The 57,671-nt window shown below is 61.7% G+C and carries 45 protein-coding genes and 1 tRNA gene (1 of these 46 running past the window's edge); 18 read left to right on the top strand and 28 right to left on the bottom strand.

Annotated features, from left to right (window positions below):
- The 4 genes from LIY45_RS21715 to LIY45_RS21700 form a co-directional block, all read left to right on the top strand.
- Nucleotides 1–762, top strand: the 3' portion of a protein-coding gene (locus LIY45_RS21715) for an efflux transporter outer membrane subunit (RefSeq protein WP_226477554.1). The gene continues 717 nt to the left of window position 1, outside the view; the window shows 762 of its 1,479 coding nt (coding positions 718–1,479); its start codon lies off the left edge, out of view; the stop codon is at nt 760–762.
- A 274-nt stretch (nt 763–1,036) separates the two neighbouring features.
- On the top strand, nt 1,037–3,127 hold the full coding sequence (locus LIY45_RS21710) for an EAL domain-containing protein (RefSeq protein ID WP_226477553.1): 2,091 nt from the start codon (nt 1,037–1,039) through the stop codon (nt 3,125–3,127).
- Nucleotides 3,128–3,219: 92 nt separating this feature from the next.
- Entirely contained in the window at nt 3,220–3,846 is a 627-nt protein-coding gene (locus LIY45_RS21705) for a kelch repeat-containing protein (RefSeq protein ID WP_226477552.1), read from the top strand.
- A gap of 237 nt (nt 3,847–4,083) precedes the next feature.
- Entirely contained in the window at nt 4,084–4,830 is a 747-nt protein-coding gene (locus LIY45_RS21700; protein ID WP_226477551.1) for an SDR family oxidoreductase, read from the top strand.
- 116 nt (nt 4,831–4,946) lie between these two features.
- Here LIY45_RS21700 and mapR read toward each other — a convergent pair whose 3' ends face one another.
- From mapR to LIY45_RS21685, 3 genes are all read right to left on the bottom strand, one after another.
- A complete protein-coding gene (gene mapR, locus LIY45_RS21695) occupies nt 4,947–6,356 on the bottom strand; it encodes a GntR family transcriptional regulator MpaR (RefSeq protein ID WP_003207510.1) in 1,410 nt (469 codons plus the stop codon).
- 108 nt (nt 6,357–6,464) lie between these two features.
- Entirely contained in the window at nt 6,465–7,880 is a 1,416-nt protein-coding gene (ccoG, locus tag LIY45_RS21690) for a cytochrome c oxidase accessory protein CcoG (RefSeq protein ID WP_226477550.1), read from the bottom strand.
- Between the two features lie 184 nt (nt 7,881–8,064).
- Complete coding sequence (locus LIY45_RS21685; protein ID WP_003207514.1) at nt 8,065–8,304, bottom strand: DUF3203 family protein; 240 nt, start codon at nt 8,302–8,304, stop codon at nt 8,065–8,067.
- Between the two features lie 119 nt (nt 8,305–8,423).
- On the opposite strand from LIY45_RS21685, the gene LIY45_RS21680 reads away from it, so the two are divergent.
- Nucleotides 8,424–8,918, top strand: a complete 495-nt coding sequence (locus LIY45_RS21680; RefSeq protein ID WP_226477549.1) for an MgtC/SapB family protein — start codon at nt 8,424–8,426, stop codon at nt 8,916–8,918.
- Here LIY45_RS21680 and LIY45_RS21675 read toward each other — a convergent pair.
- Complete coding sequence (locus LIY45_RS21675) at nt 8,915–9,073, bottom strand: hypothetical protein (protein ID WP_226477548.1); 159 nt, start codon at nt 9,071–9,073, stop codon at nt 8,915–8,917. The two genes, LIY45_RS21680 and LIY45_RS21675, sit on opposite strands and share 4 nt — an antisense overlap.
- A gap of 205 nt (nt 9,074–9,278) precedes the next feature.
- On the opposite strand from LIY45_RS21675, the gene LIY45_RS21670 reads away from it, so the two are divergent.
- From LIY45_RS21670 to glgB, 3 genes are all read left to right on the top strand, one after another.
- Nucleotides 9,279–11,276 carry an alpha-1,4-glucan--maltose-1-phosphate maltosyltransferase gene (locus LIY45_RS21670; protein ID WP_226477547.1) on the top strand — a complete coding sequence of 666 codons (1,998 nt, stop codon included), beginning with the start codon at nt 9,279–9,281 and terminating at the stop codon, nt 11,274–11,276.
- Nucleotides 11,277–11,443: 167 nt separating this feature from the next.
- Nucleotides 11,444–14,791 (top strand): maltose alpha-D-glucosyltransferase, encoded by a 3,348-nt coding sequence (gene treS, locus LIY45_RS21665; RefSeq protein ID WP_226477546.1) that lies wholly within the window; start codon nt 11,444–11,446, stop codon nt 14,789–14,791.
- Complete coding sequence (gene glgB / locus LIY45_RS21660) at nt 14,788–17,022, top strand: 1,4-alpha-glucan branching protein GlgB (RefSeq protein ID WP_226477545.1); 2,235 nt, start codon at nt 14,788–14,790, stop codon at nt 17,020–17,022. Before treS ends, glgB begins: the two co-directional genes overlap by 4 nt.
- Nucleotides 17,023–17,152: 130 nt before the next feature.
- On the opposite strand, the gene LIY45_RS21655 is transcribed toward glgB, so the two are convergent.
- The 18 genes from LIY45_RS21655 to LIY45_RS21570 form a co-directional block, all read right to left on the bottom strand.
- On the bottom strand, nt 17,153–19,774 hold the full coding sequence (locus tag LIY45_RS21655; RefSeq protein ID WP_226477544.1) for an autotransporter outer membrane beta-barrel domain-containing protein: 2,622 nt from the start codon (nt 19,772–19,774) through the stop codon (nt 17,153–17,155).
- 95 nt (nt 19,775–19,869) lie between these two features.
- Nucleotides 19,870–20,631, bottom strand: coding sequence for a PIG-L family deacetylase (locus LIY45_RS21650; protein ID WP_226477543.1), 762 nt, complete (start codon nt 20,629–20,631; stop codon nt 19,870–19,872).
- A gap of 187 nt (nt 20,632–20,818) precedes the next feature.
- Complete coding sequence (locus tag LIY45_RS21645; RefSeq protein WP_226477542.1) at nt 20,819–21,478, bottom strand: glycosyltransferase; 660 nt, start codon at nt 21,476–21,478, stop codon at nt 20,819–20,821.
- Nucleotides 21,475–22,074: an SAM-dependent methyltransferase gene (locus LIY45_RS21640; protein WP_226477541.1), complete on the bottom strand. Its 600-nt coding sequence runs from the start codon at nt 22,072–22,074 to the stop codon at nt 21,475–21,477. The genes LIY45_RS21645 and LIY45_RS21640 overlap by 4 nt, the downstream gene beginning before the upstream one ends.
- Nucleotides 22,071–22,829, bottom strand: coding sequence for a PIG-L family deacetylase (locus LIY45_RS21635; protein WP_226477540.1), 759 nt, complete (start codon nt 22,827–22,829; stop codon nt 22,071–22,073). Before LIY45_RS21635 ends, LIY45_RS21640 begins: the two co-directional genes overlap by 4 nt.
- The gene (locus LIY45_RS21630) at nt 22,826–23,824 is read right to left on the bottom strand and encodes an acyl-CoA dehydrogenase family protein (protein ID WP_226477539.1); all 999 of its coding nucleotides are present in this window, start codon (nt 23,822–23,824) and stop codon (nt 22,826–22,828) included. Before LIY45_RS21630 ends, LIY45_RS21635 begins: the two co-directional genes overlap by 4 nt.
- Nucleotide 23,825: 1 nt before the next feature.
- Complete coding sequence (glgX, locus tag LIY45_RS21625; RefSeq protein WP_017477587.1) at nt 23,826–25,985, bottom strand: glycogen debranching protein GlgX; 2,160 nt, start codon at nt 25,983–25,985, stop codon at nt 23,826–23,828.
- A gap of 123 nt (nt 25,986–26,108) precedes the next feature.
- On the bottom strand, nt 26,109–26,375 hold the full coding sequence (locus LIY45_RS21620) for a DUF2934 domain-containing protein (RefSeq protein WP_017477588.1): 267 nt from the start codon (nt 26,373–26,375) through the stop codon (nt 26,109–26,111).
- 23 nt (nt 26,376–26,398) lie between these two features.
- On the bottom strand, nt 26,399–29,155 hold the full coding sequence (locus LIY45_RS21615) for a malto-oligosyltrehalose synthase (RefSeq protein WP_226477538.1): 2,757 nt from the start codon (nt 29,153–29,155) through the stop codon (nt 26,399–26,401).
- A complete protein-coding gene (malQ, locus tag LIY45_RS21610; protein ID WP_226477537.1) occupies nt 29,152–31,236 on the bottom strand; it encodes a 4-alpha-glucanotransferase in 2,085 nt (694 codons plus the stop codon). The genes LIY45_RS21615 and malQ overlap by 4 nt, the downstream gene beginning before the upstream one ends.
- On the bottom strand, nt 31,233–32,984 hold the full coding sequence (treZ, locus tag LIY45_RS21605; protein WP_226477536.1) for a malto-oligosyltrehalose trehalohydrolase: 1,752 nt from the start codon (nt 32,982–32,984) through the stop codon (nt 31,233–31,235). The genes malQ and treZ overlap by 4 nt, the downstream gene beginning before the upstream one ends.
- Before the next feature lie 17 nt (nt 32,985–33,001).
- Nucleotides 33,002–34,561 carry a glycogen synthase GlgA gene (glgA, locus tag LIY45_RS21600; protein WP_017477592.1) on the bottom strand — a complete coding sequence of 520 codons (1,560 nt, stop codon included), beginning with the start codon at nt 34,559–34,561 and terminating at the stop codon, nt 33,002–33,004.
- A 523-nt stretch (nt 34,562–35,084) separates the two neighbouring features.
- Nucleotides 35,085–36,038 carry a D-2-hydroxyacid dehydrogenase family protein gene (locus LIY45_RS21595; protein WP_226477535.1) on the bottom strand — a complete coding sequence of 318 codons (954 nt, stop codon included), beginning with the start codon at nt 36,036–36,038 and terminating at the stop codon, nt 35,085–35,087.
- Nucleotides 36,039–36,063: 25 nt separating this feature from the next.
- Complete coding sequence (locus LIY45_RS21590) at nt 36,064–37,077, bottom strand: alpha/beta hydrolase (protein ID WP_226477534.1); 1,014 nt, start codon at nt 37,075–37,077, stop codon at nt 36,064–36,066.
- A gap of 56 nt (nt 37,078–37,133) precedes the next feature.
- Nucleotides 37,134–37,565 (bottom strand): YqaA family protein, encoded by a 432-nt coding sequence (locus tag LIY45_RS21585; protein WP_226477533.1) that lies wholly within the window; start codon nt 37,563–37,565, stop codon nt 37,134–37,136.
- 3 nt (nt 37,566–37,568) lie between these two features.
- A complete protein-coding gene (locus LIY45_RS21580; protein WP_226477532.1) occupies nt 37,569–38,015 on the bottom strand; it encodes a DUF411 domain-containing protein in 447 nt (148 codons plus the stop codon).
- Nucleotides 38,016–38,169: 154 nt separating this feature from the next.
- Entirely contained in the window at nt 38,170–38,625 is a 456-nt protein-coding gene (locus LIY45_RS21575; RefSeq protein ID WP_226477531.1) for an SRPBCC family protein, read from the bottom strand.
- A 91-nt stretch (nt 38,626–38,716) separates the two neighbouring features.
- Nucleotides 38,717–40,711: a methyl-accepting chemotaxis protein gene (locus LIY45_RS21570; protein WP_226477530.1), complete on the bottom strand. Its 1,995-nt coding sequence runs from the start codon at nt 40,709–40,711 to the stop codon at nt 38,717–38,719.
- A 200-nt stretch (nt 40,712–40,911) separates the two neighbouring features.
- Here LIY45_RS21570 and LIY45_RS21565 point away from each other — a divergent pair, with 200 nt between their 5' ends.
- On the top strand, nt 40,912–41,310 hold the full coding sequence (locus LIY45_RS21565) for a hypothetical protein (protein WP_201124411.1): 399 nt from the start codon (nt 40,912–40,914) through the stop codon (nt 41,308–41,310).
- Between the two features lie 6 nt (nt 41,311–41,316).
- On the opposite strand, the gene LIY45_RS21560 is transcribed toward LIY45_RS21565, so the two are convergent.
- Nucleotides 41,317–42,312 carry an aldo/keto reductase gene (locus LIY45_RS21560; RefSeq protein WP_226477529.1) on the bottom strand — a complete coding sequence of 332 codons (996 nt, stop codon included), beginning with the start codon at nt 42,310–42,312 and terminating at the stop codon, nt 41,317–41,319.
- Between the two features lie 119 nt (nt 42,313–42,431).
- On the opposite strand from LIY45_RS21560, the gene LIY45_RS21555 reads away from it, so the two are divergent.
- Complete coding sequence (locus tag LIY45_RS21555) at nt 42,432–43,349, top strand: LysR family transcriptional regulator (protein ID WP_226477528.1); 918 nt, start codon at nt 42,432–42,434, stop codon at nt 43,347–43,349.
- Here the strand turns inward: LIY45_RS21555 and LIY45_RS21550 are convergent.
- On the bottom strand, nt 43,340–44,245 hold the full coding sequence (locus tag LIY45_RS21550) for an AraC family transcriptional regulator (protein ID WP_226477527.1): 906 nt from the start codon (nt 44,243–44,245) through the stop codon (nt 43,340–43,342). The genes LIY45_RS21555 and LIY45_RS21550 overlap by 10 nt on opposite strands.
- 102 nt (nt 44,246–44,347) lie before the next feature.
- On the opposite strand from LIY45_RS21550, the gene LIY45_RS21545 reads away from it, so the two are divergent.
- The 5 genes from LIY45_RS21545 to LIY45_RS21525 are packed head-to-tail and all read left to right on the top strand — an operon-like array spanning nt 44,348 to nt 48,775.
- On the top strand, nt 44,348–44,908 hold the full coding sequence (locus LIY45_RS21545; RefSeq protein ID WP_017477603.1) for a carboxymuconolactone decarboxylase family protein: 561 nt from the start codon (nt 44,348–44,350) through the stop codon (nt 44,906–44,908).
- A gap of 52 nt (nt 44,909–44,960) precedes the next feature.
- Nucleotides 44,961–46,022: an acyl-CoA dehydrogenase family protein gene (locus tag LIY45_RS21540; protein WP_226477526.1), complete on the top strand. Its 1,062-nt coding sequence runs from the start codon at nt 44,961–44,963 to the stop codon at nt 46,020–46,022.
- Entirely contained in the window at nt 46,019–46,822 is an 804-nt protein-coding gene (locus tag LIY45_RS21535) for an ABC transporter ATP-binding protein (RefSeq protein ID WP_226477525.1), read from the top strand. Before LIY45_RS21540 ends, LIY45_RS21535 begins: the two co-directional genes overlap by 4 nt.
- A complete protein-coding gene (locus LIY45_RS21530; protein WP_226477524.1) occupies nt 46,809–48,008 on the top strand; it encodes an ABC transporter substrate-binding protein in 1,200 nt (399 codons plus the stop codon). Before LIY45_RS21535 ends, LIY45_RS21530 begins: the two co-directional genes overlap by 14 nt.
- Nucleotides 48,009–48,022: 14 nt before the next feature.
- Nucleotides 48,023–48,775, top strand: a complete 753-nt coding sequence (locus tag LIY45_RS21525; protein WP_226477581.1) for an ABC transporter permease — start codon at nt 48,023–48,025, stop codon at nt 48,773–48,775.
- Between the two features lie 57 nt (nt 48,776–48,832).
- Here the strand turns inward: LIY45_RS21525 and LIY45_RS21520 are convergent, their stop codons facing one another.
- Together LIY45_RS21520 and LIY45_RS21515 are read right to left on the bottom strand one after the other, a co-directional pair.
- Nucleotides 48,833–52,342: a membrane-targeted effector domain-containing toxin gene (locus LIY45_RS21520; RefSeq protein WP_226477523.1), complete on the bottom strand. Its 3,510-nt coding sequence runs from the start codon at nt 52,340–52,342 to the stop codon at nt 48,833–48,835.
- Between the two features lie 143 nt (nt 52,343–52,485).
- The gene (locus LIY45_RS21515; protein ID WP_010171564.1) at nt 52,486–52,623 is read right to left on the bottom strand and encodes a hypothetical protein; all 138 of its coding nucleotides are present in this window, start codon (nt 52,621–52,623) and stop codon (nt 52,486–52,488) included.
- A gap of 174 nt (nt 52,624–52,797) precedes the next feature.
- On the opposite strand from LIY45_RS21515, the gene LIY45_RS21510 reads away from it, so the two are divergent.
- Nucleotides 52,798–52,992, top strand: a complete 195-nt coding sequence (locus tag LIY45_RS21510) for a hypothetical protein (protein WP_003207574.1) — start codon at nt 52,798–52,800, stop codon at nt 52,990–52,992.
- 1 nt (nt 52,993) lies between these two features.
- On the opposite strand, the gene LIY45_RS21505 is transcribed toward LIY45_RS21510, so the two are convergent.
- On the bottom strand, nt 52,994–53,371 hold the full coding sequence (locus tag LIY45_RS21505) for a hypothetical protein (RefSeq protein WP_063030685.1): 378 nt from the start codon (nt 53,369–53,371) through the stop codon (nt 52,994–52,996).
- Nucleotides 53,372–53,613: 242 nt separating this feature from the next.
- Between LIY45_RS21505 and LIY45_RS21500 the strand changes: the two genes are divergently transcribed.
- On the top strand, nt 53,614–55,911 hold the full coding sequence (locus LIY45_RS21500; protein ID WP_226477522.1) for an acylase: 2,298 nt from the start codon (nt 53,614–53,616) through the stop codon (nt 55,909–55,911).
- Between the two features lie 214 nt (nt 55,912–56,125).
- Nucleotides 56,126–56,199 (top strand) — tRNA-Cys (locus tag LIY45_RS21495).
- Between the two features lie 682 nt (nt 56,200–56,881).
- Here the strand turns inward: LIY45_RS21495 and LIY45_RS21490 are convergent.
- Nucleotides 56,882–57,187, bottom strand: coding sequence for a DUF3077 domain-containing protein (locus tag LIY45_RS21490; protein WP_226477521.1), 306 nt, complete (start codon nt 57,185–57,187; stop codon nt 56,882–56,884).
- Between the last annotated feature and the right edge of the window lie 484 nt (nt 57,188–57,671).

Below are 57,671 nucleotides of genomic sequence, written 5' to 3'. Positions count from 1 at the left end.
GCCCAGGCCCAGACCCAGCTGAAAAGCACCCAGGCCAGCATGATCGACCTGATCTGGCAGCGGGCGCAGCTGGAAAACGCCATTGCCGTGCTGATCGGTGTGCCGCCGGCCAACTTCAACCTGGCGGTGAGCAAGGACATTCCGGCGCTGCCGCAGATTCCGGTGAGCCTGCCGTCGCAACTGCTGGAACGCCGCCCGGATATCGCCCAGGCTGAGCGCTCGGTGATTGCGGCCAACGCCAATATCGGCGTGGCCAAGACCGCGTACTACCCGGACCTGACCCTGAGCCTGGCCGGCGGCTATTCCAGCAGCACCTACGCCGACTGGATCAGCCTGCCGAACCGCTTCTGGTCGGTGGGGCCGAAACTCGCCATGACCCTGTTTGACGGCGGCCAGCGTTCGGCCGAAGTCGACCGCGCCGAAGCGTCCTACGACGAAACCGTGGCCAAGTACCGCCAGACCGTACTCGACGGTTTCCGTGAGGTGGAAAACTATATGGTGCAGCTCAAGGTCCTGGAAGACGAAGCGGTTGTCAGCAACGAAGCCCTCGACGCGGCCCGGGAATCCCTGCGCCTGACCCAGAACCAGTACAAGGCCGGGTTGATCGCCTATCTCGATGTGGTCACTGTGCAAGCCACAGCCCTGAGCAACGAGCGCACGGTGCTGACCCTGCTGCAAACCCGGCTGGTGGCCAGCGTGCAACTGATCGCGGCACTGGGCGGTGGTTGGGATGGGCAGATGCAACTGAGCGACAAGAAGTAAACACCGATCCTGGAGGTGGACTGGCTTGTGTGGGAGCGGGCTTGCTCGCGAAAACGGTGGGTCAGTCAACTGTGTATGAACTGACCCACCGTTTTCGCGAGCAAGCCCGCTCCCACAAGGGTTTTGCGGTGTTTTTGAGCCAGTAGTTTGGCGTCAAATTGTGAATGATGGCTATACGATAATATTTCAGGTGTACAAGAATTAATCTCGCTACAATCCCCGACTTTTCACCCCGGCACGGAAGCCGTTTGGCCCATTGGTCACGAGAAGTCCCATGCTCACCGGTAGTTATTCCCCCGCCCTGGTCCTGATTTCCCTGTTCGTCGCGATCCTCGCGTCCTATACCGCGTTGGACCTGACAGGCCGTATTGCCACGGCCAAAGGCCGCGCCGTATACCTGTGGATGGGCGGCGGTGCGTTGGCAATGGGTGTGGGTATCTGGTCGATGCACTTTATCGGCATGCTCGCCTTTCGCTTGCCCATCAGTCTGGGCTATGACATCGACATCACGGCGCTGTCATTGCTGATCGCAGTCCTTTCCAGTGGTTTTGCCTTGTGGCTGGTCAGCCAGCCGCGCTTGCCCGCCTGGCAGCTGGCGTTTGGCGCCTTGATCATGGGCGCCGGCATCAGCGCCATGCATTACACCGGCATGGCTGCGATGCGCATGACGCCCGGCATCGACTACGACCCCACGCTGTTCACCGCCTCCCTGTTGATCGCAGTGGGTGCTTCGGCGGCGGCCTTGTGGATCGCCTTCAATCTGCGGCGCAACACGCCTTACGTGCGTTTGGCCCGGGGCGGGGCCGCCATGGTGATGGGCGTGGCAATCGTCGGCATGCATTACACCGGCATGGCCGCTGCGCGTTTCGCCGATGGCAGTTTCTGCGGCGCAGCCCTGACAGGCCTCAGCGGCAAGGGCCTGGATAATCTGGTGCTGGTGACCACCCTCGCGGTGCTGATCATTGCGCTGCTGACCTCGCTGGCCGATGCCCGCCTGGAAGCCCGTACCGCGGTGTTGGCCGACTCCTTGACCCAGGCCAACCAGGAGCTCACTCACTTGGCCCTGCACGACATGCTCACCGGCTTGCCCAACCGCACCTTGCTCGCTGACCGGATTCAACAAGCGCTACAGCGGGTGAACGAGGAGGGCGGTTGTTTCGCGCTGATGTTTATCGACCTGGACGGCTTCAAGCCGGTCAACGACGCCTTCGGCCACCACATGGGCGACCTGCTGTTGCAGCAGGTCGGCCTGCGCCTGCGGGAAGACTTGCGCAGCCAGGACACCCTGGCCCGCATCGGCGGTGATGAGTTTGTCTTGCTGGTGCAGTTGACCCAGCCCGACGACGCGCTGCGCCTGGCCGAGCGCCAGGTGGGCTTGATCAACCAGTCGTTCCGCGTGGCCGAGCACGAGCTGAAGATCTCCGCCAGCATCGGTATCGCGCTGTTCCCCGGCAATGGCGCCACGCCCCAGGAACTGCTGATGAACGCCGACGCGGCGATGTATCACGCCAAGGGCATGGGCAAGAACGGCTACAGCTTTTTCGACGTGTCGATGAACACCAATGCGCGCAAACAACTGCAACTGCTGCAGGACTTGCGCAACGCCGTGGAGCATGAACAGTTCCGGCTGTATTACCAGCCCAAGTTCGACGCCGTCAGCGGCCGCCCGGTCGGTGCCGAAGCCCTGCTGCGCTGGGAGCATCCGCAACAGGGCTTGTTATTGCCGGACAAGTTTATCGAGCTGGCGGAAAAGACCGGGCTGATCATCCCCATCGGCGACTGGGTACTCAATGAGGCCTGCCGCCAGATGCAGGTGTGGTACGCCCAGGGCTATCACGACTGGCGCATTGCGGTGAACCTGTCGGCGTTGCAGTTCTGCCATGCCGGGCTGGTCAAGAGTGTCGCCAACGCGCTGGAGCGCCATCGGTTGCCGGCCAACAGCCTGACCCTGGAAATCACCGAGACCACCGCCATGAGCGATGCCGACGCGAGCATGACAGTGTTGCAGAAGCTTTCGGACATGGGGGTGGACCTGTCCATCGACGACTTCGGTACCGGCTATTCGAGCCTGATGTACCTCAAGCGCCTGCCGGCCAATGAACTGAAAATCGACCGTGGGTTTGTGCGCGACCTGGAGCACGACAGTGACGATGCCGCCATTGTCTCGGCCATCGTCGCCCTCGGCCAAGCCCTGGGCCTGCGTATTGTGGCCGAAGGGGTCGAGACCGACTCACAGCAGAGCTTCCTCACACGGTTGGGCTGCGATTCATTGCAAGGTTATCTGCTGGGGCATCCGCTGCCGGCGGACCAGTTTATGAAGGACATTGAAAAGGCCACCGCCGGAGTGGCCGATACCCGCAGCTGAGTGCGGGTCATACCTGTTAATTCTGACAGTAGCGACCGTGATACAGCGCGTATAAAGTCGATTCCAGGAAGCTGACTTGGGAGCCGACCGACATGGCATCGCTCATGACCGGTGTATTCACGCCCACAGGTTCGATGCTCGAACCCCGTTATTTCCACAATGCTGTAGGCATCGGCGACCTGGGCGTACTGGTCATCGCCGGGGAAGGCCTCGGCGAGGCTTCAGGCTCGCGTTTCGACCAATTGGCGCCTGGCGCACCCGGTGGTTCATCTGCCACCCGAATCATGGCCAGCGTGGAGTTCTACCACCAAGCGTCAGGGCAGTGGTCGACGGTTGCGCCGCTTCCGTTTCCCCGCAGTGCCAGTGCTGCTGTGGTTTTGCAGTCGGGCCTTGTGCTGTTGACGGCGGGGAGTGAGTCCGGCCAGTCGATCAGCGATGTGCAGTTGTATAACGTCTCAACCCACCGCTGGACGCCTACGGGGCCCTTGCACACGCCGCGCTTCGGCCATACCAGCACGCTGTTGGCGTCAGGAAACGTCTTGGTGGTCGGTGGCAATAATCTGCAGTCAGGCAGCGGGCAGGTGCAAGACAGCGTTGAGTGCTACGACCCGTTCACCGGCCATTGGCAGCGTAAAGCCTGGCTCCCCGTGGATGCCATGAATCACACCGCAACCTTGCCGGCGAGCTTTATGATCCGAGGTCCGCTCAATGGACGCTGACCGCGGCCCTCCACCCCGGGCGTTTCGGCCATGGCGCGTGCTGCCTTTCTACGGGGCAAGTGCTGATTGCGGGGGGCTCGAGGGCCACCCCTCATCCGGCGCCACTGTCCAATGCCGAGCTTTTTACCCTGGCGTGATCAACACCCTCTTCTCGGGTTGACCTGAGCCCATGCAAAACCTGCCGGTCGCAGGTAGTATTGGATCCATCAGCTCACGTTGAATCAGGAGACCTTACACATGGACAAAGTCGTCGTCATCACCGGTGGCAGCCGTGGGATCGGCGCCGCCACGGCGTTGCTGGCCGCTGCCCAAGGCTATCGTATCTGCATCAACTACCAGTCTGATGAGGACGCTGCTCACCGAGTGCTTGAGCAAGTGCGCGCCCTCGGCGCCCAGGCCATTGCGGTGCGGGCCGATGTCAGCATCGAAGACGAAGTGATCGGCCTGTTCCACCGTGTTGATACCGAGCTGGGCCGGGTGACGGCCTTGGTGAACAACGCCGGTACCGTGGGACACAAGTCGCGGGTCGATGAAATGTCCGAGTTCCGCATCCTGAAGACCCTCAGGACCAATGTGTTGGGGCCGATCCTGTGTGCCAAGCATGCGCTGCTGCGCATGTCGCCCAAGCATGGCGGGCAGGGCGGCAGCATCGTCAACGTTTCATCGGCCGCCGCGCGGTTGGGCTCGCCGGGGGAATATGTGGATTACGCCGCGTCCAAGGGCGCGCTGGATACCTTCACTCTGGGGCTCTCCAAGGAAGTGGCGGGTGAGGGGGTCCGGGTCAATGGTGTGCGGCCTGGCTTAATCTTCACCGACTTTCACGCGCTGAGCGGCGACCCTGACCGGGTCAGCAAGCTTGAGCCGGGCATCCCAATGGCCCGTGGCGGGCGTGCCGAAGAAGTGGCGGAAGGGATTATCTGGTTGCTGTCGGACAAGGCGTCCTATGCCACCGGGACCTTCATTGACCTGGCGGGCGGTCGATAAGGTTATAGCGCCTGTTCGGACGCCATCGCGGGCAAGCCCGGCTCCCACAGAGATACGCGATCAATTGTGGGAGCCGGGCTTGCCCGCGATGGCGTCAGTTGTCTTCACACAGCCTGTCAAAACGAACGCACAATTTTCCCCAGGGTCTCCATCGCCTTCTCACACGACTCATCCCACGGGCTGCCATAGTTCAAGCGAATGCAGTTCCTGAAGCGCTGGGTCGGCGAGAAGATCGGCCCCGGTGCGATGCTGATGCCCTGGGCCAGGGCCATTTGGAACAACTTCAACGAGTCGGTCTGCTCCGGCAATTCCAACCACAGGAAGTACCCGCCGGCAGGCTGGCTGACCCGTGTCTGCGCCGGGAAATAGCGCGCGATGGCGGCGAGCATGGCGCTTTGCTGTTCTTCCAGCGCGTAGCGCAATTTACGCAGGTGCCGGTCGTACCCGCCGTGTTGCAGGTAATCGGCAATCGCCGCCTGCGCCGGCATCGAGGCACACAGCGACGTCATCAATTTCAGCCGCTCGATCTTCTGCGCATAACGTCCGGCGGCGACCCAGCCGATGCGGTAGCCCGGAGCCAGGCTCTTGGCGAACGAGCCGCAATGCATCACCAGGCCTTCGGTGTCGAACGCCTTCGCCGGTTTGGGCGCCTGTTGGCCGTAGTACAACTCGGCGTACACGTCGTCTTCGATCAGCGGCACTTGATGGCTGCGCAGTAACTCCACCAGTTCCTGTTTCCGGGCCTCGGGCATGGTTGCGCCCATCGGGTTCTGGAAACTGGTCATGCACCAACAGGCCTTGATCGGGTAGCGCTCCAGGCTTTGCGCCAGCACCTTGAGGTCAATGCCATCGCGTGGGTGTACGGGGATTTCCACCGCCTTGAGTTTCAGGCGTTCGAGGATCTGCAGGCTGGCGTAGAACGCCGGTGCTTCGATGGCCACCAGGTCGCCCGGCTCGGTCACGGCTTGCAGGCACAGGTTCAGTGCTTCAAGGGCGCCGTTGGTGATCAACAGTTCTTCCATGGGCAGCATCAGCCCGCCCACCATGTAGCGCAAGGCGATTTGCCGGCGCAGTTGCGGGTTGCCCGGCGACATGTCGGTGACCACCATGCGCGGGTCCATTTCCCGGCTGGCGCTGGCCAGGGAACGGGCCAGGCGTTGCAGCGGGAACAGCGTCGGGCTGGGGAAGGCCGAGCCGAAGGGCACGGTTTGCGGGTCTTTGATGGAATCGAGTACCGAGAACACCAATTCGCTGACGTCCACCTCGGTGGACTCGTGCACATGGGCACTCACCACCGGCTCGGAAAACGGGCTCGGCGCATGGGTGTTGACGAAGTACCCGGAGCGCGGCCGGGCGCGGATCAGCCCGCGACGCTCCAGCAGGTAGTAGGCCTGGAACACCGTGGACGGGCTGACACCGTAGGTCTGGCTGGCATAGCGCACCGAAGGCACGCGCTGGCCGGGGCCGAGGACGCCGGAGCGGATCAGTTCTGCGATGTCGTCGGCGAATTTTTCGTAGCGTTTCATTGGGGCTCAGTGCTTTGAACAGATTTTGCTGATTGAACACCGATCAAACTGTGGGAGCAGGCTTGCCTGCTCCCACATTTGATCTCCAGTGTTGCTGAAAGCTCGGGTTCAGCGATTCAATGGCGCCACAAACCGGCTGTCCGCCGCGCTGTAGATCCACGGTTCATCCACGTCCGTGACCTTGAAGCGGAGGGTCTGGGAACTGCTGGCGGGCTTGTCTGCCGTCATCGCCACCGACACCGGCACATCGGTAATCTCTCCCGGCGCCAGGCTGATGTCGGTCTTGCCCTGCAACTGGAAGCCATCGCCGTCCACCAGCTCCAGGCGATAATCCTGGCGTTGCTGGGTCTTGTTGATGACCTTGAGGCTGTAGATGTTCTCGATCAAGCCTTCACTGTTTTCGCGAAACATCCCACGGTCCTTGGTCACGTCCAGCGACACCATCGGGCGCGCCACCAGGGCCACCACCAGCGCGCCGATCATCACCAGCAGCACGGCACTGTAGCCGATCAGCCGTGGCCTGAGCAGATGGGTCTTGCCACCTTGCAACTGATGTTCCGAGGTATAGCTGACCAGTCCGCGGGCATAGCCCATTTTATCCATGATCGAATCACAGGCATCGATGCACGCGGCGCAGCCGATGCATTCCATTTGCAGGCCGTCACGGATGTCGATACCGGTGGGGCACACCTGCACGCACAGCTGGCAGTCGATGCAGTCACCGAGGCCGACGTCCGCCGGTTGCACGTCACGTTTGCGCGGGCCACGGTTTTCGCCACGGGCCACGTCGTAGGAAATGGTCAGGGTGTCCTTGTCAAACATCACACTCTGGAACCGCGCATAGGGGCACATGTGCATGCACACCGCTTCCCGCAGCCAACCGGCATTGATGTAGGTGGCGCCGGTAAAAAACAGCACCCAGAACAGGCTGACGCCGCCCATTTGCCAGGTCAGCAGTTCTTCGGCCAGCGGCCGGATCGGTGTGAAGTAGCCGACAAACGTCAGCCCGGTGAGCACGCTGATACCCAGCCACAGCGTGTGCTTGGCCGAGCGCCGAGCCAGCTTGTTCAAGCCCCAGGGTGCAGCCTGCAGCTTGATGCGTTGGTTTCGCTCGCCTTCCGTGACCTTTTCGCACCACATGAATAGCCAGGTAAACGAGCTTTGCGGGCAGGTATAGCCGCACCACACCCGGCCTGCGAACACGGTGATCGCGAACAGGCCGAATGCACAGATGATCAACAGCGCCGACAGCAGGATGAAATCCTGGGGCCAGAACGTGGCACCAAAGATATGGAATTTGCTTTCAGCCAGGTCCCACAGCACCGCTTGCCGGCCGCCCCAGTTCAGCCACACGGTGCCGAAAAACGCCAGGAACAGAAAGCCTGCGCCCGCTACACGCAAGGTGCGGAACAGGCCGGTAAAACTGCGGGTATGAATCAGGTTGTCGCTGGATTTGGCCTTCATCTTCTTTGGATGTGCAGGCTCAAACACGTCTACGGTTCGGACGGGGATTCTATCGCTCATGGTCTTTCGCTCATCAGCCTCCATCAGGCAGATGAACTATGACCGGCGCTCTGTTTGCATAACAGACTCAGGTAGGGCGATAAAAAGCGGATCAGATGGGCCGACAGCGCCTGCCTGCGACAATGTGCTGCACCCGGTGGTGCGCGGGGTGCAGCGCGTTCGAGGCGGGGCTGATTCAGGTCAATCAAATCACCGAATCACCGTCGGTAGCTTTCAAGTGCTTACGGCCATCCTTGGCGCCAGCGACGGTCAATGCGTCGGCTTCGGCTTCGGTGATGTAGGTACGGTCGCCGTTCAACTTCACAAACGACATGGATTTTTCGCTGTCGGTTTCGACAGTGACATGGGTGGCTTCCAGTTGTTTTTCGTGGCCGTCTACATCGACGGTGAAGAAACATTGCTGACCTTCGATACGTACGGGCATATCGATCTCCTTTTTGTGGGTTATTGCTGATTAGGGTGGGAGGCGCAGGCAATGGTTCTGCGCAACTGACTGACGGTCGGTGCTGTCCATGTTCTATCGAACCTAACAAGGACACGTCCATGGACGCCTGGTGGCATGAAGTCTGGGAAACCCTGCAAGCGGAATTTGCCGATATCGGCGATGCCCGCCAACTCACGCAAATCACCGTGCGGCTGCTGATTGCCGCGATATTGGGCGGGATCCTGGGTTACGAGCGCGAACAGAAAGGCAAGGCCGCCGGGGTACGCACCCACATGCTCGTGGCCATGGGCGCCGCGTTGTTTGTGTTGGTACCGAGCATGTCGGGCTCCCAGGCCGACGCCATGAGCCGCGTGCTGCAGGGCGTGATCGCGGGCATCGGCTTTCTTGGCGCCGGCACCATCCTCAAGGGCAAGGAAGACGAAGAGGGCCAGCACGTCAAAGGCCTGACCACCGCGGCCGGCCTCTGGATGACCGCCGCCATCGGGGTGGCGGCGGGGATGGGGCGGGAGTCGACGGCGGTGCTCAGTACGTTATTGGCATTGGCGGTGTTCAGCGTCATGCCAAGGATAGTGCGGCTGCTGGAGAAGGATTAGACGATGACCGGCGGCATGGTCGTCGGTGGTTCCTCCACGGGTGGTGGCTGAGTGCCAGGTGGCTCCTGCTCGGGAACCGGCTCGGGCTCGGTCGGCGGCAATGTCGGCTTATCGATATTGGGATCAGGCGTTTCAGCTGGAATAGGGATATTCATCGGTGTGGCCTCCTTTGTGCTTTGCTCTATCGGTGGACAATCGCCCGGTGGATTTGATTCCCCGCCCGATGGCGTCATATCCACCTGAACTTTTCAATCGCCAGCATGCTCGGAACCTATACGGCCCTGCTCAGGGAGAGCGTGGCCGTTTCAGAATTTGGATCAAGCGCAAGAGCGTCCACTGGGCGTTAAGGGGAGATGCTCGATGACTGCTGAAACACTGACCCAAGACGATTCAACCTCTACATTACCGCTGTCCCAGGCACTGTTGCTGCCACGGATTGCGATTGAAAGCACCACGCCGGTGATCAATGGTGGCCAGTTTGCGGTCAAGGCTGTGGTTGGCCAGCGTGTGCAGGTTGCCAGCAAGGTTTTTGCCGACGGCCATGACAAACTCGCGGTGCTGATCCGCTGGCGCCCGTTGAATGAAGAAAGCTGGCACAGCGTGGTGATGACCGACGTTGGCAACAACGGCTGGGAAGGCGCATTCACCGTGACCGCCCAGGGGCCGCATGAGTATTGCATCGAAGCCTGGATCGACACGTTCGCCAGCTTCCGCTACGAATTAAGCAAGAAACACGAGGCCGGGGTGCCGGTCAGTCTGGAGTTGCAGGAAGGCCGCAGCCAGGTCTTGCAAGCCGCCGAACGCAGTGACAACGAACTGCGCGACCGCCTGATGCTGCTGCACCACGAACTCTCAGGCTTGCTGGAAACCGAGCAGGTCGCGTTGTTCCTGCACGAAGACAGTGCACACCTGATGACCCAGGCCGATCACCGCGCCTATTTGAGCATCAGCCCGGTATTCCCGATTGACGTGGAGCGCGAAGCTGCGCAGTTCGCCAGCTGGTACGAGCTGTTTCCCCGCTCGATCACCGACGATCCTGCGCGCCACGGCACCTTTAACGACGTGCACTCGCGCCTGTCGATGATCCATGACATGGGTTTTGACGTGTTGTACTTCCCGCCGATCCATCCCATCGGCCGTAGCCACCGCAAGGGCAAGAACAACTCCCTGACCGCCGGGCCCGATGATCCGGGTAGCCCGTATGCCATCGGCAGCGAAGAGGGCGGCCACGAGGCGATCCACTCGCAGCTCGGCACCCGTGAAGACTTCCGCAACCTGGTCAAGGCCGCCGCCGACCATGGCCTGGAAATCGCCCTGGATTTTGCAATCCAGTGTTCCCAGGACCATCCGTGGCTCAAACAGCATCCGGGCTGGTTCAACTGGCGGCCCGACGGCACGATCAAATACGCCGAGAACCCGCCAAAGAAATACCAGGACATCGTCAACGTCGACTTCTACGCGGCGGACGCCATTCCCAGCCTGTGGATCGAGTTGCGAGACATCGTGGTAGGTTGGGTAGAAGAGGGCGTGAAGACCTTTCGCGTCGATAACCCCCACACCAAGCCGCTGCCGTTCTGGCAATGGCTGATCAGCGATGTGCGCGGCAAGTACCCGGACGTGATCTTCCTCGCCGAAGCCTTCACCACCCCGGCGATGATGGCGCGCCTGGGCAAGGTCGGTTACTCCCAGAGCTACACCTACTTCACCTGGCGCAACACCAAGGCCGAGTTGAGCGAGTACCTGAGCGAGCTGAACGAGTCGCCGTGGCGCGAGTGCTTCCGGCCGAACTTCTTCGTCAACACGCCGGACATCAACCCAGGTTTCCTGCATGAATCCGGCCGCGCCGGCTTTCTGATCCGCGCCGCGCTGGCCACCATGGGCTCGGGCCTGTGGGGCATGTATTCCGGCTTTGAACTGTGCGAAGCGGCCCCCGTGCCGGGCAAGGAAGAGTACCTGGACTCGGAGAAGTACGAGATCCGCCCGCGAGACTTCACGGCCCCCGGCAACATCATTGCCGAGATTGCCCAGCTCAACCGCATCCGCCGGCAAAACCCGGCCTTGCAGACGCACCTCGGGCTGAAACTCTACAACGCGTGGAACGACAACATCCTGTACTTCGGCAAACGCAGCGAGGACGGCAGCAACTTCATTCTGGTGGCCGTGAGTCTCGACCCGTTCAACGCCCAGGAGGCCAATTTCGAATTGCCGCTGTGGGAGATGGGCCTGCCGGACGACGCCCAGACCCAAGGTGAAGACTTGATGACCGGCCACCGCTGGACCTGGTACGGCAAGACCCAGTGGATGCGCATCGAACCCTGGCATCAGCCGTTTGGCATCTGGCGCATTACCGTTTCCTGAAGCTGATCTCCAATCCAAAGGAGATCAAATGTGGGAGCTGGCTTGCCTGCGATAGCGGTGTGTCAGTGCAGATGATACTGGCTGATCCACCGCTATCGCAGGCAAGCCAGCTCCCACATTGACCGAGTTCCTTCAGGCAGAATTTTCCGAATTCCCAGGAGTTTCCAATGGCGAAGAAACCCAAGGCTGCCACCTTTATCAAAGACCCGCTCTGGTACAAGGACGCGGTGATTTATCAGGTTCACGTCAAATCCTATTTCGACTCCAACAACGACGGCATCGGTGACTTTCCCGGGCTGATCGCCAAGCTTGACTACATCGCCGACCTCGGCGTGAACACCATCTGGCTACTGCCGTTCTACCCCTCGCCACGCCGTGACGATGGCTACGACATCGCCGAATACCGTGGTGTGCACAGCGACTACGGGACCATGGCCGACGCCAAGCGCTTTATCGCCGAAGCCCACCAACGCGGGCTGCGGGTGATCACCGAGCTGGTGATCAACCACACCTCTGACCAGCACCCGTGGTTCCAGCGCGCCCGCAAGGCCAAGCCGGGTTCGGCCGCACGGGACTTCTACGTGTGGTCCGATGACGATCAGAAGTACGACGGCACCCGCATCATTTTCCTCGACACCGAAAAGTCCAACTGGACCTGGGACCCGGTCGCCGGCCAATACTTCTGGCACCGCTTCTATTCCCACCAGCCGGACCTCAACTTCGACAACCCGCAGGTCATGAAAGCCGTCCTGTCGGTGATGCGCTACTGGCTCGACATGGGCATCGACGGCCTGCGCCTGGACGCCATCCCGTACCTGATCGAGCGTGACGGCACCAACAACGAAAACCTCCCCGAAACCCACGATGTGCTCAAGCAGATCCGCGCCGAGATCGACGCCAACTACCCTGACCGCATGCTCCTGGCCGAAGCCAACCAGTGGCCGGAAGACACCCAGCTGTATTTCGGCGACAAGAAGGGCGACGACGGCGACGAATGTCACATGGCGTTCCACTTCCCGCTGATGCCGCGCATGTACATGGCGCTTGCCCAGGAAGACCGTTTCCCGATCACCGATATCCTGCGTCAGACCCCGGAGATCCCGGCCAATTGCCAATGGGCAATCTTCCTGCGCAACCACGATGAACTGACCCTGGAAATGGTCACCGACAAAGAGCGCGACTACCTCTGGAACTACTACGCCGCTGACCGCCGGGCGCGGATCAACCTGGGGATTCGCCGGCGCCTGGCGCCGCTGATGGAACGAGACCGCCGGCGCATCGAGTTGCTCAACAGCCTGCTGCTGTCGATGCCTGGCACGCCGACCCTGTACTACGGCGATGAAATCGGCATGGGCGACAACATCTACCTTGGTGACCGCGACGGCGTGCGCACGCCGATGCAATGGTCCATCGACCGCAACGGTGGCTTCTCCCGCGCCGACCCGGCCAGCCTGGTCCTGCCGCCGATCATGGACCCGCAATACGGCTACCAATCGGTCAACGTCGAAACCCAGACCCAGGACCCGCACTCGTTGCTGAACTGGACCCGGCGCATGCTGGCCGTGCGTAAACAGTCCAAGGCCTTCGGTCGCGGCAGCCTGAAAATGCTCTCGCCCAGCAACCGCCGCATCCTGGCGTATACCCGCGAATATGTGGGCGCCGATGGCAAGAATGAAATCATCCTCTGCGTGGCCAACGTGTCCCGCAGTGCCCAGGCCGCAGAACTGGACCTCTCGGCGTTTGCCGGCATGGTTCCGGTGGAGATGCTTGGCGGGAATGCCTTCCCGCCCATTGGCCAGCTGAATTTCCTGCTGACCCTGGCGCCGTATGGCTTTTACTGGTTCGTGCTCGCGGCGGAAAACCAGATGCCAAGCTGGCACGTGGAACCGGCGCAAAGCATCCCGGACTTCACCACCCTGGTGCTGAAGAAGCGCATGGAAGAGCTGCTCGAAGCGCCGTGCCGCACGACCCTGGAACAGAATGCGTTGCCGGCGTGGCTGCCAAAGCGCCGCTGGTTTGCCAGCAAGGACACGGCGATCGACAGCGTGCACATCGCCTACGGCGTGCGCTTCGGCAGCCCGCAGCATCCGGTGTTGCTCAGTGAAATCGAAGTCACCAGCGCCGGGCAGGTCAGCCGCTATCAGCTGCCGTTCGGCTTCCTGGGCGAAGACCAGTTCACCAGCGCCTTGCCGCAACAACTGGCGCTTGCCCGCGTGCGGCGAGTGCGTCAGGTGGGTTTGGTCACTGACGCGTTCAGTCTCGATACGTATATCCGCGGGGTGATCCAAGGCCTGCAGGCCAGCACCGTGCTCAGCTCCACCGATGGCGAGATTCGCTTTGAGCCCACGGCGCAGTTGGCCAAGCTGGAATTGAACGACGAATCGGAAGTGCGCTACCTCGCGGCCGAGCAGTCCAACAGTTCAGTGGTGGTGGGTGGCAGCCTGGTGCTCAAGCTGATCCGAAAAGTCAGCGCCGGGGTTCACCCCGAGCTGGAAATGGGCGCCTACCTGACCGAGGCCGGCTACGAGCATATCTCGCCGCTGCTGGGCTCGGTGATTCGCCACGACGCCGACGGCCAGGACAACCTGCTGATGATCGCCCAGGGGTACCTGAGCAACCAGGGCGACGCCTGGGGCTGGACCCAGAACAACCTGGAGCGAGCGATTCGCGACGAACTGGCCGAAGCCATGTCCGAGCAGGAACAGCACTACAACGCCCTCGGCGAACTGGCGGATTTCGCCGGCTTGCTCGGCCAGCGCCTGGGCGAGATGCACCAGGTGCTGGCAGCGCCCACCACCAACAAGGCCTTCAAGCCCGAGGTCACGTCCCTGAAGGACACCCAGGGCTGGGCCAAGCACGTGGGCGCACAAATTGACCGCGCGTTGCAGTTGCTCAAACAGCATCAAACTCAGTTGAACCCTGCCGATCAGGCGTTGGTCAGTGCTTTACTGGAGCAGAAAAAGGCCATCGCCAGTCACGTTCAGGACCTGGCGAAAGCCACGGTGGGCGGGTTGCGCATTCGCGTGCACGGCGACCTGCACCTGGGCCAGGTACTGGTGGTGAAAGGTGATGCCTACCTGATCGACTTCGAGGGCGAACCGGCGCGGCCGCTGCCTGAACGTCGCGGCAAACACAGCCCGTACAAGGATGTGAGCGGAGTGCTACGGTCGTTTGATTACGCGGCGGCCATGGCGGTGAATGTGCAGGGCGTCGACCAGTCGCCCGAAGCCAATGCATCCCGGCAGCGGGTAGCGGATCGCTACTTGCAGGAGGCCAAACAGGCATTTATCCAGGCCTATCACGCCGCCACGACTACACTGGCCCATGACTGGCAGGATGCCAAAGGCCAGGACGCAGCGCTGGCGTTGTTCAGCCTGGAGAAGGCCGCGTACGAAGTGGCCTACGAAGCAGAGAATCGTCCCAGCTGGTTGCCGGTGCCGTTGCAAGGTTTGCACGGGCTGCTCAGCGGGTTGAAACCAATATCGAAAACTGCACGCGGTGGGGAGACGTCATGAGTTTTACAAGCAAAGAACCGCTGCAGGAAAAGTTGAGTGTGATGCCCAAGCCTGCTGATATCGAAGCCCTGGTACGGGCCGAGCACCATGATCCGTTCTCGATCCTGGGCCCCCATGATGACGAGCAGGGCGGCCAGTTCATTCGCGCCTTCCTGCCGGAAGCCTTGAGTGTCCAGGTACTGGCCCGCGACAGCGGCGAGCACATCGGCAGCCTCGATGCGACCCAGGTGCCGGGCCTGTTTGTCGGGCATTTCGGCAGTCGCCAGGCGTACCTGCTGAAGATCCAGTGGGCCGGTGGCGAACAGATTACCGAAGACCCTTACAGCTTCCAGCAACTGCTGCTGGGGGAGATGGACCTGTACCTGTTCGCCGAAGGCAATCACCGCGACCTGAGCAGTTGCCTTGGGGCACAAGTGACCAGCGTCGACGGCGTCCAGGGCGTGCGCTTTGCCGTATGGGCGCCGAATGCCCGCCGGGTCTCGGTGGTGGGCGACTTCAATATCTGGGACGGGCGCCGTCATCCGATGCGCCTGCGCCATCCGTCCGGGGTCTGGGAAATCTTTATCCCGCGCCTGCAACCGGGTGCCGCCTACAAGTACGAAATTCTCGGTGCCCACGGGATCCTGCCGCTCAAGGCCGACCCCATGGCCCTGGCCACGCAGCTGCCGCCGGATACAGCGTCCAAGGTCGCTGCGCCGCTGCAAGTAGACTGGCAGGACCACGACTGGATGCAATCGCGCAGCGAACGGCAGAAACCCAGCGCACCCTTGTCGATCTACGAGTTGCACGCCGGTTCCTGGCAGTGCGAACTGGACGAAGTCGGCGAGGTGTCCCGCCAGTACAGCTGGCGCGAGCTGACCGAGCGCTTGATTCCGTATGTGCAGCAGTTGGGCTTCACCCATATCGAGCTGATGCCGATCATGGAGCACCCGTTTGGCGGTTCCTGGGGCTACCAGGCGCTGTCGCAATTTGCGCCCACGGCGCGCTTCGGCTCGCCGGAGGATTTCGCGTACTTCGTCAATGCCTGCCATCAGGCCGACATTGGCGTAATCCTCGACTGGGTACCGGCGCATTTCCCTACCGACACCCACGGCCTGGCGCAATTCGACGGCACCGCGCTGTACGAATACGCCAACCCGCTGGAAGGCTTCCACCAGGATTGGGACACCCTGATCTACAACCTCGGTCGCACCGAAGTCCATGGCTTCATGCTGGCGTCGGCGTTGCACTGGCTCAAGCACTTCCATATCGACGGTCTGCGGGTGGATGCCGTGGCGTCGATGCTGTATCGCGACTATTCGCGCAAGGCCGGTGAATGGGTGCCGAACCGCCACGGCGGTCGTGAAAACCTTGAAGCCATCGACTTCCTGCGTCACCTCAACGACGTCGTCGCCCTGGAAGCCCCCGGCGCACTGGTGATCGCCGAGGAATCCACCGCATGGCCGGGCGTGAGCCAGCCGACCCAACAGGGTGGCCTGGGGTTCAACTACAAGTGGAACATGGGCTGGATGCACGACTCGCTGCACTACATCCAGCAAGACCCGGTGTACCGCGCCCATCATCACAACGAGCTGAGTTTCGGCCTGGTGTATGCCTGGTCCGAGCGTTTTATCCTGCCGATTTCCCATGATGAAGTGGTACACGGCAAACACTCGTTGATCGACAAGATGCCCGGCGACCGCTGGCAGAAATTTGCCAACCTGCGGGCGTACCTGAGCTTCATGTGGATGCACCCCGGCAAGAAGCTGCTGTTCATGGGCTGCGAGTTTGGCCAATGGCGCGAGTGGAACCACGACCAGCAACTGGACTGGTACCTGCTGCAATACCCCGAACACCGGGGTGTGCAGAAACTGGTGGGTGACCTCAACCGCCTGTACCGCGAAGAGCCGGCGCTGCACGACCAGGACGACGCGCCACAGGGCTTCCAGTGGCTGATCGGCGACGATGCGATCAACAGCGTCTACGCCTGGCTGCGCTGGAGCAAGGACGGCAGGCCGGTGCTGGTGGTGGCCAACTTCACGCCGGTGCCGAGGGAGTCTTACAAGGTCGGCGTACCCTTTGCCGGGCGCTGGAGCGAGGTGATCAACAGCGATGCCGACACCTATGCCGGTTCCAACTTCGGCAACGGTGGCGGGGCGTTTACGGAGGAAGAGCCCAAGCATGGGCAGCCGTTGTCACTCTCGTTGAACCTGCCGCCTTTGGGTGTGCTGATTCTGCGGCCGGACGCCTGACTTCCAGGCGCTGAAGACCCCCATGTGGGAGCGGGCTTGCTCGCGAATGCGGAGTACCCGTGCCAGATTTTTTGGCTGACACACCGCATTCGCGAGCAAGCCCGCTCCCACAGTTGGGATGTGGTGTGGCTTAGAAGTCAACTTTCACTCCAATGGTGCCCTTGCGCCCATTCAGCTGATTACTGTCCAGATTGCTGTTGTAGCCCACCTCGCCATACACGCTGACCGTGCTCGATACCTGCAACGTTGCCCCGGCGCTGACGTCCAGCGTGGTGGATTTCTGTTCGGTATTGATGTTGGTGCTGTCATTGAACGTGATGGTGTTATTCCCGGCGCTGGCGTGCCACACGTTGGTACGCACATAAGGCAGCACCGGCATGCCGCTCACGCTGTAGCTGCCATTGAGGCGAACGCCGAGGCGGGTAACAACGTTGGTGTCGGCGCTGAATGAGACATCTGAAATCCCGTCATTCTGGCTGTGCAGATAGCTTCGATCGACAATCACTTGCGCCTGCGGCTCAACCTCCCAGTGTTCAGACACCGCAAACGGCATGCCCACTTCCACGGACCCCAGCACGTTGTGGCCCTTGGTTGGGAGTTTGACGCCCCGGTCGGATTCACTGTGGCCATCGAACCGTGTACCCATCAGCACGAAATCGATATAGGCGCGATTGGCGCCGATGAGCGTCCAATAGGCGCCCAAGCTATCACCGCGCAGGGTGGTGTTGCCGGCGTCCTTGCCTTGAAAACCGCCATTGAATCCTGCCACATCACCCGTCAGGCGACTGTGGCCGACGAAGAAGCCGAAGCGTTGGGTCAGGCCAGCGTCGTTGGTCCAGGCGTACAGGTAAGTGCCAACCTGGAAACCGGATATCGAGCTGTCCAGCGACGGGCTGACCGTGCCGGCGAACGATTGGCGTGTGCTGCCGCCATACACCCGGCCCCAACCTGCCGCCAAGGTGCCAGGTTGCCGTTGCAGGCTTTGATCCCCCATGCGTTCGTGGTAGGTGCCCAGCATGCCCTGGACCATCTGCTGTACTGCGGGAAACAGCACGGCATACACCGGGACTTCCGGGCGATAGATTGGTATGGGCTCTTCGCCTGGGAAGATGCCCGGAAGCTCCGGCGTGCCATCGGCAGGCACGGGGGGGAAGATGCCCACCGGGTTTTCAGGGTCCCCGGGGTTTTCAGGGTTACCAGGATTCTCAGGTTCGCCAGGGTTGGGCAGTGGCGGAGCCACCACCGAGGACCGCAGGAACCAGTTTTGGCCGGTGCCTGGCGTTACGCCACCTTTGAACAGATAGTATTCGTAGGCGCCAGCGGATATGGCACCTCCGCGCAGGGTAAAAGCGAGGTCGCTGCTGGTTGCACCGTTAAGAACTTCAACCACCTGGATGCCGTTCTGCTGGGTCATGGCGCCTGGGCCCGCAAGGTTGGTGACGGTGATGGTGGTGCCACCTTGTATCGTGCCCTGGTTGACCACCAGCTTGTCACTGGCCGAGCCGTCTTTACCGAGCACCGATTGCAGCGCCAGTTCGCCGCCATTGCCGGTGTAGTTGCCGTTGACGGTCAGGCTATCGGTCGCGCTGGAACTGCCGGTGGTCATGTCGATCAGGCCACTGTTGTTCAGGTTCGCACGTTGCCCGGCAGTGAAGGGGCTGATGCTGCCTTGGGTCACCTGCAGGGCGGCGCTACCAAAAATGTTCATCGTGCCGGTGCCCGTAGCGCTGTCACCGAGCTTGAAGTCGCCGCCCAGGGTCAGGCGTGAATGGTTGTCCAGGTTGACCGTCTCCCAGTTGACATAGCGGGTTGGTGTGGCGGATTGGGTGTTGTCGAAGGTCAGGGTGTCATTACCCAGGCCGCCGTCCAGGAGCGGTGTGGAGGCCAGGGTGGTTTCTGTCAGGTTGAACAGGAAACCCCTATCGGCGCCATCACCCATGAGGATTTCCTTGTGGATCAGGCCGCCGCCGTCCCAAGTGAACTCATCGTTGCCAAAACTGGCGAGGATCTGCCCACCTATCTCCCCGCCGCTGACCTTGATGATGTCGTCACCGCCGCTGACGCTGATGTTGCCGCCGACAGTGCCTCCGGAAACCAGGATGGTATCGTTTCCGAAGCCAGTAACGAGATTACCGATGATCGTTCCACCCCTCAGGTCGAACAGGTTGTTGTCGAGCTTCATGTCGACCCGCCCGATGCTGCCACCGGTCATCAGCGCGACATCTCCATCTTCAAAGGCGCCGACGATCTTGCCGCTGCTCATGGTGAACTCGTCATGACCGTCGCCCTGAGCCAGCGAGGCGACGGTGCCACCGCTCTGGAAGTACTGGTCAACCCCGTCCCCCTGGGAGATTGCACCGGCGCTGCCCCCGCTGATTTGCGCAATGTCACTGCCCGCGCCTTGATTCACCGTGCCGGAAATATTGCCATTGAACAGCTGGAAAATATTTCTTCCGTCACCTTGGTTGATCGCGCCATTGATCGCGCCGGAATCCATCGTGACCCGGTCATTACCCGCGCCATAGGTCACGTTACCGACAATGATGCCGGTACCACCGAGGGGGAACTCCAGGACGTTGTTTCCCTGTAAATCCGTCAGCGCGCCAGCAGTGCCATCGCGGCAAATGGTGGTGTCGTCGCCAGCGGTTATGACCAGCGTGCAGGCAGCTTGCGCGAGCAGTGGCCAATTGAGCAGCAGCGTTGTCACGCCCCAGACGCTGAAATACGTCACAGGAGAAAAACGTGTGCCCATGATTCACCCTCCGTGCAAGCCAGGGTTCCAAGCTAGCCATACAGAGGGCGCGTCCGCTACTGTCAGAAGTTACAGGTATAGACGAGTTGATGGGCCTACAAAAAAACGATCTCATAGGGCTCGCGCATGCGCTCCAGCAGCACCTGCGCCAGGATCGGCGCCAGGCCGATTTCCGGATCGCCCGCCAATTGGCTGGCATAAGCGTGGGCGGCATGCAGCTTGCGGGCGACGCTCCAGGTATCGAGCCGTACTTTGCGTGCGCGCTGCCAGGGGATTGCAGCGGCCTCTCGCGCGGGCCAGTGCCACGCCCAGATCGGCAGTTCGTGCAGGCGCACGCCTTTGAGTCCGCAGGCCTTGGCCGTGGCGCGGCCTACGGCGTCATGGTCGTCGTTGCCGTCGTTGCGCCACGTGGTGAACACCACATCACCGGGTTGCAGATAGCGCGCGATGAACTGGCTCATCTGCTGCTCGCGCGCGGCCAGGGCATTGTCGGCAAAGCCGCCACGGATCCATTTCAGGCTGTGCAGGGGCACCCCCAGGCGGCGCAGGGCTTCGACACTTTCCTGGGGCCGCACCACACTCAGGCGTTTGACCGGCCAGACGGTGGAACCGGGGTGGCTGGCGCTGCCGTCGGTGATAGAGATCAGTTGCAGAGGGTATTCAAGGGTGCTGAGCAATTGCAGCAGACCGCCACAGGCGAGCACTTCGTCACCGGGATGGGGGGCGATGACCACCACGCGGGCGCCGGCTGGCACCAGGGTTGCGGGGTTGATGGCAGGGATTTGCGCGAGTTGCGGGGCGCTGTTCCAGATTTGCGCGGGGCCCCGGCGGTTGTCACTTAACAGTGCAGGCTTCATGAGTGTCACGTCCTTGTTCATCGGTGGTGCAGGCCGTACCCCGTTGACGGGACGGCTCTTGTGGTACGCGAGTGGCCTACAAGGCGCGCTCGCGGCGCGTCGGCGTTCCAACCCTGGATTGCCGTGCAAGGAATACTGATGATAGTTATGAATCGCCGCTTTAACACCGCCGGGTGTCGCAATTTTTTCAGGACGCGTGCATCAGGCTCTTCAGGTAGTCACCGAAGCCGCCCTGGGCGCGGCAATCCAGGCGGGCGCTGGTAATCACCTGAGGCGAGTGGCTCCAGGCAATGGAGGCCCCGCAGCGCTCGAGTTGGCGCACCAGTTCCACATCTTCATGGCAGGGCAAGGGCTCAAACCCCCCAGCGCGTATGTAGGCTCCCGCGCTGATTCCAAGGTTGGCACCGTGGATATGCCGATGGCCGTCCCGGGCTTCATAGGCCTGGTGATAGCGGATTTGCGCCGCCGGGTCGAAGTCTTCGCTCCAGGCATCCACCGTCACCGTGCCGCACACGGCATCTGCACCCAGGGCCAGTTGGGCCACCAGCCAGTCGGGGGCGACGCGGCTGTCGGCGTCGGTGCAGGAGATCCAGCGCGCGCCGTTATTGAGCAAGTGCCGCGCACCCACGCCACGCACGTGGCCCACGTTACGCGCCTGCACCTCCAGGCTTTCCACGCGGTATTCGCGGGCGATCATGGCACTGCGATCGCTGCAACTGTCGAGCACCACCAGGATCTGCACTTCTTCGCCCAGCAGGCCCGGATGACTGGCGGCGACCATCGCGGCTTTCAGGCATTCGGGCAGCAGCTTTTCTTCGTTATGCACGGGTATCAGAATGCCAATCATCGCAGTCCCTCCAGGGTTGCAACCGTGGTGCCGTCACGGCTCCACAGGTCCATTAGAAAATCGCTTTCGTGATGCTGCGTCAGATGTGGCATATCCAGTCGCTGGGCGAGCCGGGCGTGCACCTGCTCGGCGGTCTGGGGGCAACCTTCGATGGGCGGGCGCCAATGGCAGGCGAGGATTTGTCCGTCGGGTGTCAGGCAGGCGAGGGCGCGATCGATCAACCCATCGAAATCCTTCGGGTCCAGGTAGTAGCACAGCTCGCTGAGCACGATCAGCTCGAAGGTTTCACTGGGCCACTGCTCCGGCAATCGGCTCTGCTGCACCGTGGCATGGCTGAACCCCCGCAGCCGCGCCTGTGCCAGGCTGACGGCCGCTTGCGCCGTGTCGCAGCACAGCAGGCGGTCACAGCGCGGGGCCAGCTCGAAGCTCAGCTCACCGTTGGCACAGCCCGGCTCGAAAATCGAGGTGTAGCGGGGCCGGGTCAGCATCGCCAGGGTCAGGGCCCGCTTGCGTTGTTCGTACCAGCGTTGGCGAAAGGCCCAGGGGTCGTCGTTGCCGGCGAACAGCTCATCGAAGTAGGGCGTGGCGACACTCATACAAACACCACTTCGAAGGGTTGCAACAGGCGCTCCAGCACATAGGGCGCGAGCACCGGCGGCAGGCCGATCTGCGGGTCGCCTTCCAACTGGCTGGCGAATGCATGAATGGCGTGCCGTTTGCGGGCCACTTCCTCAGGCGTTAGAAGGATCTTGCGCGCGCGGTGCCAAGGCACCTGGCCGTCTTCGGGGGTTGCCCAGTGCCAGGTCCACACAGGCAGTTCCAGTAAGGTAGCGCCCACGGTCCGCGCAGCCTTGGCACTGGCCCGGCCTACGGCTTCATGGTCGCAATGACCGTCTTCGCGCCAGGTGGTGAACACCACGTCGCCGGGCTTGAGGTAGCGTTCGATAAATTGACTCAAATCCTCTTCGCCCTCGGCCACCTGGCTGTCACGAAAGCCGGCCCGCAGCCATTTCAGGCTGTGCAACGGCAAGCCCAGTCGATGCAGGGCCTGCGCTGACTCTTGCGGCCTGACCACGCTCAGACGTTCCACTGGCCAGCGGGGTGAGCCGGGATGACTGGCGCTGCCGTCTGTGACGGAGATCAGCAGCAGGGGGCGATGCAGCGCGGCGAGGCCTTGCAACAGGCCGCCGCAACCGAGGACTTCATCGTCCGGATGCGGCGCGATGATCACGGCACGGCGGCCTTCAGGCACCAGTTCGGCAATGGTGACGCAAGGCAGTTCGGCCAGCCGCGACGAGCTTTGCCACAGGTGCAATGGGGTGCCCTGGCCAACGATCGGATTGGTTTTCACAGTTGCCACCTCCCTGTGGGCTCGCCGGCGACTTGTTCACCGAGGGCCGCCAGGTCGCGTTCGGCGTGGCTCTGGCGCAGGTACACCGGCAAGTCGGCCATCAACTGCGCGAAATGCGGGTCCTTGCAATACGGGCCGGCCCCCAGCGCACGACCGACGTGATGGATCACCTGGTCGACCGTCTCCTCGATACAGGCCCGTGCCTGTTGTGCCAATAGCCGGGCATCGGCCTTGGGTTGGCGGTCGATATGCGTGGCGCAGTCACGCAGCACACAGGCCGCGCTGTGCAAGGCGCTGTCGACGCTGCCAAGGTGTGCCAGGGCGTGGGGCTCCGGGCGCTTGCTGCATTGCTCGCGCAAAGCCTCGGCCAGGCGTTGTGCCGCGCCGTACCAGCAAGCGGCGATGCCGATGCCGCCTTGCCAGAAGCCCGGGCGTGCCAGGTAGTCCCCAGGCTTGCCGATAGCCAGGCCAACGGCGTCATGGAAAAGCACTTCAACACTGCCGGTAGCGGCCATGCCCACGGCGGCCCAGCCCTCGTCGGTGACGGTTACGCCGGGCTGGTGCATTTGCACTGCAACCAGTTGCTGGCGATCCTCATCATCCCACGCCGTGAGCAACCCGTGGCTGACCACCGCCGCGCCCGAGCACCAGGCCTTGCGGCCCTCCAGCCGCACGCGCTGGCCCTCGCGCCGGATTCGCACCTTGGCGGTGGGCGGCTCGGCCGCCCACATGCCCCACGTGCTGCCAACCGGCGGCAACGGGCTGCCGAGTTCCGCGATGATCGCCAGGGCGTCCGTGTGGCCTTCAAACAACTTGCACAAGCGCAGGTCATGACCCGCTACTTGCGCCAGTCGGCTGAAGCGTTCCAGGGTCTGGCCGCTGCCCGGCAAGGGCAGCTGATCCAGGCCTTCCTCCACCAGGGCCCGCATTGCCGCGCCTAGGGCCTGGGTGTTCGGGTAATCCCGATAGCCGCGAAGAAACTCATGCAAGGCCATGTCACACCTCGTCCTCATGCTGCAATTCAAACAGCAGCAGCGAACGCCCGGTGACGGCGTATTCGTGATCGAAATCGAAGCGCTCCTGGCCTCGCACCGCCGGCTGGTTGGTGTCGAGCATGCAGGTCCAAAAGCCGCCATCCGGCACCGGCGGCAGGCGGAAATTGACCATGTCGTGGTGGGCATTGACCACCAGCAACAACGTGGCATCGGCGCCTGGGCGGCGAATCCCGGTTTCCTGGGCGCGACCATCCATCAACATGCCGAGGCAGCGGCCGTGGCTGTCCTGCCATTGCTCGATGGTCATCTCATCACCGCTTGGCGCAAGCCAGGTGACGTCCTTGACGCCGATGTCTTCATTGTAGTCGCCCACCAGGAAGCGTCCGCGACGCAGGATCGGGTACGCCAGGCGCAGCTTGATCAGGCGCTTGACGAACTTGAGCAGGGCCTTGCCGTCTTCATCCAGATCCCAGTTGATCCAGCCGATCTCGCTGTCCTGGCAATAGGCATTGTTATTGCCGTGCTGGGTGCGGGCGAACTCGTCACCGGCCACCAGCATCGGCGTGCCCTGGGCCAGCAGCAACGTGGCGAAGAAGTTACGCATCTGGCGCAGGCGCAGCGCGTTGATTTCCGGGTCGTCGGTGGGGCCTTCGACACCGTGGTTCCACGACAGGTTGTTGTTGCTGCCGTCCTGGTTGTTCTCGTCGTTGGCCTCGTTGTGCTTGTCGTTGTAGGACACCAGGTCATGCAGGGTGAAACCGTCGTGGGCGGTGATGAAGTTCACCGAGCTGTACGGCCGGCGACCACGCTGGTTGAACATTTCGCCCGAGGCCGTCATGCGCCCGGCAAAGTCCGCTAGTTGGCCGTCGTCGCCTTTCCAGAACGAGCGCACGGTGTCGCGGAAGCGGTCGTTCCATTCCACCCAGCCCGGCGGGAAGCCGCCGACCTGATAGCCACCGGGGCCACAGTCCCAGGGCTCGGCAATCATTTTCACCTGGCGCAGCACCGGGTCCTGGCGGCAGGCCACGAGGAAACTGTGGCGCTCGTCGAAACCGTCGCGGTAGCGGCCGAGAATGGTTGCCAGGTCGAAGCGGAAACCGTCGACGTGCATCTCGGTGGCCCAATAGCGCAACGAGTCGGTGACCATTTGCAGCACGCACGGGTGGCTCAGGTCGAGGGTGTTGCCGGTGCCGGAATCGTTGATGTAGAAGCGCTTGTCATCGGGCATCAGGCGGTAGTACGAGGCATTGTCGATGCCGCGCATGGACAGGGTAGGACCTTGCTCGTTGCCTTCGGCCGTGTGGTTGTAGACCACGTCCAGAATCACTTCCAGCTTGGCTTCATGCAGGTGCGCAACCATCTCCTTGAACTCGGCGATCTTGCCGCTGGCCAGGTAGCGCGGGTCGGGGGCGAAGAACGCGATGCTGTTGTAGCCCCAGTAGTTGGTCATGCCTTTTTGCAGCAGGTGCTGGTCGTTGACGAAGGCGTGCACCGGCAGCAACTCCACCGACGACACCCCCAACTGGCGAATGTGCTTGAGCACATCGTCAACCATCAGCCCGGCGCAGGTGCCGCGTACGTCTTCGGGCACCGAAGGGTGGCGCATGGTGATGCCGCGCAAGTGGGTTTCATAAATGATCGTGCGGTCCCACGGTGTGCGCACCGGCTGGTCGTTGCCCCAGGTGTGGGCCGGGTCGATGACTTTGCACTTGGGCACGAAGGGCGCGCTGTCGCGTTCGTCGAAACTGAGGTCGGCGTCCGGATGGCCGATGGTGTAGCCAAACAGGGCTTCGGACCACTTGAGTTCGCCCACCAGCTGCTTGGCGTAGGGGTCGATCAGCAATTTGTTGTGGTTGAAGCGATGGCCGTTGGCCGGGTCATAAGGACCGTACACGCGGTAGCCGTAGATCAGCCCCGGATGGGCGTCGGGCAGGTAGCCGTGGAAGGTCTCGTCGGTGTACTCCGGCAGTTCGATACGCTCCAGCTCGACTTCGCCGCTGTCGTCGAAGATGCACAGTTCGACTTTGGTGGCGTTGGCCGAGAACAGCGCAAAGTTGACCCCCAGACCGTCCCAGGTCGCGCCGAGGGGGAAGGGCAAACCTTCACGAATCCGCGACGGCTCGTTTTCCGGCGTCGAGTTGGGCTTGTTGGGTTTGCTCATTGAGATGCTCCTGCAAAAGGGTTTTTCCGGGCCGAACGGGGCCTTGCCGGCGTGAAGCCAGAGAGAAATCGGTGGTTGGATAGCCTCCTGCGGTGCGGGCGCACGCGCAGGAGGATCTTCGGGTCAGGGGGCCTTGGGCTTCTTCGCCGCAGGTTTCTTCGCGGCTGGCGCAGCGCTTGGCTTGGCTGCCGGCTTGGGCGCTGGCGCTGGCGGCTTGGGTTTAGGCTTGGGCTTGGCGGCGGCCTTTGGCGCTTTGGATGGCGTCAAGGCTTCGGCTTCCGCCAGCTTGCGCGCCATCTCCCAGTGTCGCGCGTCCTCGCCGTGGGGTTTACCTTCCGACTCCCAGATCTGATGCGCCAGTTCGCGTATGCGTTTGTCTTCAGTACTCATCGCAATGCTCCTCACAGAAAATTTCAGCTTTCTTGATCATCAGGATTGATAAAGACATTGACCGGGAAGTCCCCCAGGGCAGCGCTGATCATGAGCTCCTTGTTTGGTGTGACTGCGCCTGTTCGGAAAAGTCCCTTCCAATTTCGGGTTGAAGCGGCGAACGGTAATCGGACCCGGGTATCGCCCCAAATCTGCGCGTTGACCAGGGGGTACACACCGTTTTCAAGCAGCCGGTGAGGCCAGCGTGGCACCACCACCAGCAGCTGTTTGCCCTGGTATTCCCGGTAGAAAGCGACCACCCGTTCGGCGTGTTCGCCCACCACTTCCAGAGGCTCGTAGGTGCCCTGGCGAAACAGTTGCGGATGCACCTTGCGCAACCCCAGGACCTGGCTGATCAACGCCTGTTTTATACGCCCGTCATGCCAGTTGAACATCAGCTCGCCGATGTCCGGCGGCGTGTGCAGCCCCTGTTGGCGAGCTCGATAGTCCACCGGCCGACGGTTATCAGGGTCTACCAGAGTGAAGTCCCAGAACTCATCCCCCTGATACAGATCCGGCACGCCCGGCACGGTGAGGCGAAGCAAGGATTGCGCCAGCCCGTTGAGGGCGCCTGCGGGGGCGATGGCCTGGGCGGCTTCGCCGATGGCATCGCGCAAGGCCTTGCCGGAGTCTTCCAGCAGCAGCCGCGACAGGAACGCTTCGACCCCTTGTTCATACAGCTCGTTGGGCGCACTCCAGCTGCTCTGCAGCTTGGCTTCGCGCAGGGCCTTTTGTTGCCACTGCCAGAGGCGCTGGTGATAGTCCGCCAGGCCCTCGGTATCGTCGCGATGCAGGTCCAGGGGCCAACTGCCCAGCAGTACCTGATAGAGGATCAGCTCGTCACCGGCTGTGGGGGTGTTGGCATCGCTGCGCAGGCGGGCGGCGAGGGGGCGCCATTGCTCCACGTGCTCGACATACCAGTCGGCGGCCTCGCTGAGCACGGCCAGGCGCGCACGGGTATCTTCGCCGCGCTTGTGGTCGTGGGTGGCGGTGGCCAGCAGGTTGTCGGGGAAGGTGCGCAGGCGCTGTTGATTCACTGCGTGGAAGTCTTCCAGCGGTGCGCTGAACTGTTCGGTGCTGAAGCCCACGTCGTTGCGCGACAGCAATACGCCGGAGCGATAGAACGCGGTGTCTTCCACGGCCTTGGCCGCTGCCGGCGAAGTCAGTTGCTGGAAGCGCACGCAGGCGTGCTTGAGCATCTTGCGTTCGCGGCCCAGTGGGCGGTCGCGCCAGGGTTGGCCGCCGAGCCATTTTTCCAGGTAGTCGAGCACCGGCCAGTCGCCTTCGCTCAAGGTGCTGCGGGCGCCGGCCAGGGCTTGCAGGAAAAACACGTCGTCCAATTCACTGCGGCCCCGGGCGCTGATGTAGGTGCGGTACACCGGGAAGCGCACGATCAATTCCTGCAACGCGCGGCGGATCGCACCCAGGGTCAAGTCGCGGCTCATCACATCGTCCCGGGCCACTTGCAGCAGGGCCCGGGCTACGCTTTCAAAATCCCCGGCCAGGGAGCCGTTGAGGATTTGCTGCCGGGCCAGCCAGGCTTCTTCGATAAACGAAGACGGGCGTTCGGTGTGGCGGGTCCATAACTCGGCCAGGGGGGCGAAGCCATCCGGGTCGTGTTGCAGCAATGACAGCTGGTTCATGAATTCATAGCCGGTGGTGCCGTCCACCTGCCAGTCTTCGCGCAAGGTTTCACCTTCGCCGAGGATCTTCTCGACGAAGATCGGCAAGTGCCGCCCGCCCGCCAGGGAGTCCACCCGGCGGCGCAGTTTGCGGCAGTAACCGCGCGGGTCGGCGAGGCCGTCGATATGGTCGATGCGCAGGCCATCGATCAGGCCTTCGCTGATCAGTTGGAAGATCTTGCCGTGGGTCGCCTCGAACACCGCGCTGCGCTCAACCCGCAGGCCGCCCAGCTCGTTGACGTCGAAGAACCGCCGCCAATTGATATCGTCTGCCGCCGTGCGCCAGCTGGCGAGGCGATAGCTTTGTTGTTCCAGCAGGTGGTGCAGACGGGCAAACCCTTCGGGCTGACGCGCATCATAGAGGCTGAGGTTGTCTTCGATGGCCTTCAAGGTTTGCGGATCGCGGGCCGCTTCGACCAACTCCTGTTTCAGCGTGGCGGCCTGGAGGTAGGCGTCTGGCTGGTAGGCCAGGCCGCTGAAACGGTCAGCCAGTGTCTTGATCGGCAGCAGTTCGCCGTAATCTCTTGGGCAGATAGGGAAGCGATGTTCGTAGTGTTCAACGTAGAAGTTGCCGTGCTGCGGGTCGAAACGCAGGGGCAGGGCACCGGTTTGCAGGGCTTCGCCGTAGTCACTGCCGAGGAACGGCATCAGCAATTGGCCTTTGAGCAGCGGGTCTGGCGAGTGCCATTGAATGTCGAAGAACTCGCTGTAGGGACTCAGGCGGCCCCATTCCAGCAGGTCCAGCCACCACAGGTTATCGGAGCCGCCGACGGCCATATGGTTGGAGACGATATCGAGGATCAGCCCCATCTCATGTTCGCGCAGCGCGGCTACCAGCCGGCGCAGCGCCGGTTCGCCGCCCAGCTCGGGATTGACGGTGGTGGGATCGACCACGTCATAGCCGTGCATGGAGCCGGCACGGGCACTCAGCAGCGGTGACGCGTAGAGATGGCTGATGCCCAGCTCGGCGAAGTACGGCACCAGGGGCACGGCGTCGTCGAGGGTGAAGCCCTTATGAAATTGCAGGCGTTGGGTGGCCCGTAGCGTCAATGGCTTCATCGGTCACGCTCGTAGGCCTGGATACGCGCCACGGCCAGCAGTTCAAGGCGGCGGGCGGCGTTTTCATCATCGAGCAGGGTGGCGGCATCGCCCGCCAGGCGACGGCGCCAATTTGGATGGGTGTCAGTGGTGCCGGGCAGGTTGGATTGCTCCTCAACCCCCAGGGCATCCTCCAGCGGCAGCAATACCAAGGGCGCACGGGTGTGGCCCAGGTAGCGCACGCTGGCGTCGATGACGTGGTCGGTTTCGTTGCGCACTTCGTCGGTGAAGTTCTGCGGGTCCTGGCTCAAGGCCTGGCGCAGCGCCTGGCGTTCCCGCAGGCGATGCTCGCTCCATTGTTCGACGGTGGGGGCATCAATCAGGCCCAGCTGGATATTCCAGTCGATATCGCGGCTGTGCCACCAGCCATTGAGGGTCGGCAGGTCGTGGGTGCTGGTGGTGGCCAGCGCGTTGTCCGGCCAATCCAGAATCGGCTTGAACTGGCCGTCGTGGCCTTGCTCGAACAGCAGCACGCGCATGCCGAGGATCGAGCGGGCGATGAGTTTTTCCCGCAGGCCGTCGGGCACGGTGCCGAGGTCTTCACCGAGGACGATCGCCTGATGGCGGCTCGACTCCAGCGCCAATAAGCGCAGCAGGTCGTCCACCGGGTAATACAGGTAGGCACCTTCGCGCGGTGAGGCATTCATCGGGATCACCCACAGGCGTTGCAGCCCCATCACATGGTCGATGCGCAAGCCGCCGGCGTGGGCGAAATTGGCCCGCAGCATTTCAATAAAGGCGCGAAAGCCATTGCGCTTGAGGCCTTCGGGAGAGAACGCGGAAATGCCCCAGCCCTGGCCGGCGCGGTTGAGGATGTCCGGTGGTGCACCTACGGTCAGTTCTGCCAGCAGTTCATCCTGCCGGCTCCAGGCCTGGCTGCCGCCGCCGTCGGCGCCCACGGCCAGGTCGGCGATCAAACCCACGCCCATGCCACTGCCGCGCGCCGCTTGTTGTGCGCGCTCCAGGCAACGGGCGATCAACCATTGGCTGAAAGCGTAGAAGCCGATTTCATCCCGATTGGCTTCGGCAAATTGCACCAGCGCCGGGCTTTGCGGGCTCTGCCAGTCCTCGGGCCAGTGACGCCAGTCGAGGCTTTCGCCGCTGGCCGCACGTTCGGCCTGCACGGCTTCGAAGCGGCAGTGGTTTTCCAATGCTTCACCGCCGGCCTGACGGAAGCTCAGGAAGTCGGCATGTTGCGGGTGGTCGCCCCGCCGGAAGTCTTCATACAGCGTGCGCATCAGGCGCTGCTTGGCTTTGGCCGCAGCCGGCCAGTCGATCAGTGATTGCTGCTCGAGGTCATGCAGTTCGTTGGCCAGGCCGCTGGCTTCGATGGCGATTTGCACCGCACGTTCGCCAAGGATACAGCCGGGGGAGGCGTACAAACTGTTGAGGAACAGGCGACTGGACGGGGAATACGGGCTGAAGCGCTCGGTGTCGGCGCTGAACATCGCGTGCATCGGGCTGATGGCCAGGGCATCGGCACCGCGTTCGGCAGCCGCGCGGGCCAGTTGCTCCAGGGCCTGGGTGTCGCCGAAGCCGCCGTCGCCGCTGCGTCGCAGGGAATACAGTTGGGCGCTCAGGCCCCAGGCGCGGGCGGTTTCGGTGTCGACCGCTTCAGCGACGGTGTAGCAATGGGTCGGTGCCACGGCCAGGGTGAAATGCTGGTCGGCGATGTGCACGTGTTGGTAGCCCACCGGAATCGATCCGGGCAACACCGCATGATCGTCCAGGCGCAGGTCCAGCACGCTGTCGTCTTCAAGGTGAATCTGGCACGGCGTACCGGGGGCGAAGTAGCGCGCCAGGTCCAGGCCCGCGCCGCTGTCGACGGTCATCAGTGGCGGCAGGTGCTTGTCTTGCTGCACGCGCTCCAGGTCTCGCAGGCTGGCTTCGATCTCGGCGTCGTTGTCGGCCGGGTGGCCCAGGCCTTTGAGCACGGCGCGCAGGGCGTCGGCTTTGACATGTTGCGGGCGGCCATTCGCGTCGATCCAATCGACGGCCAGGCCCGCTCGGCTGGCGAGTATTTCCAATTGCGCGTCGCTCAAGGGTGCTCTCCAACAGGGGAATGGGTGAGGCTGACGCGGGCGCTGAAGGGGGCCAATTGTTCGGCCCCGCTGGCCTGCGTCACAAATAGGAGGTGCTCGGCGGCCGGGTAGTTCAGAGAATCGGCGCTCAGGTTGAGGTCGATCTGCAACAGGCTGCCATTGCCCAGGCGCCAGCGCGCCGTGACTGCGCCCGCCGCCAGCACTTGCGCACCCAGGGCGAGGCTGCCGGGCAGGTGCGGCACGATATGTTGGTGGCGCAGGCTCAGTAGCTGGCGGTAGAGCTGCGAGTCGCCGCAATCGGCGAGGGCGGGCGCCGAGCGGCGGAAGGTTTGCAGGGCGTTGGGGTCGGGAATTCGTTTGCGGCGCTCGGGGTCGCTGAACGAGGCAAAGTCGGCAAACTCGTTGCGTCGGCCTTCGCGTACCGCCTCGGCCAGTTCGCCGTGGTGATCGGTGAAGAACAGGAACGGTTCCTCGGCGTTGACTTCATCGCCCATGAACACCAACGGGATCATCGGCGACATCAGCAACAAGGTCGTCGCGGCAATCAGGGCCTGGGGCGAACAGAGTTGATGCAGGCGTTCGCCCAGGGCGCGGTTGCCGATCTGGTCGTGGTTCTGCAGGAACAGCACAAACGCGCTGGGCGGCAGGTGGCCGCTGGGCTCGCCGCGTGCGTGGCCATGGCGGGTGGTGTGGCCCTGGTAGATAAAGCCTTCACTCAGGCAGCGGGCGAGTTTGCCGGTAGGGTCTTCGGCGAAATCCGTGTAGTAGGCGTCGGTTTCGCCGGTGAGCAGCACGTGCAGGGCGTTGTGGCCGTCATCGTTCCACTGCGCATCGAAACCGCGCTCCAGCAGCCTGGCCTGGTTGAATTCGTTTTCCAGCACCAGCCACACATGGCGGCCGGTGTCGACTTGCTGGCGGACTTTCTGGGCCAGTTCTTCAAGAAACGCCGGATCGTTGATGGCGTGTACGGCGTCCAGGCGCAGGCCGTCGAAGCGGTATTCCAGCAGCCACATCAGGGCGTTGTCGATGAAGAAATCCCGGACTTCCCGGCGGTCAAAGTCGATGCCGGCGCCCCAGGGCGTGTGCACGTCCTCGCGAAAGAAGCCTTTGGCGTAGGTGCCGAGGTAGTTGCCGTCGGGGCCGAAGTGGTTGTAGACCACATCAAGAATCACCGCGAGGCCATGGTGGTGCGCGCTGTCGATCAACTGTTTCAGTTGCTCGGGCGAACCGTAGGAGGATTGGGGGGCGTAGGGCAGGACACCGTCGTAGCCCCAGTTACGTTCGCCGGGGAACTGCGCGATGGGCATCAACTCGATGGCGGTGAAGCCCAGTTCCGCGAGGCGCGGCAGTTGTTTCTCGACCTCGGCGTAGCCCCCCAGTACGCCCACGTGCAACTCGTAGATCACCGCTTCGTGCCAGGGCCGGCCTTGCCAGTGGCTTTGACGCCACTGATAGGCCAGCGGGTCGACCACCACGCTGAAGCCGTGAACGTCCGTGGCCTGTGCCCGGGAAGCCGGGTCGGGAACGTCCTGTTCGCCGTCGATGTTGTAGCGGTAGCGCGTGCCGGGTGGGCATTGCAGCTGCACCACAAACCAGCCATCGGCCTGGGGCAGCATCGCTACCGATTGACCTTCTTCAAATTCAACGCTGACATAAAACGCGTCTGGCGCCCACAAGGCGAAACGGGTGTGTTCCGCATCCAGCATGATCGCGCCGTGGGGCCAGGTTTCCAGAGTCCTTGACGGCATCTATGAAGACCTCTTTTTTACTGTTTCCCCGATCTTCCCAGCGCTTTCGCTACCAGTTGCTCATAAAGTTCGGCATAGGGTTCCACTGCCTGGCACCAGTTGAACGGTGCGGCCATGGCCCGGCAACGCATGGCGTTGAGCAAGCCTGGGAAGGCGAAAACCTTGAACGCACGGCTCAGGGCCGCTTTGTAGCTTTCGACAGTGGATTCGTTGAACAAGAAACCGGTCACGCCATTCTCGATGGTGTCGGCCAGGCCACCGGTGTTGCGGGCGACCGGCAACGAGCCGAAGCGCTGGGCGTACATCTGGCTCAGGCCGCAGGGTTCGTAGCGGGACGGCATCAACAGGAAGTCGCTGCCGGCGAACATGCGCCGGGCGTCAGTCTCGTTGAAGCCAATGCGCACGCCGATCTGGCCGGGAAAGCGCAGGGCCAGGGCACGCATGGCCTGCTCTTCTTCCGGCTCGCCACGACCGATGATCGCGATCTGGCCACCGTTTTCGACAATAAAACTGGAGACCGCTTCGGTCAGGTCCAGGCCTTTCTGGTAGACCAGGCGCGACACCACGGCGAACAGCGGGCCGGTGGAGTCGTCGAGGCCGAACAGGTTGCGGACATGGGCGGCGTTCTGAGCCTTGCCTTCCCAGTCACCGATGTTGAAGGGGTGGGTCAGGTGCGGGTCGGTGGACGATTCCCAGCTTTCATCAATGCCGTTGGGAATACCGCTGAGCAAGCCTTGCTGGGTCTTGCTGGCGAGGAAACCGTCCAGACCGCAGCCGAATTCGGGGGTGGTGATTTCCTGGGCGTAGGTCGCGCTGACCGTGGTGATGTGGCTGGAATACGCCATGCCGGCCTTCAGGAAAGACAACTTGCCGTAGAACTCCATGCCTTCCTGTTGCAAGGCGTGTTCAGGAATCCCCAGTTCCGGGCACGAGGCCAGGCTGACCACGCCCTGGTAGGCCAGGTTATGAATGGTGAACAACGTCGGGGTGCGTGACCCACGCCAGTGCATATAGGCCGGGGCCAGGCCGGCGGGCCAGTCATGGGCGTGCACCAGGTCCGGGCACCAGTGGATTTGCGCCAGGTTGGCCGCAATATCGGCGGCAGCCAAGCCCAGGCGGGCGAAGCGGATATGGTTGTCGGGCCAGTCGCGGCCATTGTTGGCGCCGTAGGGCGTGCCTTCGCGCTCGTAAAGCTCGGGGCAGATCAGCACGTAGATGACCAGGCCATCCTTGAGGTCCATGCGCCCGATCTTGCACGGCGGCAACGCGGCGTGGCCGCCCAGCTCACCGATGATATGAATGGGGTTGTCGCTGTCCAGCACCTGCGGGTAGCCGGGGATCAGCACGCGCACATCGTGCAGGTGCGCCATGGCGCGGGGCAGGGCGGCGGACACGTCGCCCAGGCCGCCGGTTTTTACCAGGTCGGCTATTTCGGATGTGACAAACAGCACTTTTTTGCGATTGGGATTGACACGTGGTACTGGCCGCACCGTGTTGGGAAGGTCGGCCAATGAGGTCGGCCCGCCAACCGGCTGACTAAAACGCTCTCCCTGAGTATCTACAGCGGCACTGATCATGGTTCTCTCCCGTGTTTTGGTCGGCTGATGGCATATGGCAATCAGCGAAGGTTGACCGCATCCTGCGGCCAGGCGCACAAGCGCTACACAGACTGGCAAGCCTTATGCCAGTTGTGCTGGAGTCTTAAATAGAGTGGATGGACGGGCGTTCGGTGTGAACCGTCAGCGCTCGCCTTACCTTAAACCTGACCTGTGGCAGAGTTGGAAAGTTTCGATTTTTTGCGGGGTTTTTGTTTTGGATCGGACCCATCGGTCATGAGTCTAGGACAGATCCTAGAGCCTGTGGGGTCTGAGGGGTATTTTTGTAGGACAAATTTTTTTCATGCGGGGGAAGTACCGTTCTCCCGTATTGAGAAGGCGCTTTGTGGCGGGGGGGCTTGTCCCCCGTTGGGCTGCGCAGCAGCCCTTCAAGGGGCATGGTGTGCGCTCAGGCAGACCGCAGTGCCTGATTTAGGGCCGCTACGCAGCCCAACGGGGGACATGCCCCCTCGCCACAGCAGTGCGTCTGCGCGATTTTGGTGCGTCAGCTCAATGGGCGAAGGGGCGCTCCTTTGGCCCATGACTGAATATCTTCGATCATCTGCTGGTAGAACTGGCGGTAGTTCTGCTGGCTGACGTAACCCACATGAGGCGTGGCCAGTACGTTGGGCAACTGGCGGAACGGGTGGTCGGCCGGCAGCGGCTCCTGGGCGTACACGTCCAGTGCCACGCCCGCCAGGCGGCTACTGGCCAGCGCATCGATCAAAGCCGCTTCGTCGACAATCGGCCCGCGGGCGGTGTTCACCAGATGCGCCGTAGGTTTCATCCAGCCCAGCGCCTCGGCGTCCACCAACCCACGGCTGCGGTCGCTGAGTACCAGGTGAATCGACAACACGTCCGCCTGTTCAAACAGCTCGCGTTTGCTGACCCAGGTCACGCCGCTTTCGGCGGCGCGTTCCGGCGTGAGGTTTTCGCTCCAGGCAATCACGCGCATGCCGAACGCCTGACCAAACCTGGCGACCTTCTGGCCAATGCTGCCCAGGCCGAGAATCCCCAGGGTCTTGCCGTACAGGTCGCCGCCCAGGCCCACCTGCCAACCCCCGGCGCGCAGGGAATTGGCTTCGGCCAGCAGGTTACGGGTGGAGGCCATGATCAGCGCCCAGGTCAGTTCCGGGGCGGCGTGCTTGTAACTGTCGGTACCGCAGACTTGAATGCCCAAGGCCTTGGCCGCAGGAATGTCGATGGCGGCGTTGCGCATGCCGCCGGTCACCAGCAACTTCAGCTTGGGCAAACCTTGCAGGAGGGCCTGATCGAACGTGGTGCGCTCGCGCATCACGCAAATCACCTCGAAGCCCTGTAAACGTTCGATCAAGGTGGCGGTGTCCGCCGGGTAGTCGTGGAGGAAGTGCACCTGGCCGACCGACGTCAGGACTGACCAGTCCACTACGCCACTGGCCACATTCTGCCAATCATCAATCACTGCGATCTGTACCGACATGCACGCGTGCCTCGAAAAGGTTGGATTAAAGGGCGTTCAGCCCTTGCAACAGCGCTTTGTGAAACTGTGCCGGCTCTTCCATTTGCGGTGCGTGGCCCAGGCCCGGGAATTCCACCAGGGTGGCGTGGGGAATCAGCTTGGCCACTTGTTTGCCCAACACCGCGTAGTTGCCGATCTTCGCCTTGACCGACGGTGGCGCCAGGTCTTTGCCAATGGCGGTATTGTCGGACGTGCCGATCAGCAGCAGGGTGGGCACCTGCAGGTCCTTGAACTCGTAGTACACCGGCTGGGTGAAGATCATGTCGTAAATCAGCGCCGAGTTCCACGCCACCTGGGTGTGGCCGGGGCCTTTATTCATGCCGGCGAGCATATCGACCCAGCGCTCGTATTCAGGCTTCCAGCGGCCGACGTAGTAGGTGTCGAGTTCGTACTTGCGGATGCCGTCGGCGGTCAGTTTCATCTCGCGCTCGTACCATTGGTCAACACTGCGATAGGGCACGCCAATGGCCTTCCAGTCTTCCAGGCCGATCGGGTTCACCAGTGCCAGCTGTTCGGTTTGCTGCGGATAGAGCAGGGCGTAGCGCGTCGCAAGCATGCCGCCGGTGGAATGGCCGAGGAGGGTGGCCTTCTGAATGCCGAGTTTTTCCAGGAGTTGGTGGGTATTGATCGCCAGTTGCTGGAAGCTGTACTGGTAATTGTCGGGCTTGCTGGAGGTGCAGAAACCAATCTGGTCGGGGGCGATCACGCGGTAGCCGGCGTCGCTCAAGGCCCTGATCGAATCCTCCCAGGTGGCGCCGCAGAAGTTCTTGCCGTGCATCAGCACGATGCTGCGCCCGTTGGCCTTGCCTTTGGCCGGCACGTCCATGTAGCCCATCTGCAGGGATTTGCCCTGTGACTGGAAGGTGAAGTGTTCCACCGGGTAAGGGTATTTGAAACCTTGCAGTTCGGGGCCGTAGGTCGGGCCCTCGGTGGCGGCAAAAGCGGGAAGGGCGCTGCCGAGCAGCAGGCTGGCGACGCAGAGTGAGCGGATTTTGGACATGGGTACAGGCTCCGGGAACAGTGCCCGGATGCTGTGGCGAGGGGATTAACGGGAGATTAAATCCAGTGCAGGGTGAGCAGGGCCAATACCCCGTAGCGCGCCCCTTTGGCGAGGGTCACCAGCAGCAGGAAACGCCAGAATGGTTCGCGCATGACCCCGGCCACCAGCGTCAGCGGATCGCCGAGGATGGGCACCCAACTGAGCAACAATGACCAGTGGCCCCAGCGTTGATAGTGGGTACGGGCCTTTTCCAGAGGCTGTGGACTTACCGGGAACCAGCGCCGCTCCTTGAACCGCTCCACCGAGCGGCCCAGCAGCCAGTTCACCACCGAGCCCAATACGTTGCCAAGCGTTGCAACTCCGAGTAGCAGCCACAGGCTGTAATGCCCGCTGACCAACAGCCCCACCAGCACCGCCTCTGATTGCATCGGCAACAGCGTGGCGGCGCCGAAGGCGGCGAAAAACAGTCCCAGGTAACCGGCGAGCATCAATCAGCGTGCCGGATAGTCAGCCACTACCACGTCTTTGCCGTCGCGAGTCAGGCCGATGACCTGATAGGCATCGCTGCTGCCGTCCATTTCCATGCCCGGCGAGCCCAACGGCATGCCCGGTGCAGCAATGCCCAGCAAGTCGTCGCGCTTGCGCAGGGCCAGTACCTGATCGGCAGGCACATGGCCTTCGACGAATTTGCCGTCGATCACGCCGGTATGGCACGACGCCAGGCGCGGTACCACGCCCAGGCGTTGCTTGACCTCGCTCATGTTGGCTTCCACATGGTCATTGACCTTGAACCCGTTGCTTTCCAGGTGGGCAATCCACTTCTTGCAGCAACCGCAATTGGCATCACGGTGTACATCAATCGGGATAAGCTCGGCAGCCTGGGCCAGGGTGCTCATGAGCAGGGCCGACAGCGCGGCCAGTCGCAAGGTGGTTTTCATCGTCATCTCGTCAGATAAAGGGCAATAGCCGGGCATTCTCCCTGCTTTTTACAAAAGGTTTCTTGCGGAGTGTTACGAAGTTTTACGAAGCACCGACAGCACCAGAATAACCGCCTGGTGCTGTCGGAAAACTGAGAGGGAGATGACGGATTTGTCAGGTAGACGGGGATTCGAGGCGCTGCTTGAGTTGGTCAAGGGCCTGGTTGGACAGCGCAATCATGCGTGCATGCAAGGTGGTCAGTTGCAGTTCGGTTTCATAGGTGAGGACCCGGGTAAACAAGGTGCCATTGCCTTGGGCCTGCAAGAAATAATGAATGCAGCCGTCGACCGCCAGGGAAGTAAAGGCAGTCTTGAATTCCCGCGGTCGCAGCGCAATCTGCACGCGATAACTCATGGGTACCTGCACACCCAGCAGGTCGATGGTCTCGGTAAAACGGTGGCCAGTGGGCAATGAGCCTGTGGTGCCGGTGTCGGCGCCCAGGGATGTCGGATGCCATTCATGCCAGCGATCCGGTTGGGTGACATAGTCGTAAACGGTTTCGATAGGGACCTGGATATAGCGTTCCTGACTGATCCGCTCCAGACGGATCGGATGCTCAACTGCGTGCATGACACACCTCCTGTGTGGCGAGACTTCGCACAGCGAACTGTCAGAATAGTCTGGCTCCCGCGCATTGCACGGGAGCTTTCAGGCTATTTTTTCAACGCACCTTGAAGCGTCCCATCAATGCAATAACCCGGCCATTGGCATCCAGCAGGCTCTGGGTGTTGTGCTCCGTGGCGTGGCCGCTTTGCACCAGTTCTTCGACCATGTGGCGGATGTGCACCATGCTGCGGTTGATTTCCTCGGTCACCGCGCTTTGCTGTTCGGCGGCGGTGGCGATCTGGGTGCTGAGGTTGTTGATATGGCTGACGGAGCCGGCCATCTCGTCCAACCCTGTGTTGACCCTTGCCGTGGCGTCAGCGGCAGACTGGCAGCTGGCCTGGGTGGCTTCCATGGCCGTCACCGAAGAACTCACGCCTGTGGTCAGGCGCGCCAGCATTTCATTGATCTGCGAAGTGCTGGCCTGGGTACGGGCGGCGAGGGCGCGGACTTCGTCGGCCACCACCGCAAACCCCCTGCCTTGTTCGCCGGCCCGGGCGGCTTCGATGGCCGCATTGAGTGCCAGCAGGTTGGTCTGGCCAGCGATGGCGCCGATCACGCCGAGTGTTTCGGTGATACGGGCGGCGTCCTGGCGCATGTTTTCCACGGTGTGGGTGGCGCTGGAGACTTCGCCGATCAACGCGCTGACGCTACGGGACGCTTCCCCGACCACCACCCGCGAACGGTCGGCATGTTCGTTGGCGCGCTGGGTGAACGCAGCGGTTTCGGCGGCGTTCTCGGCCACGGTGTCGGCGGTGGAGCTCATCTCGGTGATGGCGGTGACGGTCTGGTCGGTTTCCGAGGCATGACGCACCAGGATCTGGTTGGTCTGGGCCGAGGTCTGCTGCAACTGCGCCAGGCTCGACGACATGGCGCCGGTCGCCTGGGTCACTTCACCGATCATGTTTTGCAGGTAGACGATAAAGCGGTTCACCGAATGGCCAATTGCGCCCAGTTCGTCCTCGGCACGGATGGTGATGCGCCGGGTCAGGTCGGCGTCGCCGTTGGACAGCGCGTCGATATTGGTCTTCAGCGCAGTCATCCGGTGTACCAACTGGCGGATGGCGTACACCTGCAACAGCACCAGCAGCAGAATCATCGGGATTTGCAACATCGCCAGCGTACCCAGCACATCATCACGTTGGGCGGTGATCAGCGAGGTGGGCAGTGCGGTGGCGAGGAACCACGGCGTGCCTTCGATCGGACGCATGAAGAAGGTGCTGGCCACGCCCTGGTTGTCGAACTCACTGCGCTGCAGGGATTGGTCGCGATGGGCGAGGCCGGCGCTGACCTGGGCGGCAAACGCCGAGGTGCCGGCCAGTTCGCTGATGTTCTTCAACACCACCGGGCCGCTGATGCGCGTGCTGTTGCTGATGATCTTGCCGTCGCCTTCGACGATCAGCATTTCTGCGCTGAGGTCTTTTTCCTTGCTGGCCACCAGGTCGTTGAAGAAGCCCAGGGTCACGTCGATGGTGGCGACGCCGTAAGCCGCGCCGTCGCGCTGGATGGCCATGGCACAGTTGGTGCGCGGTTCCTGACTGGCGTCATCCTTGTAGGCCGCGGCCCAGGCACATTGGCCGCGCGGCGACGCGAGGCCGCCTTTGTACCAGCTCTGGTCGTAGTAGTTGGGGGCCGCGTCGCTGTTCCAGAACGTATTGACTGCCAGCTTGCCCGAGGCATCGCGGTGCCAGAAGGTGCTGTGCTTGTTGCGTCCCGGGGTGCGTTGGTTGGGCAGGGGCCAGATACCGCCGCCGAACACTTTCAATTCGCCGTACTGGTCCACCAGGCCGGGCAGCACCTTGTCGATGGCGTCGCTGTCCAGCAGCGGGATGGTCTGGGTGATGCTGCGTTGCTGGGCCTGGACCTTGTTCAGTTCGCCCTGGATCTGCTCGGCCACTTCGGCAATGCGATTGAGGGCCACCTGTTCTTCGGTGTGGCGCAGCTTGGGGGCCACCAACTGTCCGATGCCCACGACCGTCAATACGAATAACAACAGGACGAACAGCACCAGAAACAGGGTGTAGCGAGTTTGGATAGAGCGCAATGAGGGCATGGGGTCGTCCTTACGAAGCGTTTATTGTGCGACGCGGCTTTGTTAGAGCTTCGAAGGGCTATCGGCTTGGGAGGGAGGAGCTTTAGGTACTATGGTGCAAGAAAGTAGTACGAATAAATAAAACCTGTAGGAGGCTTCTATTTTGGGTTGCCGGGGTGTTTGATGCGGGCTTGAATCTGCGACGGATCCCCCGGTAAAACATGGACGAAATCATCTATCAGGTGGTGAATTGGCTGAGCATTGAGCACCACACGCGCAGAGGCACCACCAACAACTACCTGGCGCTTTTATACCTGGCCGTCACAATTGGCGGCGTGGTCGTCGCCAGGGAGCTTGCCGCCAAGCGCAAGGCCCTCAAGGCACGCGCCACTGAGGCGTTAACCACTGCGCCATTGACCGCCACCTCATTTACCGAGGAGAACGGCCTACCGGTCAAGTGCACGGGCACCCTGCGACAGGACGCCGACGGCTATACCGTCAGCATCACCCGCAACAGTGTGGAGTCCCACAGCGAGCGGTTGGCGTCGCTGGACGAGGTTGATACCTGGCTGAGAGCCCACACGCCCTTCATCCTGTCGGACTTTCGCAAGCACCCTTGAGGGGGGTTATTTGTCGAGCATCTGCATGACGGCTTCCGGGTAACGCAATCCGGCGGTTGCATTGGCCGGGAAGATCGCCTCCAGCGCCGCCAGCTCGGCCGGGCTCAGCTTGACCTCCAGTGCGGCGACGTTCTCTTCCAGGTACTTGCGTTGCTTGGTGCCGGGGATCGGGATCAGGTAATCCCCTTGCGCCAATACCCAGGCCAACGCCAGCTGCCCGGCGGTCACGCCCTTATCGGCGGCCAGTGCCTGCACCTGTTCCACCAGCAACAGGTTCTTCGCAAAGTTCTCGCCCTGAAAACGCGGGCTGAAGCGGCGGTAATCATCCGCCGCAAAATCATCCGGGCTTTTCAGCGCGCCGGTCAGGAAGCCCCGGCCCAGCGGGCTGTACGGCACAAACGCAATGCCCAGGCGCTGGCAGGCTGCCAGGCAGCCGTTGTCTTCCTGGTCGCGGCTCCACAACGAATATTCGCTTTGCAGGGCACTGATGGGATGAACCTTGTGCGCGCGCTCCAGGGTGGCGGCCGACGCCTCGCTCAAGCCCAGGTAACGCACCTTGCCTTGCTTGACCAGCTCGGCCATGGCGCCCACGGTTTCTTCAATCGCCACGTCGGGGTCGATGCGGTGCTGGTAGTACAGGTCGAGGGTTTCCACGCCCAGGCGTTTCAAGGTACCGTCGATGGCATCCCGAATGTATTCCGGGCGGCCATTCACGCCGCGTATCGTGGGGTTCGACGGGTCGCGCACGATGCCGAATTTGCTGGCAAGAAATACCTGGTCGCGCTTGCCGGCGATGGCCTTGCCGATCAGCGCTTCGTTGGTGTGGGGGCCGTACATGTCGGCGGTGTCCAGCAGGTTGATCCCCAGTTCCAGGGCGCGGTGCAGAGTGGCGATGGCTTCGGCGGTGTCGGTGCCGGTGGTATAGAAATCGGTCATGCCCATGCAGCCGAGGCCGATGGCGGACACCTGGGGGCCGTTTTTACCGAGTTGACGAGTTTGCATGGGTCCAGCTCCTGTGTGGGGAAGGGCTCCATTGTTGCCCTCGACAAAAGCGGGATAAACCGGCTAAAACCACTATCACTATTATGAAATTCTAAACAATCCTCGAAGGAAACCCGCCAGTGGACCGTTTTAACGCCATGCGTGTGTTTGTGCGGATCGTCGAACTGGGCGTCTTTGCCAAGGCCGCCGACAGCCTGCAGCTGCCGCGCGCCTCGGTGACGATCCTGATCAAGCAACTGGAAGCCCACCTTGGGGTGCAACTGTTGCAGCGCACCACGCGCCAGGTCAGCCCGACCCTGGACGGCGCCGCCTACTACCAGCGCTGTGTACGGCTGTTGGCCGACCTTGAGGAAACCGAAGCGGTCTTCTCCACCAGCCGGCGCAACCCGCGCGGCACGTTGCGCATTGATATGCCGTCGGGGATCGGCCGTTTCCTGGTGATTCCGGCGCTGCCCGAGTTCACCACCCGCTACCCGCAGATCGACCTGGAAATCGGCCTTAACGACCGCCCTGTGGACCTGATTCGCGAAGGCGTGGATTGCGTGTTGCGCGGTGGCCTGGCGCTGGACGAGTCACTGGTGGCCCGGCCGCTGGCAATGATGGATCAGGTGACCTGCGCCAGTCCCGGCTACGTGCGGCAGTTCGGCCTGCCGTCGACACTGGATGATTTGGCCGGCCATCTGGTGGTCGAGTACTTCTCCAGCACCAGCGGCAAGCGCTATGGCCTGGAGTTCCAGATGGGCAATGACATACGGTTGGTGGACCTGCCCAAGCAAGTCGCCGTGAACAGCGCCGACGGTTACCTGGCGGCCTGTGAAGCGGGTTATGGCTTGGTGCAGACGCCTTACTATCACGCGGTTCGCCAGTTGGAAGCAGGCACCCTGGTGGAGGTGCTGGCGGACCTGCAACCGCCGAAGTTGCCATTGACCGCGCTGTACCCGCCGCACCGCCAGTTGTCGCAACGGGTGCGGGTATTTGTCGATTGGCTGGTGGAGTTGTGTGCCCGGCCGGGCAACGGGTTGCAGCGTCAGCCTTGAGCCTTGCGATAGGCGCCGGGCTGGAAGCCGGTGACTTTATGGAAGGCGCGGGTGAAGGCGGCCACCGATTGATACCCCACGGCCAGGGATACGTCTGCCACGGTCTGGTCCTGCTTGAACAATTGGCAGGCGTGGCGCACGCGCATCATCAACAGCACTTGCCCCGGCGACTGCCCGCACAGTTCATTGAAGCGCTTGAAGAACGCCGAGCGCGACAAGCCGGTGCAGGCGGCCATGCTTTCCAGGGTCCAGGGATCCGCCGGCCGAGCGATGAGTTGTTCCAGCAGGCGGGCAAACGCCGGTTGCCGGGCCAGCGCCGCGAGGCCGCCGAGTTCGGTGTTGTCCAGCACCTGTTGGCGTAGCACGTACAGGAACAACAGGTGGCACAGGCGCTCCAGCAGGGCGGGCGAGGGCGCCGGCGTGCGCTCGCATTCCTGCAGGATCAGTTCGAACAGGTTGCGTGCGGCCGTCAGCGAAGGATCGCCCGCCCGCAGAATGATCCAGGCGGGCAGGGAGTCGACAATCATCGCCGACAGCCCGGATTGAAAATGAAAGAACCCGCACACCAGGCCCACACCGTCGCTTGCCTGGCTGTCCAGCGGCAGCATTGGCTTGCGCGGGCATTCCTGGGCGCCGGCGGCGGTGCCATCGCTGGACAAGCGATACGCCAGGTCCCGCAGCAGGAACACCGCGTCGCCGTTGTTCAGCGGGTAAGGGGTGGAGTCGCCATCGATGTGCATCCAGCAGTGCCCCTGCACCACCAGATGAAAGCTCGCGCTCGCCAGGCCGTGGGTGCTGGCACGCCAGTCGCCGCAGTATCGCCCGACGTGAAACAGGCTGGTGTTGAGTTCGAGGCTATCTAATAACCAATCGACGAGTGAACTGGACGAATTCATCTAATGGAAAGACTCTAGAGCAAGTAATCGCTACTTTAGACTATTGAGCGGATTTTTTATAACCAACAGACTTGGTACACGATTCCATGAGGAGACCACTCCATGTCCCGCGTACCGATGCTAACCCTGGAAACCGCCCCTGAAGCGGCCAAGCCCTTTCTGGAAAATGCCCTGAAGGGTTCCGGGTTCATCCCCAATCTGTTGGCAGTGCTGGCCAATGCCCCGGCAGCCCTGGAAACCTACATCACTGTCTCCGGCCTGAACGCCAAGTCCGACCTGAGCCTGGCCGACCGTGAAGTGGTGCAACTGATTGCCGCCACCAACCATGGTTGCGATTTCTGCGTCGCCGGGCACACTGCCGTGGCGCGCAACAAGGCCAAGCTGCCGGAAGACGTGATCGACGCCCTGCGCCAGCGTGGCGAACTGCCCAACGAGCGTTATGAGACACTGGCCGCGTTCACCCGTGAAGTGATCGCCACCCGTGGTGATGTCAGCGACGCCGGCTACGCCGCGTTCCGTGAGGCGGGCTACACCGACGGTCATGCGCTTGAGGTTATTCTGGGCGTCAGCCTGGCCACCCTGTGCAATTTCGCCAACGTGTTTGCGCGCACACCGCTCAACCCGGAGCTGGCGCAATACCGTTGGGAAAAACCGGCAAGCTGAAGGCGCGCAAGCGTTCGCGATGGTAAACATGCTGTAACAAGGAGAAACATGAATGCTTGACCCAATCTTGAGCCGTTGGCTCGATGTTCAAGCGCAGGCCCTGGATGTGGGCAGTTGCGATCCGCAGGAAGTGCTGCCACGGCTGGCAGAGGCCAATGTATTACGTATCGGCGTGCCCAAGGACCTCGGCGGCCTGGGCGGCGACGTCACGGGCGCGATAGAGGCCATTGCCGATGTGGCCAGCCATTCCCTGGCCTCGGCGTTTGTGTGCTGGGGCCAGCGCTCGTTTATCGAATACCTGCTGCAAAGCCCGAATCAGCGCCTGCGTGAGCAACTGCTGCCGGACCTGCTGAGCGGCAAGCTGGCCGGGGCCACCGGGCTGTCCAACGCGATGAAATTTTTGTCCGGCATCGAGTCGCTGCAAATCAGCGCCGAGCCGACGGATGACGGCTGGAACCTCAATGGCCGCCTGCACTGGGTGACCAACCTGCGCAAGAACGGGTTTGTGGTGGCCGCCGCTATCGAGCATGCCCAGGGCGGCGCGCCGTTTATCCTGGCGATTCCTGACTCGGTGTCCGGCCTGCAACGTTCCCGTGACCTGGAACTGTTGGGCCTGCAATCGAGCAACACCGCAGCCCTCGGCTTCGAAGCCGTGGAACTGAGCCGCGACTGGTTGCTGCATGACGATGCACGCAAGTTCCTGCCGGCCGTGCGCCCGGCGTTTCTCGGCTTGCAATGCGGCATGTCCATCGGCCTGGCGCGGCGCTCGCTGGCGGAGGTGGCCAATCACCTGGGCTCCAGCCGCACCGTATTGCGCGAAGAGTTGGAAGTGCTGCGTACCGCGCTGGAACAGGCGGTCAACGACCTCAAGAAAGGTTTGCTGAGCGGCCGCTTCGGGACCGAGCCAGTACCCTTGTTCCGCCTGCGCATTGCCCTCGCGGAAATTGCCGCCAGCGCCGTCCAGCTGGAGCTGCAAGCCAGTGGCGGCAAGGCCTATCTGACGGCCTATGGCAGCGGTTTCGCCCGGCGTTGGCGCGAGTCGGCGTTTGTGCCGATCGTGACCCCGAGCCTGGTGCAGTTGCGCACCGAGTTGAACCGTCAGGCCAATCTATGAGCCAGGCGGTATTGCACGCCCAGGGAATCTGCCTGGGCTATGGCGGCCACTCGGTGCTGGAAGGCTTCGACTTGCAATTGCAGCCCGGCGAAGTGGTGTCGATCCTCGGCCCCAGCGGCGTTGGCAAGTCCAGCCTGCTGCGGGTGCTTGCCGGTTTGCAGGCGCCCCAGGGTGGCAGCATCCGCCTGCTGGGCGAGCCGTTAAGTGGCCCGCATCCGCGGGTGGCGGTGGCGTTCCAGGACCCCAGCCTGTTGCCGTGGTTGAGCCTGGAAAAGAACGTCGCCTTCGGCCTGGACTTTGCCCGCCAACCGCACCTCAGTCCTGAAGAACGACGCAACCGGGTCGACCACGCGATCCATGCCGTGGGCCTGGAACACGCCCGGCAGCAGTTCCCGGCGGCGCTGTCCGGCGGCATGGCCCAGCGTACTGCGCTGGCCCGCTGCCTGGCCCGCCAGCCGCAGGTATTGCTGCTGGATGAACCCTTCGGTGCCCTGGATGAAGTGACCCGCGCCGACATGCAACACCTGCTGCTCAAGGTCAACCGCGAGCAAGGTTCGGCGGCGGTGCTGATCACCCATGACATCGACGAAGCGCTGCTGTTGTCCGACCGGATTCTGCTACTGGGTAACCGCCCGGCGCGGACCCTCGGCGAATGGCGCATCGACCTGCCGCAACCGCGGGAAGAACAGGTGGAAGCCATCGGCACCCTGCGCATCGACATTCTCAAAACCCTACGGCGGGCGAGCCGCACTGAACCCCAACCCCCTGAACTGCTGGAGCCTTGCCATGTGTCTGGATGACCTCACTCACTCGCGCCGTGACTTTCTCAAACTCTCGGCCGTGCTCAGTGCCGCCGGTGCCTTGCCACTGCTCAGCAGTTTGCAGGCGCGCGCGGCCAGTGAGCCGGACGCGCCGGTACGCATCGGTTACTTGCCGATCACCGACGCCACGCCGCTGCTGGTGGCCCACAACAACGGCCTGTTCGAAGCCGAAGGCATCAAGGCCGAGCGCCCGGTGTTGTTGCGCAGTTGGGCTCAGGTGATCGAGGCGTTTATCTCCGGCCAGGTCAACGTGATTCACCTGTTGTCGCCGATGACGGTGTGGGCGCGTTATGGCAGCAAGGTCCCGGCCAAGGTCGTGGCCTGGAACCACGTGGGCGGCTCGGGTTTGACCGTGTCCCCAGGTATTACCGATGTGAAGCAACTGGGCGGCAAGTCGGTGGCGATTCCGTTCTGGTACTCGATCCACAACGTGGTGGTGCAGCAGCTGTTCCGTGACAACGGCCTGACCCCGGTGGCCCGTGCCGCCGGCAGTGCGATTGCTGCCAACGAGGTCAACCTGATCGTGTTGCCGCCCTCGGACATGCCGCCGGCCCTGGCCAGCAAACGCATCGACGGCTACATCGTCGCCGAGCCGTTCAACGCCCTGGCGGAAAACCTCAACGTGGGCCGGGTGCAGCGCTTCACCGGCGACGTGTGGCGCAACCATGCGTGCTGCGTAGTGTTCATGCACGAGCACGACCTGACCAACCGCCCGGAATGGTCGCAGAAGGTGGTGAATGCAATCGTCAAGGCCCAGGTCTGGACCCGCGACAACCGTGAAGAGGCGGTGAAACTGCTGTCCAAGGACGGCGAAAATCGCTACACCCCGCATGCCGAACCGGTGCTGCGTAAAGTCCTGGCGCCGGCAGCCAGCGACCGTGCGGCGTACCTGGCCGACGGCGCGATCCAGCACGCCAACTGGGACGAACACCGCATCGACTTCCAGCCCTACCCATTCCCCAGCTATACCGAGGAACTGGTGCGCCGACTGAAAGACACGCTGATCGAGGGCGACAAGCAATTCCTCGCCGACCTGGACCCGGCGTTTGTCGCCAAAGACCTGGTGGACGACCGCTTCGTGCGCAACGCCATCGCAGCGGTGGGCGGCATGAAGACCTTCGGCTTGCCCGAAGGCTTCGAGCGGCACGAGGAGATTGGCGTTTGAATAACGGCAAAACCTTGGGCTTGCCGGGCTGGTTGCTTGGCTTGAGTGGGCTGGCGGGATTGTTGTTGCTCTGGTGGCTGGGGGTGAAGGTGTTCGGCAGTGCGGACGGTTTGTCTGCGCGCTTTTCGCTGTCGGCGACCCTCACCAGCCTCTGGGAATTGCTGGGCCGCAGCGAGCTGTACCTGAACATCGCCGTGAGCCTCAAGCGGATCTTCGTCGGGCTGTTCCTGGCGTTGCTGATTGGCGTGCCGTTGGGCTTGCTGGTGGGCAGTTCGCGCAAGCTGGAGGCGGCGACCACGCCGGCGTTCCAGTTTTTGCGGATGATCTCGCCGCTGTCGTGGATGCCCATCGTGGTGATGTTGATGGGCGTGGGCGACCAGCCGATCTACTTCCTGCTGGCGTTCGCGGCGGTGTGGCCGATTCTGCTGAATACGGCGGCGGGTGTGCGTCAGCTCGATCCGCGCTGGTTGCAACTGAGCAAAAGCCTGAGCGCCACGCGCTGGGAAACCTTGCGCCGGGTGATTATTCCCGGCGTGATGGGGCACGTGCTGACCGGCGTGCGCCTGGCCATCGGCATTCTGTGGATCGTGCTGGTGCCGTGCGAGATGCTCGGGGTGAGTGCCGGGCTGGGTTATTACATCCTCGACACTCGCGACCGGCTGGCGTACTCGGAACTGATGGCGATGGTGCTGCTGATCGGCCTGTTGGGGTTTGCCCTGGATGCGTTTGCGCGGTGGTTGCATCAGCGTTGGGTGCATGGCAGCTGATCGCACGCCAGAAACGGCCCGGGGTGGTTTATCCGGGCCTTGTTTCATCCGCCAAAATTACTCGGGTGCGAAAATTTGCAAGTCTCCGGTTATATCATTGTGGCCTGCCAAGGCGCCCGATGGGCCTGGCCGAGGATCCAGAGAGTTGGTGCCATACCCGACTCGCATACCCGCTCGTTCATAGAGGCCTATGCCAATGCCTCCGGTCAGTTCGGCCACGCCGGGGATGTTCTGGGTGGTGTTGATATGTTGTCGGCCAACTAACGCTATCACTTTACCGTTGCCACTATGCTGTTTCAGTGTTTGTGCCGCGTAGTAATTGAACTCCTGCAGGCGCTGTAAGTTTCGCTCGTCTATATTCTGCTGGGTGTAGTGGTTACGCTCGTGTTTATGGCGTGTCAGATAAGGATGATCAAGGGGCACTACTTCGATGCCGTTGGCTTGGAACTTTTTGATCAGTTGATCCAGTGTCAGGTTCGGATCGTGAGGCCTGTAGCCAGGGCCGGTCTTGCCCATGCCGTCATCGACAAGGCGCATATTCTTGTCGTAAAACATTCCTTCAATGCCTATGACCTTGACGCCTTTATCCTTAAACAATTGCATATTGTCGTTCAGGGTCCTGAAGCTTGACAGGCTTCGATGATTTTCTCCCAGCACCACTACATCGGAGGCGTCCAGGGACTTGCTGAGCAGGTCGGGTACCTTTTCGTAATCCGCAGTGGTGGGAATCGTCGGGCGGGCGGGCATCTCACCGTTGGCCATGCGTTGGTAATAGTCATTCATTTCCTGCTCGAACCGATCCTTGGTGGCCTGGCGTCGACTGGGCGTGAAATGAGCATCACTCGGGGCGCCTTTAATGTGTTTTACATATTCTTCTGTGGGTAAATGATCGGTTTTCAGCGTAACTGGCTGGTTTAGAGCAGGCCGTGCACTGCGGTTCAGCGGGTTGTGCCGGTGATTCCCGGTTTGGCGAATGTTGGGGGACGGCGGCATCAGCGTACTGACCGGATCAAATGTTTCCAGCGGGCTGCCATAAGGCTGCATCCGGTCGGCATCGAAGGCATACCATTTGCCGTTATGCTGCACGGCGCTTGTTTCAACTGTGCGGTCGGCCACCTTCAGCGTTCCGCTGGCCGCCGCGTCATACAGCTCGCTGGCTTGCGCCAGGTCAACACCGTTTGCCGTACCTTTCAACGTTTGTACGCTCTGGGCGAGGGCGCCTGCGCCTTTGAGTGCGAGTTTCCCAGCCCCCACCACCACGTCGCCCAGGCCGTTCAACGGGTTGAGTTCGCCCAAGGCCGCCACCCCGAGGATCTTGCTGGTGTTGAGTAGCTTGGTGGCGCTGGAGCCTACCGCGCCGAGGGTCTTGCCCACTTTTGCCGCGGCCCCGACGCCAGCGGTCACGAAGCCAAACACGTCCAGTGACAGGTCAATGAGCCCGTCTTTGTAGTTGCCGTCCAGAAGGTTGCCGATGGCTGACTTCAGCGGAATAAGGTCGAGGACAAAGTGTTGTATCGAATCAACCCTGTCTCGTCTGCTTTCGGCGGGTGTGCTGCCGGCCGCTTGTTTTTTGATCGCCGGGTTGTCCAGGCCAAGCGCCTGGACGGTGGCATCGGCAAGGTCGTCTATTCGCACGCTCAGGAACGTGCTGCCGGAAGAGGCGCTCGCCGGTTGCTCACGGTGAATGCTGCTCCAGGGGCCCATGACGGGCGTAAATTCTTCTATTTTGGTGATTTCGTTTGAAAGGACCTGATGCGGGCGTGAAAGGATGCTGTTGTTCTTTCTTTTCACCGTGCCTTTTTCGGTGTCGATTTCATAGGTGGTGATGGTTTGGTTGTTTTCGGCCTTTACCAGAATCTTGGGGCTGCTATGGAAGAGTTGATCGCCGGCCAGTGGATTGAAACTGATTTTGTAGCTGTTCTCTTTGTAGAAGTTGAGTTTTCCGAGCTTGAGATTGTTTTGATCTTCCAGTGGGAGATGGGTGATGGCGTTGATGACAGAGAATTTCTTAACGGTTTTGAAGTTGTCGATGGCCTTGGAGAATTGGCTGTCGAAAGCGGCAGGTACGTTAAATTGGCGGCTTTTGGTGAACGCAGCGAAGGTTTCCAGATTGATGTTGGCATGCGACCCCCTCACCACCCAGTCGGAGGCCTCTATCCTCAAGCCTTGCATCGTGATGTCGAGCATTGAATAGGGATCGCTGAAGCGTGCTGCGCCGCGGATCTCAGGTCTATAGTCCATGCGCAGCACTCTCTCCTCGAACGGTACACCTTCGCCAAACTTTTCCTTGAGCAGGGCCAGCGCCATTTCTTTGCGGCTCGGCAGCTTGGTATCCAGCAGGCCAGAGACCTGTTTGAGTTTTTCCAACTGAGCATTGAAGAGGCTTCGGGTGCTGTCAATTTCCTCTTGGTCGTACTGCGCGTCATCTTTTACGGGGAGAAGGTTATTGGCCACGCCCCAATCGATCAGTGCCGCCGTGCGGGCGGACGCCGGGGCACTGTCGGCCGCACCCTCGGCGCTCATGACCTGGGCAAAGGTCATGTTCGCCGCCTTGCCGGGTGTCTGCGCTTCGATCCCGGCGACCGCGATGCACAAGTTGGCCCAGGCCTGGCTGCCGTAGACGACCTGCTCGGGAATATCCTTGACCAGAAACTGTGGTGCTGTTCGCGCCAGTAACAGCCGGGCGGCCAAACCACCGCTGCCGTTTGCGGTGCGGCCCTCGGCCTCCAGGTGGTTGCCTAGTGCATGGATGATGGTTGACGCGGGTTTGCCCCGGTGGCCGGGATGGGCGAGGTCAAAGCCGGCAACGCGGTTTCTGGCGGGGGCGTTGATGGACTCGGGGTCCAGGCCGAGCTGGATCGCTGCCAACACGTAGTCATTCACCCCGTCACCGCTGGGGTAGCCGTCAAGTGCGGTACGTATGGCGTTGCCCAACGCCTGGGCGCGGGGGCTACCAAGGAGGGTTTCCATGGCGCTGATCGGATCGCGCAACTGCGCCGTGGATAACGGCTGGGCGTTCATCAGGTAATCCAGCGCCCCGCTGCGTCGAACGGTCAATGGCAGGCCTTCGAGGCGTGCCGTGTTGTTGTCCACCAGATTCTTGATATCGCGCTGTTGTTCCAGGCTCGGGGGCATGGGCCAGGACAAGGCGCCGCCGAAGGTGCCCAACGGGTGTACGAGGGCCTGCTGCGTCAGCTGGTTCGCCAGGGCAAGGAGTTCTGCCTTGCTCTGTGGCAGGGGGGTGTTTTGGCTCTCAATGAATGCCTTCAGGCTGGTGGAGGCCGGTTCGGGCTCAATCGCCACCGAGGTGCGCTGCAGCACCGATAACACTGCCGGTGCGTCGGCATTGTTTGCCAGGTCGTGAGCCGTTTCAGTGAGCTTGTGCGCAAGCGTTTGCAGGTTTCGCCAGTCTCCCATGGCTGTTTTCAGCGCTTGAGGCCCATCAGGTGCGGGGGCTTCATGACGGGTTTCTTGTGGCAGTGATGAGTCATTCACTGGCTCGAGGGGCGGGGAGGGTACAGCGTCGGCGGGCGGGAAAGGGGTGGAAAGGTTCGCGGTAGCAATCATCGGAACACCTGCGTGAGTGTATGAGGACATACGCCTTTGCGAAAACCTCCCTGTTTCCAAGACGCTCTTTTTGAGTGTCGAAAACAGGTACGGTCATTCCGCCCGCAGGTGTTCAAGTTGTCAGAAAATGTGCGAGGAGGGCCTCAGCGATGGTAATAGCCCGGTCCGCCGTCGTAGTAGCGATGGTCATGCCAACCGCCGCCGCCGTGGGGGAAAATAATGCAGCCGCTCATGCTCAACATGATCAGCAAGGGAATCAGCAGTGTGATTCGACGAAGCATTTCAAAATCCTCTAGGGTACTCACAGGTTCGATCAGGCGTTGGGCAAGCCAAAGTTTTTCATCGCCTGTAACATGAGACCCCGCCGACCCCAATCCATCCCCGCCAATGGGTATGTGCTTGGTGTGGCAGTCGATACAAAGTGGATACAATTTTTTTAGCTTCAGGAACCCGTCATGACCCAAAAGCAACGTTTGAAATATTCGATTCTGATCTCCCTGCTGGTACTGGGGACGATGTTTGGCCTGTCCTACCTGCAGAACAACGGGGTCATCAGCGAAAAGACGTTCCAGTACATCGCGATTGCCGTAGCGGTCACCGTGGTGGTGATCAACGGTGTGATGCGCCGCAAGGTCAAGCCTAACCTCTGAGTCAGGCCCGGCCTTCCAGGACTTTGGCAGCCTGCTCGTGCAGGCTGTAGCTCTTGTCGGCGTTCAGGGTAATCACGCCTTCGGTGCACAGGCGCTTGAGCACCTCCCGCACGCTGAGAAATGACAATGGAATGCCCAGCTCCAGCAAATGGCTGTGCACGCCGCGCACGCCGAGGGTGCGCTGGTTGTCGGCGGCCGTCAGCAGGGCGTCGATGACCTTCAGCCGGATCAGGCTGGTGCGCAGGCCAAAACACTTGAGCAAATGACGAATGCGCTGGTTGCCATGTTCCGGCGCTTTGCCGAACGCTTGGTTACCGGAGCCAAAACCTCCGTCATGCATGGATGAGTGTCCTTCCGTGGGCAGTTGCGGGTTGTACATGCAAAAACTCCTTATCAGAGCCTGATCAGGAAAATGATGGCGCTCTTAATTAATAAGACGTACGAGCAGCCGAAATCATGAAGCGCGGGATGTAGAAATTTTGTCGGTAACATCCTGGAGACATATCGACATGTCCGAATAATCATCGGTGGCTGCTAAATTATTCCCGGCTTTTACGTCTTAACTGAGGTGTTGGCGAAGCTGTCCCTCGTCACGGTGTTTAATTTGGCTGTGGAGTCTGTGTGATTATTTCCAACGGGTTGTTCAGGGCGTGCGTGGTTGGGGCGTTGCTGGGGCTGAGTGTTTCGGCCACGGCGCGGGTGCAGGAGCAACAGACCACTGCGGAGATTCGGCGCACCAGTTTTGGTGTCCCGCATATTCGGGCCAACGATGAGCGCGGCCTGGGGTTTGGCATCGGTTACGCCTATGCCCAGGACAACCTGTGCCTGCTGGCCAATGAAGTGGTGACGGTCAACGGCGAGCGCGCCAAGTACTTTGGCCCCGAGCAGGCGACCCAGGAAGGGCGCAATAACCTGACCAACGACGTGTTCTTCACCTGGCTGAACACACCCGGGGCCGTTGCGGCATTCTGGAAGGCGCAACCCCCGGCGATGCAGCAGCGTATCGAAGGGTATGTCGCCGGCTATAACCGTTACCTCAAGGAGCGTACCGCCCAAGGCTTGCCGGCGCAGTGCCAGGCGGCCTGGGTGCGGCCGATCACGGCTGAAGACCTGGTCAAGGTGACCCGCCGGCTGCTGGTGGAAGGTGGCGTTGGGCAGTTTGCCGAAGCGGTGGTGGGTGCCACGCCGCCGAATGCCGTCGCCCAGGTAGATGCCAAGGCGTTTGAGGTCGCCGCAGCCAATCAACAGCGTTTCGCCCTGGATCGCGGCAGCAACGCAGTGGCGGTGGGGCGTGACCGTTCGTTCAACGGCCGCGGCATGTTGCTGGCCAACCCGCATTTTCCGTGGGGCGGCGGCATGCGTTTCTACGAGATGCACCTGACCATTCCCGGCCAGCTGGATGTAATGGGCGCCGCCTTGCCGGGCCTGCCGGTGATCAATATCGGCTTCAACCAGCACGTGGCCTGGACGCACACCGTTGATACCTCCAAGCACTTCACCCTGTACCGCCTGACCCTGGACCCCAAGGACCCGACCCGCTATCTGCTGGATGGCAAATCCGTGCCTATGGATAAAACCAGCATCAAGGTGACAGTCAAAGCCGCCGACGGCAGCACCCGGGAAGAGTCCCGCACGGTCTACAGCTCGCAGTTCGGCCCGGTGGTGCAATGGCCGGGCAAGCTGGACTGGGACAACAAATATGCCTTCAGCCTGCGGGACGCCAACCTGGGTAACGACCGTGTTCTGCACCAGTGGTACGCGATGAACCGCGCCGCGAACCTCAAGGAGCTGCAAGCCTCGGTGCACACCCTGCAGGGTATCCCGTGGGTCAACACCCTGGCGGCGGACGACCAGGGCCAGAGCCTGTACATGAACCTGTCGGTGGTCCCGAACGTCAGCGCGAAAAAACTCGCGCAGTGCAGTGATCCCCGGGTTGGCCTGCAATTCATCATGCTCGACGGTTCCCGCAGCGCCTGCGCCTGGGATATAGACCCGCGTGCCGCCCAGGCCGGGATCTTCCCGGCCGATCAACTGCCACAACTGCAGCGCACCGACTACGTACAGCACTCCAATGACTCGGCGTGGCTGGTCAACCCCAAGGCGCCGCTGACCGGATTCTCGCCGGTGATCAGCCAGGAGAAAATCGGCCTGGGCCCACGTGCCCGTTTCGCCTTGCAGCGCTTGCAGGAACTCGACAAGCAACCGATCAAGGTCGCCGACTTGCAGAACATGGTCATGGACAACCAGGTGTATCTCGCCAGCCAAGTCATGCCGGACCTGCTCAAGTACTGCGCGGGTGCCGACGCCGCCGTGAAAACCGTGTGCGACAGCCTGAAAAGCTGGGACCTGCGCGCCAACCTCGACAGCGGCCTGGGCCTGGTGCACTTCATCAACCTGGCGGAACAACTGGCGCAAGCGCCCGATGCATGGAAAGTGGGGTTTGACCCGACGCAACCACTGACCACACCTCGTGGGCTGGCGATTGAACGCGCAGGCGTGGCCAAGGCGCTGCATGACGCGATGCTTGCGTCAGCCGCCGACGTCGCCAAACGCGGCCTCACCGCTGACAGCCGCTGGGGTGACATCCAGGTCTCGGGCCAAACCCCGATCCATGGCGGGCCGCAAGAGCTCGGCGTGTACAACGCCATGCAAAGCGTGCCAAGGGCTGACGGCAAGCGCGAAGTGGTCAGCGGCAGCAGCTACTTGCAGATCGTGACCTTCGACGAGAAGGGCCCCAATGCCGAAGGCGTACTGGCGTTCTCCCTGTCCAGCGACCCGGCGTCGAAATACTACAAGGACCAGACCCGGGCGTTTTCCGAGAAAAAACTAAGCCCACTGCCGTTTACCGAACAGCAGATCAAGGCGGACCCGCAGTACCAATTGCAGGTTATCCGTGACAAGGAAGAAGCCGGGCGGTAGGGTAGCCCACCGGGAATTGATGCCCCTTGAGAGAATATTTTTTGAAATCAAGGGGTTGCAAGCCCTGGCAAATGAGTACATAATTGCGCCCATCGAACGCACTGAAGCATTAAAAACTTCAATGTTTTCAATGAGATAGAGTAGAGGCAAGCTTCACATAGCCCACTCAAGTTTGTATGCGGTGAATGTCGGTTGTAAGGCATTGATCGTTTGAGGCCGAGTAGCAAAATGGTTATGCAGCGGATTGCAAATCCGCCTACGCCGGTTCGATTCCGACCTCGGCCTCCACTCTTAGAAACCCCGTAGATTAACGTCTACGGGGTTTTTTATTGGGCGCTGGAAAAGATACGCGTACCAAAACCTTTGGGTAGGCGTACCAACACTTTTTTATTTTGTTGAGTTAGAGGTTGAGGCTTTTCACGTGCCACTTTTCACCCAGCAGCACCCCGCAGTAGACGCAGTGCCCGCCGTACTTCAGGCGCCCGGCGAAACCATGATGGAGGCTCTGGTGAGGGGCCTTGATTTGGCAAGGCTAAAAGCCCCGAGTGCTACTCGGTCAATCACCACATCGAAGCCTGAGAGGCTTCCCAGAGCGGGCTCAAATCAAGCGAAGCGGTAGTTCGTCTACGCTACGGAACGTTTGGCATCAACGCTTTGTCCTCAGTTAGACGGGTACAACACGGAATTTCCGGCTAGACCTGTCGCAAGGCGAATGTATGAGCGGATTAGATGACTTCAGGTTCAAATCTCACCAGCTCTTAATCGAACTCGACGCAGCCACCAGTAAAATGATGATGATGGTTTGCGCAAAGGAAGTAGCGGGGGCCGATTGGGAAGCTGCGACTCTACGCCATCACGATGCCTTCGAGGCTTGGAACTCTTTCCTCAACTCCCCCGAAAAACCGAGTAAAGCGAGTAAAGGGGACTGATTTATTTTATTTCAAGTAGTTCAGCCCCCATGTTTTTTGTTTTAGCGCGGTTTTAAACAATCCAACGCCTGATCTGCCAACGTTCTAGCCATGTCTATCAGGTGAACGGTGGAACACGCCATGCCCCGGTTTTCTCCTGTTGATCCCTGCACAGCACCTTCAGCCGTTGCGGCTGCACAGCGCAGCAAATCAGAGATTTGAGCGATTGCGTCTTCAAAGCTGACGTCTTGGTGAACGGTAAATATTGGGTGGGAGACGGGGTCGGGTTGGAGGTAGTGACTCAAGGCGCGATCAAAAGCTTCGCGGTCCCGGGTGGTACGAGGTGGGTCTGGAACGATCTTGTCCATGCATAAGCTCCTACTGAGGGGGGAGCCACCTAATGTCGTTTCCACACGACAGAGGGTGGCAGCTATACGCAGGGTGGAAAACCGGACAGTAGGACCCGGCCAGACCGAAGTCTGCCCACGTACAGCCGCCATAGAACGCTGACGAAAAAAACGCCGACAACGATTATGGTGCTGGCGCTTGGCGCCCACTGATTTCCAGGTTTCCACACCCGGTCGCTGATATGCAGCGACGGAGCGAAGACTAGCCAGCGATTCCAGCGGGCACAAGGCCGAAAGATTCTCTAGGAAACGTCCCGCAAGTTAAAGCGATTTGCCTTGCTGGCCCTTAAAAAGCCGAGAAGATTTTAAACAGAGGAGGCAAGGTCAAGGGGACGGATTTATCTGATTACGTGCTCGACTCTAAATAGCCCCGCAGATTAACGTCTACGGGGTTCTTATTGCCTGTTGGTAAGTGCAATGGACGAAAAAAAGCCCGCAATCACGG

Origin of the sequence: Pseudomonas sp. MWU16-30323 (assembly GCF_020515595.1) — a bacterium.
GTDB classification, from domain to species: Bacteria; Pseudomonadota; Gammaproteobacteria; order Pseudomonadales; family Pseudomonadaceae; genus Aquipseudomonas; species Aquipseudomonas yamanorum.
This window is presented reverse-complemented; position numbering and strand designations above follow the sequence as displayed.

Coding starts and splice junctions, on each gene's coding strand:
- LIY45_RS21670 (WP_226477547.1), top strand. CDS start 9,279: ATGACTGCTGAAACACTGACCCAAGACGATTCAACCTCTACATTACCG.
- LIY45_RS21575 (WP_226477531.1), bottom strand. CDS start 38,625: ATGCACGCAGTTGAGCATCCGATCCGTCTGGAGCGGATCAGTCAGGAA.
- LIY45_RS21680 (WP_226477549.1), top strand. CDS start 8,424: ATGGACGCCTGGTGGCATGAAGTCTGGGAAACCCTGCAAGCGGAATTT.
- LIY45_RS21510 (WP_003207574.1), top strand. CDS start 52,798: ATGACCCAAAAGCAACGTTTGAAATATTCGATTCTGATCTCCCTGCTG.
- LIY45_RS21585 (WP_226477533.1), bottom strand. CDS start 37,565: ATGCTCGCCGGTTACCTGGGACTGTTTTTCGCCGCCTTCGGCGCCGCC.
- LIY45_RS21700 (WP_226477551.1), top strand. CDS start 4,084: ATGGACAAAGTCGTCGTCATCACCGGTGGCAGCCGTGGGATCGGCGCC.
- LIY45_RS21565 (WP_201124411.1), top strand. CDS start 40,912: ATGGACGAAATCATCTATCAGGTGGTGAATTGGCTGAGCATTGAGCAC.
- LIY45_RS21490 (WP_226477521.1), bottom strand. CDS start 57,187: ATGGACAAGATCGTTCCAGACCCACCTCGTACCACCCGGGACCGCGAA.
- mapR (WP_003207510.1), bottom strand. CDS start 6,356: ATGAAACGCTACGAAAAATTCGCCGACGACATCGCAGAACTGATCCGC.
- LIY45_RS21710 (WP_226477553.1), top strand. CDS start 1,037: ATGCTCACCGGTAGTTATTCCCCCGCCCTGGTCCTGATTTCCCTGTTC.
- LIY45_RS21655 (WP_226477544.1), bottom strand. CDS start 19,774: ATGGGCACACGTTTTTCTCCTGTGACGTATTTCAGCGTCTGGGGCGTG.
- LIY45_RS21560 (WP_226477529.1), bottom strand. CDS start 42,312: ATGCAAACTCGTCAACTCGGTAAAAACGGCCCCCAGGTGTCCGCCATC.
- LIY45_RS21550 (WP_226477527.1), bottom strand. CDS start 44,245: ATGAATTCGTCCAGTTCACTCGTCGATTGGTTATTAGATAGCCTCGAA.
- LIY45_RS21615 (WP_226477538.1), bottom strand. CDS start 29,155: ATGAAGCCATTGACGCTACGGGCCACCCAACGCCTGCAATTTCATAAG.
- LIY45_RS21595 (WP_226477535.1), bottom strand. CDS start 36,038: ATGTCGGTACAGATCGCAGTGATTGATGATTGGCAGAATGTGGCCAGT.
- LIY45_RS21545 (WP_017477603.1), top strand. CDS start 44,348: ATGTCCCGCGTACCGATGCTAACCCTGGAAACCGCCCCTGAAGCGGCC.
- LIY45_RS21535 (WP_226477525.1), top strand. CDS start 46,019: ATGAGCCAGGCGGTATTGCACGCCCAGGGAATCTGCCTGGGCTATGGC.
- LIY45_RS21530 (WP_226477524.1), top strand. CDS start 46,809: ATGTGTCTGGATGACCTCACTCACTCGCGCCGTGACTTTCTCAAACTC.
- LIY45_RS21580 (WP_226477532.1), bottom strand. CDS start 38,015: ATGAAAACCACCTTGCGACTGGCCGCGCTGTCGGCCCTGCTCATGAGC.
- glgA (WP_017477592.1), bottom strand. CDS start 34,561: ATGATCAGTGCCGCTGTAGATACTCAGGGAGAGCGTTTTAGTCAGCCG.
- LIY45_RS21590 (WP_226477534.1), bottom strand. CDS start 37,077: ATGTCCAAAATCCGCTCACTCTGCGTCGCCAGCCTGCTGCTCGGCAGC.
- LIY45_RS21650 (WP_226477543.1), bottom strand. CDS start 20,631: ATGAAGCCTGCACTGTTAAGTGACAACCGCCGGGGCCCCGCGCAAATC.
- LIY45_RS21705 (WP_226477552.1), top strand. CDS start 3,220: ATGGCATCGCTCATGACCGGTGTATTCACGCCCACAGGTTCGATGCTC.
- LIY45_RS21645 (WP_226477542.1), bottom strand. CDS start 21,478: ATGATTGGCATTCTGATACCCGTGCATAACGAAGAAAAGCTGCTGCCC.
- glgX (WP_017477587.1), bottom strand. CDS start 25,985: ATGAGCAAACCCAACAAGCCCAACTCGACGCCGGAAAACGAGCCGTCG.
- treZ (WP_226477536.1), bottom strand. CDS start 32,984: ATGCCGTCAAGGACTCTGGAAACCTGGCCCCACGGCGCGATCATGCTG.
- LIY45_RS21675 (WP_226477548.1), bottom strand. CDS start 9,073: ATGAATATCCCTATTCCAGCTGAAACGCCTGATCCCAATATCGATAAG.
- ccoG (WP_226477550.1), bottom strand. CDS start 7,880: ATGAGCGATAGAATCCCCGTCCGAACCGTAGACGTGTTTGAGCCTGCA.
- LIY45_RS21505 (WP_063030685.1), bottom strand. CDS start 53,371: ATGTACAACCCGCAACTGCCCACGGAAGGACACTCATCCATGCATGAC.
- LIY45_RS21540 (WP_226477526.1), top strand. CDS start 44,961: ATGCTTGACCCAATCTTGAGCCGTTGGCTCGATGTTCAAGCGCAGGCC.
- glgB (WP_226477545.1), top strand. CDS start 14,788: ATGAGTTTTACAAGCAAAGAACCGCTGCAGGAAAAGTTGAGTGTGATG.
- LIY45_RS21520 (WP_226477523.1), bottom strand. CDS start 52,342: ATGATTGCTACCGCGAACCTTTCCACCCCTTTCCCGCCCGCCGACGCT.
- treS (WP_226477546.1), top strand. CDS start 11,444: ATGGCGAAGAAACCCAAGGCTGCCACCTTTATCAAAGACCCGCTCTGG.
- LIY45_RS21570 (WP_226477530.1), bottom strand. CDS start 40,711: ATGCCCTCATTGCGCTCTATCCAAACTCGCTACACCCTGTTTCTGGTG.
- LIY45_RS21515 (WP_010171564.1), bottom strand. CDS start 52,623: ATGCTTCGTCGAATCACACTGCTGATTCCCTTGCTGATCATGTTGAGC.
- LIY45_RS21640 (WP_226477541.1), bottom strand. CDS start 22,074: ATGAGTGTCGCCACGCCCTACTTCGATGAGCTGTTCGCCGGCAACGAC.
- LIY45_RS21620 (WP_017477588.1), bottom strand. CDS start 26,375: ATGAGTACTGAAGACAAACGCATACGCGAACTGGCGCATCAGATCTGG.
- LIY45_RS21630 (WP_226477539.1), bottom strand. CDS start 23,824: ATGGCCTTGCATGAGTTTCTTCGCGGCTATCGGGATTACCCGAACACC.
- LIY45_RS21685 (WP_003207514.1), bottom strand. CDS start 8,304: ATGCCCGTACGTATCGAAGGTCAGCAATGTTTCTTCACCGTCGATGTA.